This window comes from Novosphingobium sp. PC22D (assembly GCF_002556635.1).
Taxonomy (GTDB): Bacteria; Pseudomonadota; Alphaproteobacteria; order Sphingomonadales; family Sphingomonadaceae; genus Novosphingobium.
In genome coordinates, this window is the sequence record NZ_MWMO01000003.1 from 279,030 (window position 1) to 335,680 (window position 56,651).

Genomic DNA, 56,651 nt, shown 5'->3' on the forward strand with positions numbered 1-56,651 from the left:
CCTATGGCTACGCCAAGACCGAAAGCGGCGTGCACCGGCTCGTGCGGATCAGCCCCTACGACAGCTCGGCGCGGCGCCACACCAGCTTTTCGAGCGTGTGGGTCTATCCGGTGATCGACGACAGCTTCGAGATCGACATCAACCCCGCCGACCTCAAGATCGACACATACCGCGCCAGCGGCGCGGGCGGGCAGCACGTCAACACCACAGATTCGGCGGTGCGGATCACCCACCAGCCCTCGGGCATCGTCGTTGCGAGCCAGATCGACCGCTCGCAGCACAAGAACCGCGACATCGCGATGAACATGCTCAAGGCGCGTCTGTTCGAGGAAGAGATGCGCAAGCGCGAGGAAGCCGCGAGCGCCGAGCATGCGAGCAAATCGGACATCGGCTGGGGACACCAGATTCGCTCCTACGTCCTGCAGCCCTACCAGCAGGTCAAGGACCTGCGCACCGGGGTCGTCTCCCCAACGCCCAGCGACGTGCTCGACGGCGCGCTCGACCCGTTCATGGCCGCCGCGCTGTCGCAGCGCGTGACCGGCGAACAGGTCGAGGTGGAAGACATAGACTGAGGCCGGACGCACGGCGATGCGAAGGATCGGGATGACAGATGACAGGCCGCTCGCCCGATTTTGCCAATTCGCGAAGCTGCCGTTAAGGGGCCGCATGATTTCCCGCCGCCACATGACACTGGCCATGGTCCTGGTGCTGGGCGGCTGCAATGCCCAGTCCGACGAGGGCGACCGGCTCAAGAGCGCGATGCAGTTTCCGCGCGCCGACCGCCCGGTCTCGCGGCTCGGCGCGACGCGGTTCTCGACCGAGACCGAGCGCGACAGCATGAACGAGGCCAAGGTGGTGATGGACCTCGCCGAACTCGAGCCCGGCATGACCGTGGCCGATATCGGCGCGGGCGAGGGCTACTACACGGTCCGTCTCGCCCAGCGGGTGGGCAAGGACGGCCGCGTCCTCGCCGAGGACATCGATGAGCAGGCGGTGCGCCAACTCGGCTTGCGCGTCGAGCGCGAGCGTCTCGACAACGTCTCGATCAGGCTCGGCGCGCCCGACGATGCCAAGCTGCCCGACCGGAGCTTCGATCGCATCTTTCTGGTCCATATGTATCACGAGGTCGGGGAACCTTATGCCTTCCTGTGGCACATGCGCCCGGCCTTGCGGCCTGGCGGTCGGGTCATCGTCGTCGATGTGGACCGGCCCACGGACAAGCACGGAATTCCCCCGCACCTTCTTTTCTGCGAATTCGTTGCGGTGGGCTTTCGTTTGACCGCATTTGAACGTAAGCCGGAACTGCAAGGCTACTACGCGCAATTCGAAGCCGTGGGTGACAGACCGGCTCCATCCGCGATCAAGCCTTGCCGAGAGTCCGGTGAGACGCGCGACGGGCAGGGGTGATCGCCGCGCCGGAGGAAAGACAAAGGACAAATGAGTTTCAAGGGTCTCAATCCGATAATCTATGGCGGCCGCGAGGTCTGGCCGCTGATCGAAGGCGGCAAGGGCGTCTCGGCGACCAACCACGCCAGCTCGGGCGCGTGGGCGGCGGCGGGCGGCATCGGCACGGTCAGCGCGGTCAATGCCGACAGCTACGATGCCGAGGGCAAGATCGTCCCTCAGGTTTACGAGCAGCTCACGCGCAAGGAACGGCACGAGCAGCTCATCCGCTACGCGATCGACGGCGGCGTCGAGCAGGTGCGCCGCGCGCACGAGATCTCGGGCGGGCAGGGTGCGATCAACATCAACGTCCTGTGGGAGATGGGCGGCGCGCAGGCCGTGCTCGAAGGCATTCTCGAGCGCACGCGCGGCATGGTCACCGGCGTGACCTGCGGTGCGGGCATGCCCTACCGGCTTTCCGAGATCGCCGCGCGCTTCAACGTCAACTATCTGCCGATCGTCAGTTCGGGCCGCGCCTTTCGTGCCTTGTGGAAGCGCGCCTACAACAAGGTCTCCGAGCTGATGGCGGCGGTGGTCTACGAGGACCCCTGGCTGGCGGGCGGGCATAACGGCCTGTCGAACGCCGAAGACCCGACCAAGCCCGAGGACCCCTACCCGCGCGTCAAGGCGCTGCGCGAGACGATGCGCAAGGAAGGCGTGTCCGATACGGTGCCGATCGTGATGGCCGGCGGCGTGTGGTACCTGCGCGACTGGGAGGAGTGGATCGACAATCCCGAACTCGGCGCGATCGCCTTCCAGTTCGGCACGCGCCCGCTGCTCACGCACGAAAGCCCGATTCCCGACACCTGGAAGGAAGCGTTGCGCGATCTCGAGCCGGGTGACGTGCTGCTTCACCGGTTCTCGCCGACCGGCTTCTACTCCTCGGCCGTCAGGAACAGGTTCCTGCGCTCGCTCGAGGCACGCTCGGATCGGCAGATCCCTTATTCGAAGGTCGAGGCCGGCGAGCACACCGTCCGGCTCGACGTGGGCGTTCGCGGCAAGAACTTCTGGGTCGCGGAGAAGGATCTCCAGCGCGCCCGGGGATGGGCCGCCGAGGGCTTCACCGAGGGCCTGCGCACGCCCGACGACACGATCGTCTTCGTCACCCCCGACGAGCGCGACATGATCCGGCAGGATCAGGCGGACTGCATGGGCTGCCTCTCGCATTGCGGATTCTCGTCGTGGAAGGACCATGACGACTACACCACCGGGCGTCTCGCCGATCCGCGCAGCTTCTGCATCCAGAAGACCCTGCAGGACATCGCGCACGGCGGCCCGGTTCAGGACAACCTGATGTTCGCGGGTCATGCGGCTTACAAGTTCAAGCAGGACCCATTCTACTCGAACGGCTTCACGCCGACGGTCAAGCAGCTCGTCGATCGAATCCTGACGGGCGACTAGGCGCGCTGTCTTGCCGCGGCGCGGCGTGCCGTCAGGCGTGCTCGCCGTGGCTCGACAGGTCGAGTCCCCGGGTTTCGGCATCCTCGCCGACGCGCATCTGGACGAGCGTCGAGATCGCGACCGCGACGATCGCCGTGGCCACGGCTGACCAGATCGCGACGATGCCCAGGCCGATCGCCTGCGCGACGAGCTGGGCGATCATGTTCATTCCCGGGTCGTAACCGACGCCGCCCATCGCCTCGGCCTGCAGCGGCGCCAGCAGGATCGTGCCGACGCCCGCGGGCACCGCGAAAGTCGCGAACACATCGAGCGTATCGTCGATGCCGAGCCGGTCTCGGACGAATCGCGCCGCCGCGCGGCTCGCCAGCGAACCGAGGGCGCCGAGCAGGATCGCCCCGCCTGGCGAGACGTAGAGCGCACCCGCGAGGGCCGTGGCGATCCCGGCGACCAGGCCGCGCGCGAAGCCCTGCGCGGTGGGCTTCATGCCGAACAGGCGGTCCGCGAGCAGCCAGGCCAGTCCGCCCCCGCAAGCGGCACCGTGCGCCGCGATCATCGCCGAGGCCGCATCGTCGGTCGCGAACAGCGCCGCGCCGCCGCACAGACCGAGCATCCCCGCCCAGAGCAGCAGGGCGCCGACGAGCGTGAGCGAGGGACTGAAGCCTTCGGCGGCGCCCTCCGCGGTCGTCCTGCGCCCGATCAGGGCGGAGACCACCAGCGCCGAGATTCCGGCGGGGAAAAGCAGTGTCAGGCCCCCGGCGTGATCGATCGTCCCGGTTCCGGCGAAGAGCCAGCCGTCCCCGCGCACCCAGTGCGCCACCGGCGCGAGGACGACGAGGCTCCAGAAGCCCGCCATCGTCACCGCGAAGGCGAAGCGGGCGCGCCCCACCCAGGCACCCGCGAGCAGCGCTGCGGCAATCGTCGCCAGCGTGATCTGGAAGAGTGCGAAGGCCGACTCGGGCACGTCGAGCCCGGCCCGCACGTTACCGAGGCGGATCAGCATCCACGCATTGCCGCTGCCGAGCCAGCCGTTGGTGACGTCTCCGAAGGCGAGCGTGTAGCCGGTCACGATCCAGGCGAGTGACACCGCGGCGGCGATCGCCGCCGTCTGGAGCATGATCGAAAGCACGTTCCTGCCGTCGGCGCGGCCGGCGTGAAACAGCGCGATGCCGGGCAGGGCGGCGACCAGCCCGAAGAGCGCGGCCGCCATGAGCCAGGCGGTGTCCCCGGAGTTGGTGACGATGACACTGCCGTCCTGCGCCCAGGCGGGCGCGGCAACGGCTCCGGCCGCAAGGCAAAGCGGCCATGCGCGGTATCGGCGGGCGGAGCGCGGAAATGCGTAGTCGGCCAAGCGTGTTCCCTCCGGCAATGCGGCTTGCGGCGACCCCGATGGTCACGGCGTGTTCCCTAGCGCGAAGGGATTGAAATCCGGTTGCCGCGCGATTTTCATCCCCAGACAAGCGCGCGCGTGCGCCCTGCGGCCGCTTGCCTGGCTTCGGAGCGCGGCGCTATGATCGCGGCCATGAAAGGCCTCGCGAAGTTCCTGTTCATTCTGGCTGCGATTCTCCCTGCCAGCGCACGGGCGGACGACGAGGACGTGCCGTACTGGGCCTCGATCACGGTCGATAAGGCCTACATGCGCGTCGGGCCTTCCCAGCGCTACAAGATCGACTGGGTTTATGTTCGCAAGCTGCTGCCGATCAAGGTGGTGCGCCGCGAGGGACCCTGGCGGCTGATCGAGGATCCCGACGGGACCAGGGGCTGGATGCGCGATCTTCTGCTGTCGCGCGAACGCACCGCGCTCGTGACCGGAAGCGAGCCGGGCGAAATCCACGCGCGCGCCAGCATGGGTTCGCCCCTGCTGTGGCGGGTCGAGCCGGGCGCCGTCGGCAAGCTGGGCGAATGTTCGAGTGGCTGGTGCGAATTCGAAGTCGCCGGCCACAAGGGCTTCATGCCCGAAAGCCGGCTCTGGGGGCCGGGGGAACCCTGATCCGCGCGAAAGGGGCGCCAGACCGCCGGCCCCGACCGGGTTGGCGAGGCCGAAGCGCGGGCCAGAAAGACGTCCCCGACCCCGCGAAGGGCCGGGGATATGTCAGATCAGGCCAGTTCGACCGCGACCGCGGTGGCTTCACCGCCGCCGATGCACAGCGAGGCGACGCCCTTCTTGAGGCCCTTTTCCTTGAGCGCGGCGAGCAGCGTGACGATGATGCGCGTGCCCGACGCGCCGATCGGGTGACCCAGCGCGGTCGCCCCGCCGTGGATGTTCACCTTGTCGTGCGGAATCCCGAGATCGCGCATCGCGAACATGGCGACGCAGGCGAAGGCCTCGTTGACCTCGAACAGGTCGACCTCGTCCATCGACCAGCCCACCTTGTCGAGCAGCTTGGTGATCGCGCCGACCGGAGCGGTGGTGAACTTGGCGGGCTCCTGCGCATGGGCGGCGACGCCCAGCACCGTCGCGACCGGCTTGAGTCCCTTGGCCTCGGCGACGCTCTTGCGGGTGAGGACCACGGCGGCGGCGCCGTCCGAGATCGAGCTGGAGCTTGCCGCGGTGATCGTGCCGTCCTTCGAGAAGGCGGCGCGCAGCGTCGGAATCTTCTCGGGATTGCCCTTGCCCGGCTGCTCGTCGATCTCGACCACGGTCTCGCCCTTGCGGCTCTTCACCGTGACCGGGACGATCTCGCCGGCGAAGGCCTTCGATTCGATCGCGGCATTGGCGCGGCGCAGCGACTCGATGGCATATTCGTCCTGCGCCTCGCGGGTGAGCTGGTATTCGTCGGCGGTCTTCTGCGCGAACGAGCCCATCGACCCGCCCTCGTAAGCGTCCTCGAGCCCGTCGAGGAACATGTGGTCGTAGGCGGTGTCATGGCCGGCCCGCGCGCCCGCGCGGTGCTTCTTGAGCAGGTACGGGGCATTGGTCATCGACTCCATGCCGCCCGCGATCACGAGATCGAGCGAACCGGCCGCCAGCGCCTCGGCACCCATGATCACCGTCTGCATGCCCGAGCCGCAGACCTTGTTGACCGTCGTCGCCTGGACCGACTTGGGCAAGCCCGCCTTGAGCGCGGCCTGGCGGGCGGGCGCCTGGCCGAGACCGGCGGGAAGCACGCAGCCCATGTAGATGCGTTCGACGTCCTCGCCATCGACTCCGGCGCGCTCGACCGCGGCCTTGACCGCGGTAGCGCCAAGCTCGGTCGCGTCGACGTCGGCAAATACGCCCTGGAGGCCTCCCATCGGCGTGCGCGCGTAAGAAAGAATTACGATCGGATCATTCGCAGAAATCTGAGCCATGGTAAGGATCCTTCCCGATTGGATGCTGGATTAGACGTTTCTAGTCGCATAATGCTGCACTGCGGCGTAAGCAATGAGTCCCTGAGCTTTCCCGGGAAGCCCGATTTTGCCGTTGTGGCACCGACGACCGGCTTGCTTGCCACATAGTGAGGTGCCGCATCGGCGACAAGGCGGGCTTGCACCGCGGCAAAGGCGGGACTAGTGCGCGCAGGCAAGCGACAAACACGCGAGTCAAAAACTTGGTCGATCTGTCACAATACCTTCCGATCCTGATTTTCCTCGGGATCGCGCTTGCGCTCTCGGCGGTCTTCGTCTTCCTGCCGATGGGCGTCTCCTACCTCACGGGTACGCACAACCCCACGGCGGACAAGCTGACCGAGTACGAGTGCGGTTTCCCCGCCTTCGAGGACCCGCGCAGCCAGTTCGACGTGCGCTTTTACCTCGTCGCGATCCTGTTCATCATCTTCGACCTCGAGGCCGCGTTCCTGTTTCCCTGGGCCGTTTCGCTCGATCTCACGGGATGGCCGGGCTGGATCACGATGATGGTCTTCCTCGGTGAACTGGCGATTGGGCTCGCCTACGCATGGAAGAAGGGAGCTCTGGACTGGGAATGACCGACGTCACGCAGACTCGCGCCGCGGGACACGTCACCGAGAATGCGGTGACCGCTCCCGACCAGGCATTTTTCAACGATCTCAATCAGGAAGTCTCGAACAAGGGCTTCCTCGTCACCTCCACCGAGGAGCTGTTCCAGTGGGCTCGCACCGGCTCGCTGTGGTGGATGACCTTCGGCCTCGCCTGCTGCGCGGTCGAGATGATCCACGTCAACATGCCGCGCTACGACATGGAGCGCTTCGGCGCCGCGCCGCGCGCCAGCCCGCGCCAGTCGGACGTGATGATCGTCGCCGGCACGCTGTGCAACAAGATGGCCCCGGCGCTGCGCAAGGTCTACGACCAGATGTCGGACCCGAAGTACGTGATCTCGATGGGCTCGTGCGCCAACGGCGGCGGTTACTATCACTACAGCTATTCGGTGGTGCGCGGCTGTGACCGGATCGTTCCGGTCGACATCTACGTGCCGGGCTGTCCGCCGACCGCCGAGGCGCTGCTCTATGGCGTGATGCAGTTGCAGCGCAAGATCCGCCGCATGGGCACGCTGGAGCGTTGAGCATGCCCGTTCTCCACTCCGCCCCGCGCTGCGCCTCGAACGAAGGCGTGCTCGATACGCTCTCCGTCGCGCTCGGCCCGATGCTCGTCGCCGCCAAGGAAGAGCACGGCGAGATCGTGCTGACCGTGGCGCGCCAGGGCATCGAGGATGCGCTGCGCCTGCTGCGCGACGAGCACCAGTACCAGCAACTGATGGAGATCGCGGGAGTCGACTTTCCGTCGCGGCCCGAGCGCTTCGAAGTCGTCTACATGCTGCTCTCGCTGACGAAGAACCACCGCATCCTCGTCAAGGTCACCGCGTCGGAGGCGACTCCGGTGCCGACGGTGACGACGCTCTGGCCGGTCGCGGGCTGGCTCGAGCGCGAGGTCTTCGACATGTACGGCGTGGTCTTCGCGGGCAATGCGGATCTTCGCCGGATTCTCACCGACTACGGGTTTGAGGGGCATCCGTTCCGCAAGGATTTCCCGCTGACCGGCTATCAGGAACTGCGCTATTCCGAGGAGGACAAGCGCGTCGTCTACGAACCGGTCAAGCTGGCGCAGGATTTCCGCAGCTTCGACTTCATGAGCCCGTGGGAAGGCGCCGACTACGTCCTGCCCGGCGATGAAAAGGCCGAGCCCGCGCCGCCGCCCGTCGACAAGCCCGTGACCACCGAGAAGAAGGGCGACAGCGGCGCCGGCGAACCCGAGGACAGCAAGGCCGCCGAGAAGGTCTCCCCCGCGCCGCCCGCCAAGCAGGATACCGGCGAGGACAAGAAGGACGCACCCAAGGCGACCGACAGCTCGGTTCCCAAGGACGATGACGAGAAGGGAGGCGAAGCGTGAGCATGCAGCTTGAGCAGTCGCCCACGACCGAAGGCGAGGTCGTCGACAACTACACCATCAACTTCGGCCCACAGCACCCGGCGGCGCACGGCGTTCTGCGCATGGTGCTCGAGCTAGACGGCGAGGTGATCGAGCGTGTCGATCCGCACGTCGGCCTGCTCCATCGCGGCACCGAGAAGCTGATCGAGCACAAGACCTACCTTCAGGCGCTGCCCTACTTCGACCGTCTCGACTATTGCTCGCCGCTGTGCATGGAGCACAGCTACGTCCTGGCGATCGAGAAACTGCTGAATCTCGAGGTTCCGCTGCGCGCCCAGTACCTTCGCGTGCTGTTCGCCGAGCTGACCCGCATTTGCAACCACATGCTCAACATCGGCAGCCACGTCATGGACGTCGGCGCGATGACGCCGAACCTGTGGCTGTTCGAGATCCGCGAGGATTGCCTCAACTTCTTCGAGCGCGCTTCGGGCGCGCGGATGCACTCCGCCTGGTTCCGTCCCGGCGGCGTCCACCAGGACGTGCCGCTCAAGCTGCTCGCCGACATGGCCGAATGGCTCGACACGCGCCTGCCGACGCTGTTCGAGGACGCGATGAGCCTCGTCGTCGACAACCGCATCTTCAAGCAGCGCAACGTCGATATCGCCGTGGTCAGCCGCGACGACGCGGTGAAATGGGGCTTTTCGGGCCCGATGATCCGCGGCGCCGGCATCCCCTGGGATATCCGCAAGAGCCAGCCCTACGACGTCTACGACCGCATGGACTTCGAGATTCCGGTCGGCACCAATTCGGACTGCTACGACCGGATGATGGTCCGGGTCGAGGAAGTGCGCCAGTCGGCCAGGATCATGAAACAGTGCCTCGCCGAGATGCCGGATGGTCCGGTCGCCTCGACCGACCGCAAGGTCGTGCCGCCCAAGCGCGCCGAGATGAAAAGCTCGATGGAAGCGCTGATCCACCACTTCAAGCTCTATACCGAGGGTTTTCACGTACCTGAGGGCGAAGTCTACGTTGCGACCGAAAGCCCTAAGGGTGAGTTCGGCGTCTACCTCGTCTCGGACGGCAGCAACAAACCCTACCGGTGCAAGATCCGGCCGACCGCGTTCTCGCACCTTCAGGCGATGGACTTCATGTGCAAGGGGCACATGCTGCCCGATGCGACCGCCATTCTCGGCGCGATCGACGTCGTTTTCGGAGAGTGCGACAGGTAAGGATTCTATCGATGGCCGCCAGCGGGGTGGGACCTGCCGGACTGGTCGAGTTGCAGCGGATTCGGTGGGAGTGCGCGGTATGGTGAAGGTTTTGGACATGACCCGGGTCTGGGCGATGCTCACCGGGATCGCACTGGCAGTCTGGTATCTCGGGGCGGTCTACCTCGAATTCCTGCCGTCGGAGATGCTGCCGATGCTGGTGACGGCGATCGGCGGATTCGAGTTGTTTCTGTTCGGCCAGGACGTCTGGTTGAAGAAGAAGGGAAAGCATGGCTGAGCGCTATCTCGAGCCCGACACTCCCGAACTGCGGGAGCGCTGGGGCAATTTTGCGTGGGAACCGCACTGGGCCGAGAAGGCGAGGGCGGCGATCGCGCGCTATCCCGAGGGGCGCCAGCGCTCCGCGGTGATGGCGCTGCTCGATTTCGCCCAGCGGCAGGTCGGCGAGGCAACGCAGACGCAGGGCTGGCTGCCGATCCCCGTGATCGAATTTGTCGCTGCCGAACTCGACATGCCGGTGTTGCGCGTGCTCGAGGTCGCGACTTTCTATACGATGTACAATCTGGCCCCGGTCGGCCGCTTCCACGTGCAGGTCTGCGGTACCACGCCGTGCATGCTGCGCGGCTCGGACGACATCATGGCCGCGTGCAAAAAGCGTGGGATGAGCAAGGGTCACACCACCGATGACGGGCTGTGGACGCTGACCGAGGTCGAGTGCATGGGCAATTGCGCCTCTGCGCCGATGGTGCAGATCAACGACGACAACTACGAGGACCTGACGCCAGAGCGCCTCGACGCCGTGCTCGACGCGCTGGCGAAGGGCGAGACGCCCAAGGCCGGCACGCAGGACCCCGACCGTCACACGGTCGAGCCGGTCGGCGGCCCGACCACGCTCAAAGAGATGGTCACCGAAAACCACGACTACCGGGGAGAGTGGTAAGCGATGCTCGCCGATAAGGACCGCATCTTCACCAACGTCTACGGCTACCAGTCGTGGCATCTCAAGGACGCGCAGGCGCGCGGCGCGTGGGACGGCACCAAGGATCTCATCGCCAGGGGCCGCGAGGCGATCATCGAGGAGATGAAGGCCTCGGGGCTGCGCGGGCGCGGCGGAGCGGGCTTTCCCACCGGCATGAAGTGGTCGTTCATGCCCAAGGAGCCGCCGAAGGACCACCTCGGCAATCCCAGGCCGAGCTTCCTCGTCATCAACGCCGACGAATCCGAGCCCGGCTCGTGCAAGGACCGCGAGATCATCCGCCACGACCCGCACCTCCTGATCGAGGGCGCGCTGGTGGCCGGTTTCGCGATGGGCGCGCGCGCGGCCTACATCTACATTCGCGGTGAATACATCCGCGAGGCCGAGACGCTCTTCGCCGCCGTGCAGGAAGCTTACGACGCGGGCCTGCTGGGCAAGAACGCGGCCGGATCGGGCTACGACTACGACGTCTTCGTCCATCGCGGGGCAGGGGCCTACATCTGCGGCGAGGAAACTGCGATGATCGAGAGCCTCGAGGGCAAGAAGGGCCAGCCCCGGCTGAAGCCGCCGTTCCCCGCCGGCGCCGGCCTCTACGGCTGCCCGACGACCGTCAACAACGTCGAATCGATCGCGGTCGCGCCCACCATCCTGCGGCGCGGCGCCACGTGGTTCTCGAGCTTCGGGCGCGACAACAACAAGGGCACCAAGCTCTTCCAGGTCTCCGGCCACGTCGAGAAGCCCTGCGTGGTCGAGGAAGCCATGAGCATCCCGTTCAGCGAGCTGATCGAGAAGCACTGCGGCGGCATTCGCGGCGGCAGGGACAACCTGCTCGCGGTGATCCCGGGCGGATCGTCGGTGCCGCTGGTGCCGGCGGCCGAGATCTGGGACGCGCCGATGGACTTCGACGGCCTCAAGGCGGTCGGCTCGGGGCTCGGCACCGCCGCCGTGATCGTCATGGACAAGTCCACCGACATCGTGCGCGCCATCAGCCGGATTTCGTCGTTCTACAAGCACGAGTCCTGCGGCCAGTGCACGCCGTGCCGTGAAGGCACGGGCTGGATGTGGCGCGTGATGGAGCGGCTGCGCACCGGCGAGGCGCACGTCGAGGAGATCGACTTGCTCCAGCAGGTCACCAAGCAGGTGGAGGGCCACACGATCTGCGCGCTCGGCGATGCCGCCGCGTGGCCGATCCAGGGATTGATCCGCCACTTCCGCCCCGAACTCGAACGCCGCATCGAGGAACGTCTCGGCGCCGTGCAGGTGGCGGCCGAGTGAGACTATCGCGCACCATACTTGCCCTGGCAGGCGTGGTGACAATGGTCGTCGCGCTCGACGCGACGGCGGTTCCGGCACGGGCGCAGAACCCGACGCTAATTCATCCGAAGCGGGCCGAGTTCAGCTACGACGACCGCCTCAATCCCGATCTCGTTCGCAAGGCCGTGCTCGATTTCGCGACTTGCGCACTCGAGCGGCGGCGCAACAGCTCGATGGAGTATCTGGCTGCGCTGCCCGAGAGCCGGGAATCGCGCAGGTATCTCTCGAGGCTGGTGGATGAAGACTGTCTCGGCACGGGTCGAATGAAGTTTTCCGAACCGCTGTTTCGCGGCGCGATGTACCAGAGGCTCTACCTCGACACTTATCGCAACGATCCGGTGCCTGATCTCAGTGCGCTGGCGTCGCCCGACTACTTTCAAGACGTCAGCCCGCTCAATGCCGCTGAGCAGCAGGGCGTGGCGATCCGTCAGTTCGCCGATTGCGTCGTGCGCGATCAACCCGAAGTGGCGCACCGGCTTGCCACCAGCCTGATCGGCTCGAGCGAGGAGAACGGTTCCTTCTCGACGCTGATGCCGAGCTTCTCCAAGTGCCTTGCCAAGAACAAGACGCTCGAGTTCAAGAAGTCGCAGCTGCGTGGGACGATGGCGGAGGTTCTCTACCGCATTCGCACCGAGTCGAAGCCGGCGGGGACGGAAGAGTGAAGTCCGTCTCGATCGCACTTTCGGCTGTGGCGATGGCCACTGCCGGCCCGGTCTGGGCCGATGCGCCTGCGAACGATGGCGATGCGCTAGTCGCACTCAAGCTTTTTGCATCGTGCGCAGTACAGCGCACGCCGGAAGGAGCAGAGAAGCTCCTGACCCTCGATCCCAACGGCAAGGCTTATGGGAAGGCCGCGAACGCTTATGCGCGCGGCCACGCGATGTGCCTGCACGGCAATAGCAAGTTGAAGTTTGCAAGCCTGCCCTTCGCCGGATTTCTGGCCGAAGCGCTGATCGCGCGCGCGAAGGTCAGTGTCCCCGCGAATAGCGTCAGTGTCCCCGCGATTAGCGAAGGACCTGGCACTCTCAACTGGATCGAGGCAGTCGGCGGCTGTGTCGCCAAGCCGAAGCCGGCGGAAGTCGCCGCCTTGTTCGAGACGCTTCCCGCGAGCCAGGGCGAAGTCAACGCGCTCAATCCGACGGGTGAAGCTCTCCAGGCCTGCATCAGCGAAGGCCAGACCCTCACGCTCAACCGCACTGCGGTACGCGCCATGTATGCGCTCGGCGTCTACCGCCAGTCGCACCCCCTCCAATCGAAGTCCGAAGGCTGATCGCATGCCCAAAGTCAAAGTAGACGGCGTGGAAATCGAGGTCCCCAACGGGGCGACCGTGCTCCAGGCCTGCGAGCTCGCCGGCAAGGAAATCCCGCGCTTCTGTTATCACGAGCGCCTCTCGATCGCGGGCAACTGCCGGATGTGCCTCGTCGAGGTAAAGCCCGGACCGCCCAAGCCGCAGGCCTCGTGCGCGCTGCCGGCGGCCGAGAACCAGGAGATCCGCACCGACTCGGAGATGGTCAAGAAGGCGCGCGAGGGGGTGATGGAGTTCCTGCTCATCAACCATCCGCTCGACTGTCCGATCTGCGATCAGGGCGGCGAGTGCGACCTGCAGGACCAGGCGATGGCCTATGGCCGCGGCGGTTCGCGTTACATCGAGAACAAGCGCGCGGTCACCGAAAAGTACATGGGCCCGCTCATCAAGACGGTGATGACGCGCTGCATCCACTGCACCCGCTGCGTGCGCTTCTCCGAGGAAATCGCCGGAGTCGACGAGATCGGCGCGCTCTATCGCGGCGAGAACATGCAGATCACGACCTATCTCGAGCATGCCGCCAAGCACGAGATGAGCGCCAACGTCATCGATCTGTGCCCGGTCGGCGCGCTGACCTCGCGCCCCTACGCCTTCGAAGCGCGGCCCTGGGAACTCAAGAAGACGCTCGGCATCGACGTGTCCGATGCCTGCGGGGCGAACATCCGCATCGATTCGCGCGGCCGCGAAGTGCTCCGCGTGCTTCCGCGCATCAACGACGACGTCAACGAGGAGTGGATCTCCGACAAGGCGCGGTATCAAGTCGATGGCCTGACGCGCCGCCGGCTCGATCGCCCGTGGATTCGCCGCGAGGGCAAGCTGCAGCCCGCGAGCTGGAGCGAGGCCTTCGCCGCGATTGCCTCGCTCAACCCCGGCAATTCGATCGCCGCGCTGGCGGGTGATATGCTCGATTGCGAGACGATGTTCGCCGCCAAGTCGCTGCTCGGCGCGCTCGGGTCGTCGCTGGTCGAGGGCCGCCAGACCGGCATGGACTATGCGACCGACAGCCTTGCCGCGGTGAACTTCAACTCGACGTTCTCGGGCATCGAGACGGCCGACGCGATCCTGATCGTGGGCAGCCAGGTGCGCTGGGAAGCGCCGCTGGTGAACGTGCGGCTGCGCAAGGCGGTCAAGCGCGGGGCCAAGGTGTTCCTGATCGGTCCTGAATGGGACACCACCTTCGGCGGCCGCTTTCTCGGCGAGGATCTCTCGGTGCTCGGCGACCTGCCGAACGAGGTCTATGAGACGATCCGCGACGCCAAGCGCCCGGCGATCATCGTCGGTGGCGCGGGGCTGGGACGCGGCGGGCTCGAGGCCGCGCTCGCGCTCGGCGATTCGATCGGCATCGTGCGCGAACTCGAGGACGGGACGAAGTGGAACGGCTTCAACGTCCTGCACATGGCGGCGAGTCGCATGGGCGGACTGATGCTCGGCTTCGCGCAAAAGGGCGGGATCGCCGACATCGCCGCCGCCAAGCCCAAGGTCCTGCTCTCGCTCGGCGCCGACGAAGTCGACTACACCAGGTTCGCCGACTCGATGATCGTCTACGTCGGCCATCACGGCGACAAGGGCGCCCATGCCGCCGACGTGATCCTGCCTTCGGCCGCTTACACCGAGAAATCGGGGACCTACGTCAACACCGAGGGTCGGGTGCAGCTCGCCGACAAGGCGGTCTTCGCGCCGGGCGACGCGCGCGAGGACTGGTCGATCCTGCGCGCGCTGGCCGATGCTTTCGGCGTCACGGTCGGCTTCGACAGCTTCGACGAATTGCGCGCGGCGATGATTGCGGCGGTTCCGGCCCTTGGCATCGAGGGCCTGGCGGACTACGGGCATGACCTGCCTGCCGGCGGCGGTTCCGCCTCCGGTCCCATCGCCTACCCGGTCAAGGATTTCTACATGACCAACGCCATCGCCCGCGCGAGCGCCGTGATGCAGCGCTGCTCGGCCGAACTCCTCCACGGCGAGGAGATTGCGGAGGCCGCCGAATGACCGAGACCTTCGTTTCCTGGGGCATGTCCTACGAGTGGGCCTGGGCGGTCGCGACGATCTGCGGGATCCTGCTGATCGCGCTGCCGCTGATGCTCGCGGTCGCGATGATCATCTACGCCGACCGCAAGATCTGGGCGGCGATGGCACTGCGGCGGGGGCCCAACGTGGTCGGCCCGTTCGGGCTGCTCCAGTCCTTCGCCGACGGCCTCAAGGTTTTCCTGCAGGAAACCATCATCCCCTCGGCCGCGAACAAGGGCATCTTCCTGATCGCGCCGATCGTGACCTTCACCGTCGCGCTGATGGCCTGGGCGGTGATCCCGTTCAACTCGGGCGCGATTCTCTCCGACATCAACGTCGGCCTGCTTTACGTGCTCGCGATCAGCTCGCTGGGCGTCTACGGCACGGTCATGGCGGGTTGGGCCTCGAACTCGAAGTACCCGTTCTTCTCTGCGATGCGCGCCTCGGCGCAGATGATCAGCTACGAAGTCTCGATCGGCTTCATCCTGATCTGCGTCGTCCTGTGGGCGGGCACGTTCAACATGAACGGCATCGTGCTCGCGCAGAAGGGGCACATCTTCGGGTTCATCAACGCCTTCGCGTTCAACCCGCTGCTGTTCCCGATGTTCGTCATGTTCCTGATCTCGGGCATGGCCGAAACCCAGCGCGCGCCGTTCGACCTGACCGAGGCCGAATCCGAGCTCGTCGCCGGCTACCAGACCGAATATTCCTCGATGAGCTTCGCGCTCTACTGGCTCGGCGAGTACGCCAACGTGCTGCTGATGTGTGCGCTCAACACCACGCTGTTCTTCGGCGGGTGGCTGCCGCCGTTCGAGATCGGCTTCCTCTACTGGGTCCCCGGAATCATCTGGTTCCTGCTCAAGACCTTCTTCTTCTTCTTCGTCTTCTCCTGGGTGAAGGCGACCGTCCCGCGCTATCGCTACGACCAGCTCATGCGGCTTGGCTGGAAGGTCTTCCTTCCGGTGTCGCTCGGCTTCGTGGTGCTGGTCTCGGGCTACCTGATGCTGACGAGGTACACCGTATGAGTGTCGCCCAACTGGTCAAATCCTTCACGCTCTACGAGTTCGTGAAGGCCCACGCCCTGACGCTGAAGTACTTCTTCAAGCCCAAGGCGACGATCAACTATCCCTTCGAGAAGAACCCGCTCTCGCCCCGCTTCCGCGGCGAGCACGCACTGCGCCGTTATCCCAACGGCGAGGAGCGCTGCATCGCGTGCAAGCTGTGCGAGGCGGTCTGCCCGGCGCAGGCGATCACGATCGAAGCCGAGCCGCGCGCCGACGGGTCGCGCCGCACCACACGCTACGACATCGACATGACCAAGTGCATCTATTGCGGCTTCTGCCAGGAAGCCTGCCCGGTCGATGCGATCGTCGAGGGACCGAATTTCGAATACGCCACGGAGACGCGCGAAGAGCTGCTCTACGACAAGGCGAAATTGCTGGCGAACGGGGACAAGTGGGAGCGTGCGATCGCCGCGAACCTTGAAGCCGATGCGCCCTACCGCTAGGGCGCCGCGCAGGGGACACCGGCTCACATGATCCAGACCTTCGCCTTTTACCTTTTCGCCGTGCTGACGATCGCCTCGGGCGCGATCACGATCATGGCCCGCAACCCGGTGCACTCCGTGCTCTGGCTGATTCTCGCGTTCTTCAACGCGGCGGGCCTGATGATCCTGGTCGGCGCGGAGTTCATCGCGATGCTGCTCGTCATCGTCTACGTGGGGGCGGTCGCCGTGCTGTTCCTGTTCGTGGTGATGATGCTCGACATCGACTTCACCGAGCTGCGCGCGGGCTTCGTCAAGAACTTCCCGCTCGGCATGGCGCTCGCGCTGGTCCTGCTCGCCGAACTCGTGCTCGGCATCGGCGCCTATCGCGCCGGCGCGCTCGAGCTTGGCACGCCCGACGGTTCGGCGATGGCGCCGGTGGGCGAGAGCAATATCGAGGCGATCGGTGCGCTGATGTATGGGCGGTATCTCTTCCTGTTCGAGGCTGCGGGCATCATCCTGCTCGTCGCGATGATCGGCGCCATCGTGCTGACGCATCGCCAGCGCACCGACGTGCGCGGGCAGAACATCTCCAAGCAGGTTTCACGTCGTCCCGACGAGGCGACCGTCAACGTCAAGCCGGAAGTCGGTCAGGGGGTGACACTATGAGGGGGGTCACGCTGTGATCGGCATCGAACATTACGTCGTGGTCAGCTCGATCCTCTTCGTGCTCGGCGCGCTCGGCATCTTTCTGAACCGCAAGAACGTGATCATCATCCTCATGGCGATCGAACTGATCCTGCTTGCGGTGAACATCAATCTCGTCGCCTTCAGCGCCTTCCTGCAAGACCTGACAGGCCAGATCTTTGCGATGTTCGTGCTGACCGTCGCCGCCGGCGAGGCGGCGATCGGGCTGGCGATCCTCGTGATCTACTTCCGCGGCCGCGGCAGCATCGCGGTCGACGACGTGAACCGGATGAGGGGGTAACAACCGGTGCATCCGATCCTCATCATCGTATTCCTGCCGCTGCTCGCCGCGATCGCCGCCGGCCTCGGCAACAAGCAGCTCGGCGCGACGACCGCCAAGATTCTGACGACTGGCGCGCTGTTCGTGTCGTGCGTGCTGTCCTGGCCGATCTTCCTCGGTTTCGTCGCGGGAGGGGCGGAAGCCTCGGTCGTGCCGGTGCTCAAGTGGGTCGAATCGGGCGCGATGACGTTCGACTGGGCGCTGCGGGTGGACTCGCTCACCGCGGTCATGCTTGTCGTCATCACCACCGTCTCGGCGTTAGTGCACCTCTATTCCTGGGGCTACATGGACGAGGACCCGGATCAGCCGCGGTTCTTCGCCTACCTCTCGCTGTTCACCTTCGCCATGCTGATGCTCGTGACGGCGGACAACCTCGTGCAGATGTTCTTCGGCTGGGAAGGCGTCGGTCTCGCCTCGTACCTTCTGATCGGCTTCTGGTTCCGCAAGCCCTCGGCCTGTGCCGCCGCGATCAAGGCCTTCGTGGTGAACCGCGTCGGCGACCTGGGCTTCATGCTCGGCATCTTCGGCACGTTCCTGGTGTTCGGCACGACCTCGATTCCGGAGATCCTCGCCGCCGCGCCGGGCATGGCGGGTTCGACGATCGGCTTCCTCGGCTACCGCTTCGACACCATGACGGTGCTGTGCATCCTCCTGTTCATTGGCGCGATGGGCAAGTCGGCACAGCTTGGCCTGCACACCTGGCTTCCCGACGCGATGGAAGGCCCGACCCCGGTTTCGGCCCTGATCCACGCCGCGACGATGGTGACCGCCGGTGTCTTCATGGTCTGCCGGCTCTCGCCGATGTTCGAGGCAAGCCCGAGCGCGATGGCCTTCGTCGCCGTGATCGGCGGCGCCACCTGTTTCTTCGCCGCCACGATCGGCTGCACGCAGTGGGACATCAAGCGCGTCATCGCCTATTCGACCTGCTCGCAGCTCGGCTACATGTTCTTCGCCGCTGGCGTCGGCGCTTACGGCGCGGCGATGTTCCATCTGTTCACGCACGCCTTCTTCAAGGCGCTGCTGTTCCTCGGCGCGGGCTCGGTGATCCACGCGATGCACCACGAGCAGGACATGCGCTACTACGGCGCGCTGCGCAAAGAGATCCCGATCACGTTCTGGACGATGACGGCGGGAACGCTCGCCATCACCGGGGTCGGCATCGCGGGCTTCGTCGGCTTCGCCGGGTTCTACTCGAAGGACGCGATCCTCGAGGCGGCGTTCGGCGCGGGCACGCAGGTCGGCCAGTTCGCCTTCTGGATGGGTATCCTCGCCGCGCTGATGACGAGCTTCTATTCCTGGCGCCTCGTCTTCCTGACCTTCTTCGGCAAGCCGCGCTGGGCCGCCTCCGAGCACATCCAGCACGCGCTGCACGATGAGCATGGCCACGACGCGCACGACACGCACGGCCATGGCCACGAGGCCGAGAACGCGCCGGCGCAGGAAGACGCGGGCCACGACGCCGCGCACTCGGCCCACGCTGCCGACGCGCACGAAGGGACCGGCGGCTATCATCCGCACGAGAGTCCGCTGGTCATGCTGATCCCGTTGCTGGTGCTCTCGCTTGGCGCGGTGTTCGCGGGCTTCGTGTTCCAGCACGCGTTCGTCAGCGAAGGCACCGGCGAATTCTGGCAGGGCGCACTCGTTTTCCACGAGCACCTGATCCATGCGATGCACGAGGTCCCGACCTGGGTGAAGTGGTCGCCGTTCACGGTCATGGCGATCGGTTTCGTCACCGCCTGGTACGGCTACATCCGCAATACCGAGTTCCCGGCGGCGGTCGCGCGCCAGCTCGGACCGGTCTACACTTTCGTGTTCCGCAAGTGGATGTTCGACGAGCTCTATCACTACGTCTTCGTCGTCCCGGCCTTCTGGCTCGGCAGGGTCTTCTGGAAGCGCGGCGACGAGGGAACGATCAATCGCTTCGGCCCCGACGGGGCGGCGTGGGTCGTCGCCAGGGGCGCGACTTACGCGCAGAAGGTTCAGTCCGGTTACCTCTATAGCTACGCGCTGGTGATGCTGCTCGGACTTGTCGCGGCGGTCAGCTGGGTGATCAAGTAATGGGTGGTTTTCCGATTCTCAGCCTGATGCTGCTCGTGCCGCTGGTCGGCGCGATCGCCTGCCTGTTCCTCGATGCCAGGCCCGCGCGCACCGTGGCGCTGGTCGCGACCTTGATCGACTTCGTGCTCGGCGTCGTGCTCTGGGCGAACTACGACATCGGCGGCGCGCAATGGCAGTTCACCGAGCGGACCGAAATCTTCGCCGGCTTCTCCTATGCGCTGGGCATCGACGGCATCGCGCTGATGCTGATCATGCTTTCGGTCTTCCTCATGCCGATCTGCATCGGCGCGGGGTGGACCTCGATCAACAAGCGCGTCGGCGAATACATGGCCGCGTTCCTGCTGATGGAGATGCTGATGATCGGCGTCTTCGCGGCGCAGGACCTGTTCCTGTTCTACATCTTCTTCGAAGCCGGTCTCATCCCGATGTACCTGATCATCGGCATCTGGGGCGGCGATAACCGCATTTACGCCAGCTACAAATTCTTCCTCTACACGCTGCTCGGCTCGGTGCTGATGCTGATCGCGATGCTGTGGATGGTGAACGAGACGGGCACCACCGACATCCCGACGCTGATGGTCACCGACTTCGCGCCCGCGGCGCAGACGTGGCTCTGGCTGGCCTTCTTCGCCAGTTTCGCGGTGAAGATGCCGATGTGGCCGGTGCACACCTGGCTGCCCGACGCGCACGTCCAGGCGCCCACCGCGGGTTCGGTGATCCTGGCGGGCGTGTTGCTCAAGATGGGCGGCTATGGCTTCATCCGCTTCAGCCTGCCGATGTTCCCCGAGGCGTCCGCGCAGTTCGCGTGGCTGATCTACGCGCTCTCGATGGTCGCGGTGGTGGTCACTTCGCTGATCGCGCTGGTCCAGAACGACATGAAGAAGCTGATCGCCTATTCCTCGGTCGCGCACATGGCGATCGTGACGGTCGGTGTCTTCGCGTTCAACACGCAGGGCCTTGAAGGCTCGATGATCATGATGCTGAGCCACGGACTCGTGTCGGGCGCGCTGTTCCTCGCGGTCGGCGTCATCTACGACCGGCTGCACACACGCGAGATCGACCGCTATGGCGGCCTCTCGATCAACATGCCGCATTACGCGCTGTTCTTCCTGCTGTTCACCATGGCCTCGATCGGCCTGCCGGGAACGAGCGGGTTCGTGGCCGAGTTCCTGAGCCTTGCCGGGATCTATCAGGTCTCGACCTGGGTGGCGCTGATTTGCACCACCGGCATCATCCTGGGCGCGGCCTACATGCTCTATCTCTATCGCCGCGTCGCGTTCGGCGAGCAGAAGCACGCAGACGCCGCCGCGATGGGGGACCTCACGCTGCGCGAGTACCTGATGATGATCCCGCTGGCGCTCGCGGTGCTGTGGATGGGCATCTATCCCGAAAGCTTCCTCGCGCCGATGCGCGCCGACATCCAGGCGCTCGATGCCCGGATCGCCCGCGCCGCGCCGGAGAGCGACTCCAAGCCCACTCCGGGCAAGCCGCAGGCAGCGGTCCACACCGTTTCGGAAGTCGGCCACGGCGCGACGCCGGCAGCGCCCGAGGGAGTGCACTGATGGATTTCTCGCATTCCCTCAAGCTCATCGCTCCCGAAGAGACGCTGAGCATCGCCGGGCTGGTCCTCCTGCTCGTCGCCGCCTGGGCGGGCGACAAGGCGGCGCGTGCGATCAGCATCATTGCCGTGGCGGTGCTCGTCGGCGTTTCCTTCCTCGTCGCGCCGGCGCTGTGCTCGGGCGCGATGGGCCCGGATACGGTCGCTTTCCTCGGCCAGTACCGTGCCGATGCCTTCGCCAGCTTCGCCAAGCTGCTGATATACCTCGCGGCGGCCACTTCGTTGATGATCGCGCCGCAGTTCTTCGACCGCTTCAACGCGATGCGCGCGGAATATCCGATCCTGGTGCTCTTCGCCGCGCTCGGCATGGGCATCATGGTCTCGGCGACCGATCTCATCACGCTCTACATCGGTCTCGAGCTCAATTCGCTCGCGGCCTATGTGCTGGCCGCCTTCCTGCGCCCCGATGCGCGCTCGGCCGAAGCGGGCCTGAAGTACTTCGTCCTCGGCGCGCTTGCCTCGGGCATCCTGCTGTTCGGCATGAGCCTGACATACGGCTTCACCGGCACGACCAACTTCGCCGGGATCAACGCCGCGATTTCGGGCGGGCTTTCGCACGGCGCGCTGTTCGGCATCGTCTTCATGCTGGCGGGCCTCGCCTTCAAGATCAGCGCGGTTCCGTTCCACATGTGGACGCCCGACGTCTACGAAGGCGCGCCGACGCCGGTGACGACGTTCTTCGCCACCGCGCCCAAGGTTGCCGCGCTGGCCTTGACCATGCGCGTCGCGATCGACGCTTTCGGTTCGCAGTCCGACGCCTGGCGCCAGATCGTGATCTTCGCCTCGCTCGCCTCGATCGTCGTCGGCGCGCTCGGCGCCATCGGGCAGGCGAACATCAAGCGGCTGATGGCCTATTCGTCGATCAACAACGTCGGGTTCATGCTGATCGGCCTTGCCGCCGCGACGATGCAGGGCGCCTCGGCCATGCTCGTCTACCTCGCGATCTACGTCGCGATGTCGCTGGGCGGTTTCATCGCGATCCTGATGATGAAGGACGGGGACGGTGAGCCGGTGGAGGACATCGCGCAGATCGCGGGCCTCTCGCGCACGCGTCCGGGGCTCTCCGCCGCGCTCGCCATGATCATGTTCAGCCTTGCCGGCATCCCGCCGCTGTTCGGGTTCTGGGGCAAGTTCGTGGTCTTCCAGGCCGCGGTCGAAGCCGATCTCGTCGCGCTCGCGGCGATCGGTATCGCGGCCTCGGTGATCGGCGCGTTCTATTACCTCAAGATCGTCAAGGTCATGTATTTCGACGAGCCGGTCGACGTGATCCGTGGCAAGAGCGACTGGGCGCACCAGTTTCTCCTCGTCGTGACCGCGCTGTTCATTTCTCCGCTCGGCTACCTGCTGACCAAGTGGCTCGGCGGTCTTGCCGATGCCGCGGCCACGGCGCTCTTCCTCGCCGCTTGATCGCCGCGCGTTGATCGTCGCCCCTTGATCGTTGTCGTCGCCGAGACGGGTTCGACCAACGCGGACGTGCTCGATCGGCGAGGCGCGGCTGAGCGGTTCGGCGAGGGTGACTGGCTCGTTGCCGATCGCCAGAGCGCCGGCCGCGGTCGCCTGGCGCGCGAATGGCGGGGCGGCGCCGGCAATTTCATGGGCTCAACCTGCGTTGTGCTGCGGCGGGACGATCCGCCGCCCGCCACGCTTGCGCTGGTTGTGGGGCTGGCGCTTCATGCGGCGACACGTCCTCTGACCGCTCGCGATACGCGGCTCGTGCTCAAGTGGCCGAACGACCTGCTTATCGACGGCGCCAAGCTTGCGGGCATTCTGCTCGAGCGCAGCGACGATCGGGTGGTGATCGGCGTGGGCGTCAACCTCGCCGTCGCCCCGCCGGTCGCGGACCGGGCCATCGCGTCGCTCGCAAGGGCAGGGCAGGCCCCCGACCGCGACGCCTTTGCCGAGACGCTCGCGGCCTCGTTTTCCAAAGAACTGGCGCGCTGGCGCACGGTGGGCCTTGCCGCGACCCTGCGCGGGTGGCAGGAGGCGGCGCACCCGATCGGAACACGCCTGAGCGTTGCGCCGCCGGGCGAGCCGACCCTGACCGGCAAATTCGCGGGGCTCGATGATCAGGGCAACCTTCGCTTGCGCATCGGCGCGGGCGTGCGCACCATTCAGGCGGGCGACGTCGCGCTCGTCGCGGGGGTCTAGGAAAGGATCGCCAAGTTCATGCTGCTTGCCATTGATGCCGGCAACACCAACGTCGTTTTCGCGCTTTTCGAAGGGCGCAAGATCATCGGCCGCTGGCGTATCGCCACCGATGCCCGGCGCACCGGGGACGAATACGCGGTCTGGCTGATGCAGCTTCTCGCGATCCGTGGCGTCGAACCCCGCCAGGTCACGCAAGTCATCATCTCGACCGTGGTGCCGCGCGCGCTGCACAATATCGGCGTGCTGTGCCGCAACTACTTCGGCATCGAACCGCTCGTCGCGGGCCAGGGAGCCGCTGACTATGCGATCGACATCGACGTCGACGAGCCGCGCTCGCTCGGCGCAGACCGGGCGGTGAACGCGGTCGCGGCGCACGCCAAGTATCCCGGCGACCTGATCCTCGTCGATTTCGGCACGGCGACGACCTTCGATGCAATCGACTTCAACGGCGCGTACAAGGGCGGGATCATCGCGCCGGGCATCAATCTTTCGCTCGACGCGCTCGTCGGCAACACGGCCATGCTGCCCCGCATCGCGATCGACGTGCCCCAGACCACGAGCGTGATCGGCCGCAATACCGAGGACCAGATGCTGATCGGCGTCTTCTGGGGCTATGTGGCGATGATGGAAGGCTTGATCGCTCGAATGCGCGCCGAGATCGGCCGTCCCGCGAAAGTGGTCGCGACGGGCGGGCTCGCGGTGCTCTTCGACGAGGCGGTCGACTTTTTCGATGCCGTCGATCCCGATCTCACGATCGAGGGCCTCGCCATCCTGGCGGAGCGTGCCGCATCGTGAAGCCCGGTAACGAACTGCTTTTCTGCGCGCTCGGCGGATCGGGCGAGATCGGCATGAACGTCAATCTCTACGGTTCGCAGGGCAAGTGGCTGATGGTCGATCTCGGCATGAGCTTCAGCGGCGCCGAATATCCGGGCGTGGACCTCGTCTTCGCCGATCTCGAATTCATCGAGGAACGCTGCGACGACCTGCTCGGCATCGTGCTGACCCACGCGCACGAGGATCACATCGGCGCGGTTCCCTATTTCGCCGAGGCGCTCGGCGTTCCGCTCTACGCCACGCCGTTCACGGCGAAGCTGGTGGCCGCCAAGCTCGACGAAGCCGGGCTGACCGGCGACGTCGAACTGATCGTGGTGGATGACCTCGAGACCTTCACGCTCGGACCCTTCGGCATCCGCTACGTTCCGCTCGCGCACTCGATCGCCGAGGGCAACGCGCTGCTGATCGAGACCCCGCACGGCCGAATCTTCCACACCGGCGACTGGAAGCTCGATGAAGACCCGCAGATCGGCACGCCGACCACGGCGGAGGAGCTGACCGAGATCGGCGACGCGGGCGTGCTCGGCCTCGTGTGCGATTCGACTAATGTCTTCAATCCCGAGCCATCGGGATCGGAAGGAGCCGTGTTCGAGGGCCTGCTCGACGAAGTGCGCAAGCATACCGGCAAGCGCGTGCTGGTGACGACGTTCGCCTCGAACGTGGCGCGCCTGCAGACGCTCGGTGAGGTCGCCCGGGCGACCAATCGGACGCTGTGCGTCGCGGGGCGCTCGCTCGACCGGATCATTGAGGCGGCGCAGGCAAGCGGCTATCTTGAGAACTTCCCCGAAACGGTGGATTTCGACACGGCCATGGACTTGCCGCGCGGCGGACTCCTCGTCGTCGCGACGGGCGGGCAGGGCGAACCACGCGCGGCGCTGGCCCGGATCGCGGACGATTCGCACCCGATCAAGCTAGACGAGGGCGACGTGGTGCTGTTCTCCTCGCGCCAGATCCCCGGCAACGAGATCGCGATCGGCAAGATCCAGAACCAGCTCGCCGATCGCGGCATCCGCGTCGTGACCGATCGGCAGAGCATGATCCATGTCTCCGGCCATCCCGGACGTCCCGAGCTCGAGGCGCTTTACGGGTGGCTGCGGCCCGAAATTCTCGTCCCGGTGCACGGCGAGATTCGCCACATGCGCGAGCAGGCCGCGCTGGGTCTCGCGAGCGGCATTCCGCAGGCGGTGTTCCAGAAGAACGGCGATCTGGTGCGGCTCGCTCCCGGTCTGCCGGGCAAGATCGCCGAAGTGCGCGCCGGCCGGCTCGTCCTCGACGGAACCGAGATCGTTCCGGCGAACGGGGAATCGATCGTCCAGCGCCGGCGCATCGCCTATAACGGCCTCGTCTCGGTAGCTTTTGACCTTTCGGGCGTGGTCGATATCCGCGTTTCGGGCCTGCCGCTCGAAGACGATGCCGAGGAATTCGTCGAGGAAGCGGCGGCCGACGTCGCCGAGGCGGTCGCCCGCAAGCGTCACGAGGGCCGCGAGGCGATCCTCGAGGCCGCCCGCCTCGCGGCGCGGCGCGCGGCGGTGCGCTGGACGGGCAAGCGACCGCAGGTCCACGTCCTGTGTCTCGAAGATCTGGATTGATTCGTCATGGAAGTGTCGTCCGCCATCGCCATCTTCGCCCTGATCTGGGTGGTCAGCGCCTTCGCCGTCCTGCCGATCGGGTTGCGCACGCCGGACGAGGTCGAAGGCCACCAGGTCGAGAAGGGCCAGGCCGACAGCGCGCCGGTCAATTTCCGGCCTGGTCTCGTGGTGATGCGGGCGACGGTGGTCGCGGTGATCCTGTTCGCCCTGTTCTACGCGAACTACGTCTTTGGCTGGATTGAGGTCGACGATCTCAACTTCTTCGGCCGCCCGCCCGGCTTCGTCGACCGCACCTGATCAGCCGCGCAGGCGCTCGATGCCCTGCGCGAGCGCGACGTAGAGCTTGCCCATGTCCGAGGACAGCAGGGTCACACCCAGCGCATTGCCGTCGCGGGTCGACAGGATCTGGCGCAGGATCGCTTCGAAATCATGGATGTAGCGGCTGACGTGGGCGCGGAATTCGTCGTCGTTCTCGAAGGCCTGCTGCACGCGGCGCACTTCGCCCGAGTCGAGCAGGCTGACCGCACGGCGGGTGAAGATGCCGCGATCACCGCGCAGGTAGGCGGCCCAGGCCGTGTCCGAGACATCGGTCGAGAGCGCCTTGGCAATGTCGATCGCGTTGGAATTGAGCGATTCGGTGAGCAGCGCAACTCGGCGCGCGAAGTCGTTGTCGACCTGCTCCTCGGCCCGCTGGCGGGCATGCGACACGCGGTTCTCGAGATTGGCGACGAGTTCGTTGACCTTGGCGAGCTGGTCGCGAAGCTGGATCGCGGCCTCGCGTCCGACACCCGAGGCATGCGCGGCGGCCTGCTCCAGTCGTCCCGTCGCTTCGGCCGCACTCTGGCGGACGGCACGTTCGAGCGCGCTTGAGGTGTCCTCGCCGAGGCGTTCGGCGATCTCCACGACCTTGCGGGCGGCATCGGTTTCAAGCGCTTGCACGGTATCCTTGGCCGAGTTCGCCAGTTTCTCGATCGCCGCCGCCAGTACGTTCCGCGCGGCATCCGCTGCTTCGCGGGTGCGCGCGTCGAGATCGCCAACGCTCTTGGTCAGCGCTTCGAGGAGCCGGCGCTGCTCGTCGCTCTGCCCGGTAAGCTTCGCGTGGTTGGAATCGAGTTCGTCGCCGATCGAACGGATGCGTGCCTCTGTTTCCTCGACGGTGCCGGACAAGCGCTCCTGGCTATCGACGACCCTGCCGACGGCGGCCTGCAGGTCCGAAACCGATTCCGAGGCGCGCGCGAGCCTGTCCTCGGAGACGGCGATCGCTTCGGGCAGGTCCTTGCTTGCGCTGTTCGCGCTCGCCTGAATCAGTTCGAGCAGGCGCACGGCGGCATCGGTCAGCCGCTCAACCTCGCCGTCGGTGGCGGCGAGCGACGCGCGGCTCGCGGTAAGGCGCTGCCCAATCGCCTCGAGACTGCGTTCGAGCGACTGTTCGAGAGCACTGCCGCTTTGCGCGACTTCGCCCAGCCTCGCGGCGTGGTGCTCCAGTTCCTCGGTGATCCGACCCGAACTTTCGCGCAGGGCCTCCGTGTCGCGGGCCTGCGCCTCGCGGTGGAGGGTGAGCTTGCGATCGAGTTCGGCGAGCATGCCATCGAGCCGCTCGACGCTCTCGGCATGGGCGAGGGTCAGGCGATCGCGCCGGGCGGCGAGGTCATCGGCCGATCGCCGCGCCTGCTCGTCGATTTCCGAACCGAGCCGGGTATGGAGCGCGCGGATTTCGTCGGCGAGCCCGCGCTGCGCGGTGTCGAAGGCTTCGCGGCGCTCGGACATCAGGCCGTCGAGCTTCGCGATATCCCGCTCCAGCCCGGCGACTCGCTCGGCGAACTGCCGTTCGGCTCCGCTTTCGGTTTCGCGCAGGCCATGGGCAATACGTTCGCTTTCGGTCTCGACCGTTTGGAGGCCGCGGCGCCAGCTCTCGAGCAGGCGATCCTGGCGCTCGACCAGCGCGCGCGCGACGCCGTCCCCTTCGTCGCGCAGGGCGGCAAGGCGCGTGCGCAGCGAGGCGAGGCTCTCCGCCTCGTGTCCGTCGAGATGCGCGCGCGTGTCCTCAACTTCGCGGCGCAGCGCGTCGGCGCGCGAGCGGATCGCGGCCAGCGCATCGATTTCGTGCTTGTCGAGTTCTAGCCGCATCGCCTCGCCGCGTTCCGCAAGAGCGTCGAAACGCTGCCCGGCGGCGCTCTCGATCGCATCGCATTGCCGCGACAGCTCGGACAACGCGCTCTCGATGCGCTCACGCAGGGTCGAGACCTGCGCCTCGCTTTCGCTGCCGAGGTCCTTGAGTTGCCTGAAGCCGCCGATCAGCTCTTCGAGCTGCGATTGCGCCGAGCGGCCGGCGTTGCCGATGTTGTTGGTGACGTCCTTGGCCGAGCTGGCGATGACCGGAAGCTGGCCGCGCAGCTTGTCCATGTTCTCGAGCGCGGTCCGGCTCACGTTCGAGATCGTGTCGACGCGGGCGCCATTGTCGCGAATGAGGCTTTCGAGTCGCCCGGCATTCTCGCTCAGTCGCTCGCTGGCGAGTCGGCCCAGGGTCTCGAGATCGCGCGACTGCGACGCCAGGAATTCGCGCGCGAGGCTGAGTTCGCGGTTCACCGTGACGAGGCGGCGTTCGAGATCGGCCGACTCGCGCGCGAGGAGGCTGGCCGCGTGGCCGAAACGGCGGGTCTCGCGCCAGCTCGTGCGCATCGCGAGCAGCCACAGCACCGCGATGAGCAGCACCGGGATCGCCCACTCGGCAACAAGGCTGCTGATCCGGTCGGGCGCGGGCGAGGCCCCAAGCTCGCGATGGTGGGCCCAGATGAAATAGCCGGTCCAGCCGGCCGCGACGAGAATGCCCAACGCCGCGGCGACAAGCCCGAACCTGTCGGTCTCGCGCGCGCCGAAATCGCCGCCGGCCTCGCTCTCGACCCAGGGCGCGGCCTCCTCGTCGAACGTGTCTAGCGGCCCTTCGGACGCGCTGGAATCGGGGTTCTTGTCCCCGTCCGACCCGCCGAAGGATATGATACGCGTTTCCCCCATGATCGCAGGAGGATAGCACGACTGGGAGGGCGATAAACCCCGGTTTAACCCCTCATCCACTACCATGTGCGGCATGGCTCAGGATGCAGGCGCCCTCGATGTGACACTTGCCGCGGCGGCCGGCGAGGACCGGCAGCTTTACGAGGAATTGCGCGAGGCATTCCGCGAGAGCGTCGCGCGGCAAGTCGATCTGCTCTCGCGATCGCGGTGCGACGGCAACTGGACGGTCTCGGCGATGCGCCTCAAGGGACTCGCCGCCAGCTTCCATGTCGATCCGCTTCATGAACTCGCCGAGCGTGCGCTGGAAGCCGCGCCGGGCGAGCCGACGGTCGTTCGCGCGCTTGCCCAATGGCTTGCGGAGTTTTCCGAGGTCTAGGTCGATGTGCCGCTTGGCAATCCTTCGTCAGCGGGTCTAAGCAGCCCCCGAAGCTGCCCGGAGTAGCGCGCTGCGCATCGCCGTAATCTCGATGACCGAACCGGTCGGCGCCGGCACCTCGGTGCCGCGGGCCAGTCTACGCGTGGCCGGGCTCTCGCTCGGCCATCACCAGATCGTCGCGGCTGACGCCTTGTCGTGCAACCGCGTGATCTGCATCGCGCGCGGCACTTCGCCCGAGCTGATCGACATCCAGCACGCCGCCGAAGATGCGGGGATGCAGTTCCACGTCATGGCCTCGCCGCAGCAGATGGCGGGTCTCGTCAGCGCCGCGGACGACGTTTTCGTGTTCGCGGAAGGTCTTCTGGTCGAGCCTTCGGCACTGGTATCGCTGCTCGAAAATGGCCCGGCGGTGCTGGTCCAGCCCGTCGAGACCGGACTTGGCGCAGGCTTCGAGCGGATCGACATCAACAATGCCTCGGCGGGAGCCCTGCGCATCCCTGGACGGTTGATCGACCAGCTTCACCAGTTGCCGCATGACTGCGAAGCGGCTTCCGCTCTGACGCGTATCGCGCTGCAATCGGGTATTCCCATTCGCGAGGTTCCGATTGCCGACCGCACCTCCACGCGCTGGGCGATGATCCGTACCGACAGCGAGGCCCTCACCTTCGAGCACGAGTGGCTGCGGGTCGGGCTGCGCGGAACGGGCGGTCATTCGCTGGGCGGGGCGCTGGCGCGCGCGGGCGTGCTCACCTTCGGATCGTCGATGCTCAACGCCGGCAAGGCGAGCACGATGCTCTGGCTGACCGCCATCGCCGGATTGCTGATCGCCGGCGGGCTCGCCTGGTTCGAACTCTACGCGCTGGCTTTCGTGATATGCGGTGCGTCCTGGCTGTTCGTCGAGGTCGGTACCATCCTGCGCTGGGCGGAGCGGCGCGCGCTGGGCATCACCTCGCCAGCGATCACCCGGGGCGAGACGCTGGGATGGCTCGTCGACGTCGTCTTCGCCGGGCTGCTGATCGGCGCCTGGCAGGCCCAGGTCATCGGCGCGATGGCACACGCGATCTTCGCGCCAGTGATGCTGATGCTGCTGTTGCGTCTGGTGCGGCGTCTGTTCGATCCGCGCATCGCCGCCTGGGTCTCGGACCGCGCCATGCTCGCGCTGATCCTGTGCGTCGCCTCGGCGGCCGGAATGATCGCGCCGGTGGTGCAGTCGCTGTGTGTCGTGCTGGCGGTGGCGGGGCTTGTCATTCCGCCCAGGTTTCACGGATAACCCTGATTTAACCAAGCCGGGGCTAGATCGGGGTCATGATGGAGCCGTCTGTCCGCACCAACACCGCCGAGCAGGTGGAAGCCGCGCTTCGCGATGAGCTGGCGCGCGGCAACGCCATGGTCGAAACGGTGGTCCCGATCGTGCGGCATCTGATCACCAATGACGATAATTCGGTGTTCAGCGACGAGATCCTCGCCCGCGTCCGCGGGATGACGAGCGACCTTGCCGAACAGTTGCTTGATGCCTTTGTCGCCGCGGACGGCGCGGACCGGGCCGCCGACCACTCGCCGGGCCGGGTCGCGGCGCTTGCGCAGGCGCTGATCGACAATCCGGGCCTGCTTGCCCATGTCCACGCGCTCGCGATCGAGTGGCAGTTGACCGAGCGTCTGCAGGCTCGGCTGTCGCTCGATCCGGTCGTGCCGCCGTTGCTTCAGGCGCTGGTCGCATCGCCGGATGGCGTGACGCAGGAGCTGGCGATGCGCGCGCTTGCAGCACAGGCGCGCTTCGGGCAGGCGCAGCGGCGGATGAAGCTCGCCCTGGCCGAACTTCCCGGCGAGCAGCTTCACGCCGCGCTGATCGCATTGCGCACGCAGGCGGCGCGCGACATGCCAGCCGCCGAGCGGGCGGCGATCGCCGAGCGCAACATTCGCGCGGCCTACGACGAAGCCGCGAACAGGCTTGGCCTCATGGCCCGACTCGTTCACGGGATGGGGCACACCGCCTCCGGCGCACTGTCGGTGACGCACGCGGGCGTTGCCATCTTCACCACCGCGCTGGCGCTTTTCACGGGACAGAACCGCGATACGGTCGTATTGTCGCTGCACGAGACGCAGGTCGCCCGGCTGGCGCTGGGACTGCGCGCGGCCGGCCTCAGACCCGCAAGCGTCGAAGAGCAGTTTCTTGCGCTCCATCCCGAGATCGCGCTGCCCGAAGGCTTCGAGCGGCTCGGTCCCGATCGCGCGGCGGCGATCCTCGCTTCCGACGTCCCGGAGGACAGCGAAGCTTGACGCAGGACGGAGCGATCATCGCGCGTGCGCGGACCGATGCGGCCGATCGGCTGATCGAGGCGGGCGAGCCGCTGTCCGGGTTGCAATACCGCTGCGGAGGCGAGATCGGCGGGATCGTCGCCGTGCCCGAGCTGCTAGAGCTGGCGCGCAAGGTCCGCGCTTACGGCTTCAAGCTGGCGCGGGCGATCGCAGCGTTCGACGGCAGCGAGACGATCACCGCCTGGGTGGAGGTCTCGCCGCGCGAGGACGAGGCCGATGGCTGCGACATTCTCGTGCGGAGCTGGCACGCGATGCCCGCGCCGCAGGAAAGCGAAAGCGTGCTGCATCGCCGCAAAACGAATCTCGATCGTGAGGTCGCCGAGCTTACCGCGCGCCTCGACGCGGCGCAGCGGCTGCTCGCCGTCACTTGCGACTCGCCCGAACTGGCCGATGTCGCCGGGCGCATGGAGGCGGGGATCGGCACCTCCTGGACCGATCACCTCAACCTCTTCGACGCCACGCACAAGCAACCGCTTCACTGGCGCCTGCTCGACGGCGCGCGAGTCGAGGTCGAGGGCTCGAACCGGCCCTGGCGCGCCGTTCTCATCCCGCAGGTGCTTCCCGGCTTCGAGCCTTCGGGTTTCGAACTCCTGCTCGTATCGGACGTGCCGCCCGCCGCCGCGCCGCCCGAGCCTGAGCCGGAGGCGGAGCGCGAGGGCCTGAAACCCGGCGTCGTCGGGCTCGACGTCGCCCCGGTGCTGCGGCAGCCGATCGCGCGGATCATCGCCAATGCCGAGACGATCCGCACCCAGCTCGCCGGGCCCTTGCCCTCGCCCTACGCCAATTATGCGGGCGACATCGTCAATGCCGGCAAGCTCCTGCTCGAATTGCTCGAGGATCTAGCCGACCTCGAAGTGATCGAATCGGAGAACTTCCACACCCAGCCCGATCACATCGACCTTGGCGACGTCGCGCGGCAGGCCGCGGGCATCCTGGGTGTGCGCGCCGCGGAAAAGAACATCGGCCTCGATGCGCCGCCGCTCGGCGAATCGCTGCCCGCGATCGCCGAGTTCCGGCGCGTGCTGCAAGTGCTGCTCAACCTCATCGGCAACGCGATCCGCTATTCGCCCGCCGATTCGCGCATCTGGATCAGGCTCGAAGCCGACGGCGACCGGGCCCGCGTGATCGTTGCCGACCAGGGACCCGGTCTCGACGAGAGCGAACAGGCGATCGTCTTCGAGAAGTTCGAGCGGCTCGGCCGTAGCGGCGATGGGGGATCAGGGCTCGGGCTCTATATCTCGCGGCGGCTCGCGCAGGCCATGGGCGGCCGGCTCACGGTCCACAGCGCCAGGGGGCAGGGGGCCCGCTTCGTTCTGGAGGTTCCCGCCGATGTCGAGGCTATGGCCGAGAGCGGGGTCAGCGGCTGATCCGCTTGCGCGCGAGCCACACGACGATCCCGCCGACCAGCGCCAGCACCGCGCCGTTGACCGCCCAGGTCCGATCGGCAAGCATGAAGCTGCTGGCGGGCCACATGACAAGTCCGGTTCCCTGACCCATCCAGAGCAGCCCCATCGCGATGGCGAAGACACCGAGGACGAGCATCACGAAGCGCAGGAACTGCATGGTCTCTTTCTCCTCGCGCGAGTGTGCGCCTTCGCGGCGCCGACCGCAAGGGGAGGGGGCCGGATGGCCGGAGGCTTGCCGACCCATGATAGCAAAAGGCCCCCGCCCGCTTGGGCAGAGGCCTTTTTCGTGTCGCAATCCGGCTGCGCTCAGCGCTTGTCGACCGGGATGTACTCGCGCTGCGTCGGACCGGTGTAGAGCTGGCGCGGGCGGCCGATCTTCTGGCCGGGGTCGGAGATCATCTCGTTCCACTGCGCGACCCAGCCCACGGTGCGGGCAAGCGCGAACAGCACGGTGAACATCGTCGTCGGGAAGCCGATCGCCGACAGGATGATGCCCGAATAGAAGTCGACGTTGGGGAACAGCTTCTTCTCGACGAAGTAGGGATCGTTGAGTGCGATCTCCTCGAGCCGCAGCGCGGTTTCGAACAGCGGATCGTCGACCTTGAGCGCATCGAACACCTCGCGCACGGTCGACTGCATGACCGTCGCGCGCGGATCGTAGTTCTTGTAGACGCGGTGGCCGAAGCCCATCAGCCGGAACGGATCGTTCTTGTCCTTGGCGCGCTCGATGTAATGCGGGATCTTGTCGGGCGTGCCGATTTCCTTGAGCATGTTGAGCGCCGCCTCGTTGGCGCCGCCGTGCGCGGGCCCCCACAGGCAGGCGATGCCCGCCGCGATGCACGCGAAAGGATTGGCGCCCGAGGACCCGGCAAGACGCACGGTCGAGGTCGAGGCGTTCTGTTCGTGGTCGGCGTGAAGGATGAAGATGCGGTCCATCGCCTTCTCGACCGCCGGGTGCAGTTCGAAGGGCTCGGCCGGCACGCCGAAGGTCATGCGCAGGAAGTTGCCGGTGTAGCTCAGCGAGTTGTCGGGATAGAGGAAGGGTTGGCCGATCGCGTACTTGTAGGCGGCCGCCGCGATCGTCGGCATCTTGGCGATCAGGCGATGCGAGCTGATCTTGCGGTGCTGCGGATCGGAGATGTCGGTCGAGTCGTGATAGAACGCCGAGAGCGCGCCCACCACGCCGCACATCACCGCCATCGGGTGCGCGTCGCGGCGGAAACCGCGATAGAACTGCAGCAACTGCTCGTGCAGCATCGTGTGGCGGCTGATGGTGAACTCGAACTTGGTCAGCTCGTCCTGGCTCGGCAGTTCGCCGTTGAGCAGGAGGTATGAGACCTCCATGAAGCTCGAATTCTCGGCGAGCTGGCCGATCGGATAGCCGCGGTGGAGCAGGACGCCTTCGTCACCGTCGATATAGGTCAACGCGCTTTCGCACGAGGCGGTCGAGGTGAAGCCGGGGTCGAACGTGAACATCCCGGTCTGTCCGTACATCTTGCGGATGTCCACGACGTCGGGACCGACGCTGCCCTTGAGCACCGGAAATTCGTAGTCGCCGCCTGCGGCGCTCAACTTTGCCTGATCACCCACCTGCTTATCTCCTTTATGCTTGAGACCCGGCGGGCGCGCTGGCCTGCGCGGCAATGCGCGCAAGGCTCTCTTCCCGTCCGAGCAATACCAGAACATCGAAAATTCCCGGCGAGGTCGTCTGCCCCGTCAGGGCCGCTCGCAGCGGCTGTGCGAGTTTGCCGAGACCCAGTCCGAGTTCCTCGGCCATTGCCTTGAGACTGGCTTCCAGGCTTTCCGTTGTCCAGTCCGTATCACCGGATAGGCGATCGTGTACCGAAGCAAGACGCTCGCGCGCCTCGTCGGTAAGGAGGCCAGCGGCCTTCTCTGTCAGCGCCAGCGGCCGCCGGGCGAACAGGAAGGCGGCGCCTTCGGCAATCTCGTTGAGGTCCTTCGCGCGGACCTTGATCACGGGCATTGCCCTGGTGAGCAGGTCGAGATTGGCATGGCCGCCCATGCGCTGGGCCGCAAGCGCGGCAAGGCGTGCATCGTCCGCCTCGCGAAGATAGTGTCCGTTGAGGTTCTGGAGCTTGGCGACGTCGAAACGCGACGGCGACTTGCCGACATGCGCCATGTCGAACCACGAAACGGCATCATCGCGCGAGATGATCTCGTCGTCGCCATGCCCCCAGCCGAGCCGCAGGAGGTAGTTGAACAGAGCCTCGGGCAGAATGCCCATTTCGTCGCGATAGCTGTCCACGCCAAGCGCGCCGTGGCGCTTGGACAGTTTCGCGCCGTCGGCGCCGTGGATCAGCGGCACGTGGCCGTAGATCGGCCGCGTCCAGCCCATGCCATCGAGGATCGTGAGCTGCCGAAAGGCGTTGTTGAGGTGATCGTCGCCGCGGATCACGTGAGTCACGCCCATGTCGTGATCGTCGACGACGACCGCGAGCATGTAGGTCGGCGTGCCGTCGGAACGCAGGATGACGAAGTCGTCGATTTCCTCGTTGCGGACCGTGACAGGCCCCTGAACCAGGTCCTCGATCACCGTCTCGCCCACGCGCGGCGCCTTGATCCGCACCACGAAAGGGCGATCGGCCGGCGCGGCGGCGGGATCGGCATCGCGCCACTCGCTCTCGATCCGGAAGGGGCGGCGCTCTTCCTGCGCCTTCTGGCGCCGCTCGGCGAGTTCTTCATTGGTCAGGTAGCAGCGGTAGGCCTTACCGCTCTCGAGCAGCGTGCGCGCCACTTCGGCATGGCGTTCGGAGCGGGCGAACTGGAACACCGCCTCCTCGTCGCCCTCGAGCCCGAGCCACGACAAGCCGTCGAAGATCGCGCCGATGGCGGCCTCGGTCGAGCGGGCGCGATCGGTATCCTCGATGCGGAGCAGGTACTTGCCGCCGTTGTGACGGGCGAAGAGCCAGTTGAACAGCGCCGTGCGAGCGCCGCCGATGTGGAGAAATCCGGTGGGCGAGGGCGCGAAGCGAGTGACCACGGGGACATTCGCCGCCGCCGTGCTCGTGTCGCTGCCGCTTGTCATTCGTTCAACCCCGTGTCTCAATGGTCGCATGGCGAGCAATGCCACGCACCCTGAAGTCCCGGTGCCGGATCCGTCCGGTAGCGCTGCAATGCAACAGGGGCCATGGAACACCAGACTGCGATTGTCGAGGGGGTTGGCCGCTTGCGAAGGATTTCTTGCTCGCGCCGGGTTCGATCGGGCGCCTTGGCTCGCGGTCGCCTTTGGTTCCGGGATAGCCGCATGGTTCGCCTTGCCCACTCCGTGGGACTGGTCGGCGGTGATTCTGGCCTGCCTTGCCGGTTCGCTCGCCGGAGCGATATTCTTTCGCGCCCGGGGTGATCATCCCTTTCTGCGGCAGGCGGCGATCGTGCTCCCGCTGGCGGTCGCGGTGGGCTGCGGTTCGATCTGGGCGCGATCGCAGATCGTCGGGACCGAACCGATCGAGCGGCCCTGGATCGGCGCGATCGAGGGCCGCGTGGTCTCGCGCGAGGTCCAGCCCGCGCGAGACAGGGCCCGCCTCGTCCTCGCCGCGGACTTGCCCGGCACCGGGCGCAGCACGCGCGTCCGCGTCAACCTGTCGGACGAACAGGACGGTCCGGGGCTGGTCGCCGGCGCGCAAGTCGGCTTCAAGGCGCGCCTCATGCCGCCCGCGGCACCGATGTTTCCCGGCGGCTACGACTTCGCGCGAACCGCGTGGTTCTCCGGATTGGCGGCGACCGGGTCGGCGCTGGGGCCGGTCGAACTGATCGACCCCGGACCGGGAGGCGGGTGGCTCGCCCAAACCAAGGCCGGGCTCTCGGCGCATATCCGCGAGCGGCTGGACGGAGCGCCGGGCGGGATCGCGGCGGCGCTCGCGACCGGCGATCGCGGCGCGATCGGCGAGCAGGACGCGCAGGCGATGCGCGACGCGGGTCTCGCGCACCTGCTCTCGATCAGCGGCCTGCATGTCAGCGCGGTGATCGGCGCGGGCTATCTCCTGGCGATCCGCCTGCTCGCGTTGTCGCCCTGGCTGGCGCTGCGCGTGCGGTTGCCGGTCGTCGCTGCCGGCGTCGGCGCGCTCGCTGGCATCGGCTATACGCTGCTCACCGGCGCGCAGGTACCGACGGTGCGCTCGTGCATCGGCGCCCTGCTGGTGCTGTTCGCGCTGGCGCTCGGGCGGCAGGCGCTCTCGCTGCGCACCCTGGCGGTGGCGGCTTTTCTGGTCCTGTTGCTCTGGCCCGAGTCGATCGTCGGGCCGAGCTTCCAGATGAGCTTCGCGGCGGTGCTGGCGCTCGTCGCCTTGTCGAACGCGGAGCCGCTGCGCGCGCTGCTCGCGCCGCGCGAAGAGGGCTGGATCTTGCGCGGCGCGCGCTATTTCGTGGCAATGCTGCTGACTGGCGTGGTCATCGAGCTCGCGCTGATGCCGATCGGGCTCTATCACTTCCATCGGGCCGGCGCTTACGGTGCGCTGGCGAACGTCATCGCCATCCCGTTGACGACGATGGTGATCATGCCGCTCGAAGCGCTCGCGCTGCTGCTCGACACCGCGGGGCTGGGCCGGCCGGTCTGGTGGCTGGTCGACGCCGCGATTTCGGCCGTGCTTGGCCTGGCGCACTGGATCTCCGACCAGCCCGGCGCGGTCCGGACGCTGCCCGCGATGGGCGGTGGTGCCTTCGCGCTGTTCGTGGCCGGCGGGCTCTGGCTCGGGCTGTGGAGCGGAAAGGTGCGCTTCTGGGGCCTCGTCCCCGCCGCGCTGGGCACGGTCAGCCTGCTCCTGCTCAAGCCTCCCGACCTGCTGATCTCTGGCGACGGGCGACATGTGGGGATCACCGGCGAGCTGGAGGACGAACTGCTGGTGCTGCGCGAGACGCGCAGCGAATACGTGAGCGACAACCTGCTCGAACTCGCGGGGATGGAGGGGGCGACGCGCCCGCTCGAGACCTGGCCCCGGGCGCGCTGCAGCCGGGAATTCTGCAGTGTCGTGCTCGAACGCGGGGGGCGCAGATGGACACTGCTGCTCTCGCGCGGCTACGATCACGTGCCCGAACGCGCGCTCGCCGCCGCCTGTGACCGCACCGACATCGTCGTAAGCGAGCGCTGGCTGCCCTGGAGCTGCCGTCCGCGCTGGCTCAAGGCCGATCGCCGGCTGCTGTCGCACACCGGCGGCATGACCATCGACCTCGCGCGCGGCGAAGTGCGAACCGTCGCGCAGGAGCAGGGACGGCACGGATGGTGGCGCGCGCGCGGCTCGGGCCGCTAGGCGCCCGCCGTCCCGGGCCTAGTGATAGCGGCGCAGCAGCCCGGCGAGCTTGCCCTGCACGATCACTTCGTCGGAAGGGTAGACCTGCGGCTCGTAGGCCGCGTTCGCCGGATCGAGCCGCACCATGCCGCTTTCGCGCCGCAAGTACTTGAGCGTGGCTTCCTCGCCGCGCACGAGGGCGACCACTATCTCGCCGTCGCGCGCGGTGTCGGTGCGCTTCACCAGCGCGAAATCGCCGTCGAGAATGCCCGCCTCGATCATCGAATCGCCCGAAACCTCGAGCGCGTAGTGCTCGCCCGCGCCGAGCAGCGCGGCGGGAACCGGCAGCGAGGTATCGCCCTCGAAGGCCTCGATCGGCGCGCCGGCGGCGATCCGGCCGTGGAGCGGTATCTCCACGACGTCGTTGGCGGCGCGCGCCACGGGCGGGGCGGCGGGCGCCTCGTTGCTGTTGGCGGGGGCCGGCGCCGCCGGGCGCCGGGTCGCATCCTCGGGCTGCCTGACGACTTCGAGCGCACGGGCGCGGTTGGGCAGCCGCCGGATGAAGCCGCGTTCCTCCAGCGCGGAAATCAGCCGATGCACGCCCGACTTCGATCTGAGGTCGAGCGCCTCCTTCATTTCCTCGAAGCTGGGCGAGATGCCGGTTTCCTCGAGCCGCGTCTGAATGAAACGGAGCAATTCATGTTGCTTGCGCGTCAGCATCGGGCCGCCTCCTCAGGCGTTCTTTTAGTGAACAATTGAGGAACAAGTAAGCAACGAATTCGATAGCGTCAAGCAATTCCGCCATTTTCAAGCGGGTAGCACCAGACGTCCTCGCCGGCGGCCGCCGCCGGCGCATTGGCCGGCCGGTCGATCAGCACGTTGCTGGAGGCGAGCGCGGCGAGCGCGGCGCTGTCCTGCTCGGAGACCGGCACCACGACTTCGCCGTCCCACAGCGCGCGGCGGAACTCCTGGCGCGGACCGTTGGCGGGGACCGGCGCGCCGAGCCGCGTGCGGATGCGCGCGGGCAGCGGGCGGGCCGCGCCGAGCATCGCGCGCAGCAGGGGCAGGACGAACAGGTGCGCGGTGACGAAGCTGGAGACCGGATTGCCGGGCAGTCCGATGATCACTTGCCGGCGCATCGGCAAGTCGCGCGTCGCCACCAGGATCGGCTTGCCCGGCTTGATCGCCACGCGCCAGAAATCCAGCTTCGCGCCCCAGGCCTCGAGCGCGGGCTTGATGAGATCGTGGTCGCCGACCGAGGCGCCGCCGCTCGTCACGACGAGATCGCTGTCGGAAGCCTCGGCGAAGGCCTGTGCCAGTGCGTCCATCGTATCGGGAACAGGGCCGAGCCGTTTTGCGTCGACCGGCAGCGAACGCGCCATGGCCGCCAGCATCTGCGAATTGCTCGCGGGGATCTGGTGGAGCGCGCAAAGCTCGGGGTCGGCTGCGAGTTCGTCGCCGCTGTCCATCACCGCGACTTGCGGGCGGCGGCGTACCGGCAAGTGCTTGTGGCCAGCGGCGATCGCGAGCGCGGCCTGGGCGGGGCCGATCCGGGTTCCAGCGGCGAGCACCATCGAATCCAGCTCGAAATCCATGCCGCAGCGGCGAATGTGCTTGTCGACCGGGCTCGGCAGTTCGCCGGTGAAGCGGATCGTCTCGCCATCGCGCGCGATGTCTTCCTGGAGCAGGACGACGTTACCGTCGCGCGGCAAGAGCGCGCCAGTGGCGATACGCACCGCCTCGCCGCTGGCGAGGGCGCCTTCGTGGGGATGCCCTGCAGCGCTCTCGCCGATCACGCGCCAGGGCCCCGCGAGGTCATCGGCCCGCACCGCGTAGCCGTCCATCGCCGAAAGGTCCGCAGCGGGCTGAGTGCGGCGGGCTTGAAGGTCCTCGGCGAGATAGCGGCCGACCGAGCCCTCGATGTCGACATGCTCGACGGTCAGGGGATCGGCCAGCGCAAGCAGCCGGGCCTGGGCTTCGGTGAGCGGAATCGGCGGAACCTTGGCCATCAGAGGGCGTCGTCCGCTTTCCAGTGGCCAGACTTGCCGCCGCGCTTCTCGATCAGCCGAACCGCGTCGATCACCATCGCCTTGTCGAGCGCCTTGGCCATGTCGTAGATTGTCAGAAGTGCCACCGAAGTCGCTGTCATCGCTTCCATTTCCACTCCGGTTCGACCGGTGAGCGAGGCGCTCGCGGTGACGCGGACGCCATCGGCCTCGAAGGCGAAGTCGACCGCGACGGCGTCGATCGCGAGCGGGTGGCACATCGGAATGAGATCGCCGGTCTTCTTCGCCGCCATGATCCCGGCGATCCGCGCGGTGGAGAGCACGTCGCCCTTGGGGGCATTGCCCTCGCGGATCGCGGCAAGCGCCTCGGCCCTCATCCGGATGCGGCCACTGGCGACGGCGAGCCGCGCGGTCTGGGGCTTGGCGCCGACATCGACCATGCGGGCCGAGCCGTCGTCGTCGAGGTGGGTGAGGCTCTTGCTCATGACAGGGTGACGCGGTTGACGGTGTCCAGGAAGCAAAGCGGAACCGGGGCCTTGGCGCGGGTGCGCGGGTCGGAAGCGTTCGGACGGAAGGGTGATATCGGGACCATCGGGGCAGCCTGCCAGACTTCGCGCGGGTAGGACAGCCTCAGCCGCCCGTGAGCAGCGCGCGCGTCGCCGCCTCGACGTCGGCCTCGCGCATCAGGCTCTCGCCCACGAGGAAGCTGCGCGCGCATGGTGCGAGCCGGACGAGGTCGGCATGGGTGTTGATGCCGCTTTCGCTCACCAGCAGGCTGCCTTCGGGCGCGAGCGGAGCGAGGCGTTCGGTCAGCGCGATATCAGTGACGAAGCGCTTCAGATCGCGGTTGTTGACCCCGATCAGCCGCGAGCGCAGCCTGGCTGCGCGCGCCATCTCGGCCTCGTCATGGACTTCGACCAGCACGTCCATGCCGCGTTCGAGCGCCGCCGCCTCGATCTCGGCCATGCGCACGTCGTCGAGCGCGGCGACGATGATCAGGATGGCATCGGCGCCGATCGCGCGGGCTTCGGCCACTTGCCAGGGATCGACCATGAAGTCCTTGCGCAGCACCGGCAGCGCGCAGGCGGCGCGGGCTTCGACGAGGAAATCCTCATGCCCCTGGAAATAGGGCGTGTCGGTGAGGACCGAGAGGCAGGCGGCGCCGCCGCGCTCGTAGGCGACGGCGTGTTCGGCGGGGCGGAAGTCGGCGCGGATCAGGCCCTTGGACGGCGAGGCCTTCTTGATCTCGGCGATCAGCGCGAAACCGTAGGCGGCCTTGCGTTCGAGCGCGGCGCGAAAGCCGCGCGGCGCGGTCTGCGTCGCGGCGCGGCGGTCGAGATCGGTGAGCGTGGCCTCGCCCTTGCGCGCGGCGACCTCCTCACGCTTGACGGCGCAGATCTCGGCGAGCTTGTCGGACATGGCGCTTGCGGTCATTTCGAGGTCGTCGCGATCCAGCAGTCGAGCAGCGCCTTGGCGAGACCGCGGTCGATCACTTCGGCTGCTTCCTCGGCCCCGTCGCGCATGTCGCTGGCCACTCCGGCGAGCACCAGCGCGGCGGCGGCGTTGAACAGCACGGCGTTGCGATAGGCGCCGTCCTCGCCTTCGAGCAGGCGCTTGAGCGCGGCGGCGTTGTAGCGCGAATCGCCGCCGCGAAGCGCCGCGACCGGGGCTTCGGGCAGCGCCGCGTCGACCGGGTAGAGCCGGCTCATGCGCACCCCGTCCGGCCCGACATTGGCGCATTCATTGCCGCCCGCGAGGCTGAGTTCGTCGAGGCCCTCGTCGCCCGAGACGACCATCGAGCGGTCGGTGCCGAGACGCGCAAGCGCATCGCCGTAGATCGGGACGTAGGCGGGTCGGGCGATGCCGACGAGTTGCCGCGAGACTTGCGCCGGATTGGCGAGCGGTCCCATCAGGTTGAAGATCGTGCGCCGGCCGATCGCCTTGCGGATCGGCATGATCCGGCCCATCGACGGGTGGTGGCGCGCGGCAAAGAGGAAGCAGATGCCGAGATCGGCGAGCGTCTCCTCGGCGGTCTCGACCGCGCGCTCGAGATCGAGACCGAGCGCTTCGAGAGTGTCGGCCGCGCCCGACTTCGACGAGGCGGCGCGGTTGCCGTGCTTGGCGACGGGAACGCCCGCGGCGGCGACCACCAGCGACACGGCGGTCGAGACGTTGAGCGTGTGGTGTCCGTCGCCGCCGGTGCCGCAGACGTCGATCGCGTTGGCGGGCGCGGGGACGGTGATCATGCGCTCGCGCATGGCGCGCGCCGCGCCGGCGATCTCGGCTGCGGTCTCGCCGCGCTCGGACAGCGCGATGAGGAAGCGGGCGATCTCCTCGTCGCTGGCGTCACCGTCGAGCACGGCGGCGAAGGCGGCCTGCGCCGTGCCCTCGTCGAGCGGATCTGCGACTTCGGGAAGCACGCTCATGCCGGCAGGCGGGCTTCGATCCCGCAGCACGCGAGAAAGTTGGCGAGCAGCGCGTGGCCGTGCTCGGTGGCGATGCTCTCGGGGTGAAACTGGACGCCGTGGATCGGCAGATCGCGGTGGCGGAAGCCCATGGCATAGCCGTCGTCCGACCGGGCGTTGACGACGAGGACATCGGGAATGTCGTCGACCACCAGCGAGTGATAGCGTGTCGCGGTGAAGGGCGAGGGCAGGCCCGCGAAGACGCCCGAGCCGTCGTGCGTCACCGGCGAGGTCTTGCCGTGCATCAGCCCGCCGCGCCGCACCGTGCCGCCGAAGTGCTGGCCGATCGACTGATGGCCCAGGCACACCCCCAAGAGCGGCTTGGCGGCATCGGCGCAGGCGGCAACGAGATCGAGGCTGATGCCCGCTTCATTGGGCGTGCACGGGCCGGGCGAGAGCAGGAAGCCTTGCGCCCCGCTCGAGATCGCCTGTCCCGCCGAGAGCGCGTCGTTGCGCACCACTTCGACCTCGGCGCCCAGTTCCATCAGGTAGTGGACCAGGTTCCAGGTGAAGCTGTCGTAATTGTCGATGACGAGGATCATGACGTCGGGCTTACTCTTCGCGCTGCTTGCTTGGGGCCTTTGCCCGATTCTCCACCACGATCAAGGGGCCGAGCGGAGGACCGCCGTCGACGCGGCCGACGTGCGGGTCCCACAGCGAAGAGACGCTGCCGTCGAGAAACAGCGCGTTGGGCGTCTTGAGCACGTCGCGGTAATAGCGGGCGAGCTTGCCGAACGAGATCGGCGCGTCGCTGATCACGAAGTGCGCGCGGCCCTGCCGGTCGACGCCGACGGCGTTGCGCAGCTTGAGCGAGGTGCCGTCCTCGTCGATCCGGGGGTGGAGTTTGCCCGCGATCACAAGCATCGGGCCGGACTGGGTGCCGAACGCGGGACGCTTGGAGACGTTGCGGGCGAAATCGTCGGCGGTGCGCACCTGCCAGGCGCCGCCGGTGCCGAAGAACACGCCGTTGGGCAGCAGGTGGAAGTTGCCGTAGCCCTCGTTGCGATTGAGCCGATGGCGCCGCTCGCCGTTCTCTACGTAGTACCCGATGGGCCGGCCCTCGGCATTGAACATGCCGCCGTTGGTGGCGAAAGCGACTTCGGGGCCCTCGTTGCCGATGGCGAGTGCCAGTTCGGACAGGCTGCGGTAGGGCGCGCCGCCCTCGGGGCCGAGCACGGTGCGGATGCGGTGGCGCTTGGGATCGGCGATGCAGTGGGTGAGCGGCGCGCCCTCGAAGGTCGCGCTTTCGCAGGGCGGGGGCGTGGCTTCGGCCTCGGCGGTCCCGTCGGCGGCGTCACCGCAGGCAGCGAGCGCCAGCGCGGCGGCGAGCGCGATCGTGCCCGGCCGAAGGCGCCGCGTCACTGGCCGAAACCCGGCTCTCCAGCGATCCGCACCGCCTCACGCGCGGCGGCGAACAGCGCGCCCGATTTCGCCTCGCATTCGCGCTGCTCGTAGACGGGGTCCGAATCGGCGACGATCCCCGCGCCCGCCTGGACGTGCATGACGCCGTCTTTCACCACCGCGGTGCGCAGGACGATGCACGAATCGACCGAGCCGTCGGGCGCGAAGTAGCCGACGCCGCCCGCATAGGCGCCGCGCGTCTCGTGCTCGAGCTCCGCGATCACCTCGCAGGCGCGGACCTTGGGCGCGCCGCTGACCGTGCCCGCCGGAAACCCGGCGAAGACCGCGTCGATCGCGTCGTGCCTGGCCGTGTCGAGACGGCCGACGACGTTCGAGACGATGTGCATGACGTGGCTGTAGCGCTCGATCGTGTAGCTGTCGGTCACTTCGACCGTGCCCGGCGCGGCGACGCGGCCGACGTCGTTGCGCCCGAGATCGAGCAGCATGAGGTGCTCGGCGCGCTCCTTGGGATCGGCGAGCAGGCTGGCCTCGTTGGCCTTGTCCTCGGCGGGCGTGCCGCCGCGCGGGCGCGTTCCGGCGATCGGCCGGATCGTCACCTCGCCGTCGCGCACGCGCACGAGGATCTCGGGACTCGAGCCGATCAGCGCGAAGCCGGGCAGGTCGAGGAAATAGAGGAAGGGCGAGGGATTGACGCGGCGCAGCGCGCGGTAGAGCGCGATCGGCGGCAGCGGGAAGGGGCAGGTGAAGCGCTGCGCGAGCACGACCTGGAAGATGTCGCCCGCCTCGATGTACTCCTTGGCACGGAGCACCCTGGCTTCGTAGTCGCCGGCGGCGAGAACCGGCCGGGGGGCCGGCTCGGGCAGGTCGGCGGCGGTCTCGACGTCCGGCGAGGGGGCGGCGAGCTTGCGGCCCACTTCGTCGAGACGCTCGTTCGCCGCCTCGATCGCGCGGTCGGGCGCCGCATCGGACGGCCAGATCGGCGCGACGCAGAACAGCTCGTCGCCAAGCCGGTCGAACACCAGGATCAGCGAGGGCCGCACGAACAGCATGTCGGGCAGGGCAAGTTCGCTCGCGGGTGCGCGCGGCAGCTTTTCGACGAGCCCTACCGTCTCGTAGCCGAAATACCCGACGAGGCATGTGAGCGCGGGGGGCAACTCCTCGGGGACCGGGAAGCGGCACGCGGCGACGAGTGCGCGCAGTTCGGTCAGAACCTCGCCCTCGAGCGGCGCGAACGCGTCGCGGTCGTGGCGCCAGTTCCTGTTGATCTCGCAGGCCTGTCCGCTCGCGCGGAAGACAAGATCGGGATCGAGGCCGATCATGCTGTAGCGCGCCCGGGTCTCGCCGCCCTCGACCGATTCGAGCAGATAGTCGCCGCGCCCCGGCTCGAACAGCTTGAGCGCGGCGCCGACCGGCGTCTGCGTGTCGGCGATCAGCCGACGCCAGATGACCGCCGGCTTGCCCTCGGCCAGTCGCGTGCGTGTCTCGTCGTCCGCTTGCGTTTCGCTTGCGCCCATCGGTCGGTCAGTTGTTGCCGAGGAGCTGGTCGCGCACCGCGCGGATGGCGGTCTCGTTCCTGGTGCTGCCGACGTCCTCGCGGATCGCGGTGCGCAGCGCGCCGGCGTACTCGTTGCCCGCGATCTGGCCGAGTTCGCGCTGCGCCGTAGCGATCAGCGGAGAGTCCTTCTTGACCTCGGCGGGCTTGATCTCGTCGAGCACGACGAGGAACCAGCCCCGGTCGTTGGGCGCCGCCTGGACCTTGATCGAGCCCTTCGCCATCGAGAACATGAGCTGGACCGGCGGCGGGATCTGGCCGCCCTGCTGCTGCATGCGGGCGAGGTCGGGCCGCGACATGCCGACGCGCTGGACCGGGGGCAGGCGGCGTCCCGCATCGGCGATCGCCTTTTCGAGGGTGGCGCCCTTGCGCAGCGCGGCCTGCATCTTGACCGCGGCCTCCTTGGCGGCGGCGTAGCCCTTCTCGATGGTGTAGGCGCGTGTCACGTCTTCCTTGATCTCCGCCAGCGGCGCGGGCGCCGAGGGGAAGATCTCCTGGACGTCGAAGATCGCGAAGGTCTTGCCGCGCTCGGTCTCGGCGACCTGCGGTTCCTGGGGCTCCATCGCAAAGGCGGTCTGGAGCACCGGCTTGATCGTTTCGGGGACGGTCTCCCCCTCCTTACGGTAGACCGCGCCGTCCGCCGTGACAGGCTCGGTGGTCTCGACCTTCAGGCCCAGGCTCTTGGCGGCCTCGGCGAGGTTGGCACCGTCGTCGAACTGGTCTTCGAGCCTGGCCAGCAGGTCGGTCAGCGCGGCGCGCTTCTTCTCGGTCGCGATCTGTCCGGACAATTCGGCGCGCACGTCGTCGAGCGAGCGGGCCGGGCGGTCGTCGATTTCGTCGACGCGGATGAGGTGCCAGCCCAGCGCGCTCTTGGCCGGGGTCGCGAGCTTGCCCTGGGCCGCCGCAAAGGCCGCGTCGGCGACCGCGGGCGAGAACTGGGCCGCGAGGTCGGGCTTGGCGAAGAACTCGAGGTCGGCGGCGCTCAGCCCCTTTTCCCGCGCGGCGGTCTCGAGCGACTTGCCGCCGGCGACTTCGTCGGCGATCGCCTTGGCGGCGGGCTCGGTCGGCACGATCACCTGGGTGATGCGGCGCTTCTGAACGGCCTGGTACTGCGCCTTGTTGGCGTTGTAGCGCGCGGCGATCTCCGCGTCGGTCGGCGCGGGAACGGTCTTGACCGCGTCCTGGCCGAAGGTCGCATAGCGCAGGATGCGGCGTTCGGGCCGGATGAAATCGTCGGTGTTGGCCTTGTAGTAGGCCGCGATCTGCTTGTCGGTGGGCTTGTCCTCGGGCGCGAAGAGCAGCGAGGGCAGCACGACGACCGAGCCTTCGCGCCGCTCCTCGAGCAAACCGGCATAACGGGCCGCCATCGATCGCGGCAGCGTCGCGCCGAAGCTCGCGGGAACGAGGATCTGACGCGCGACGAGGCCTTGCTGGAGGTCGGTGCGCAGCAGCGATTCGGAAATGCCGCGCTGCTGGATCGCCTGGCGGTAGGCGGTCTCGCTGAACTTGCCGTCGGGCCCCTGGAACGCGCCGAGGCTTGCGATCTCGCTGTCGATCAGACGGTCGCCCGCGACGATGCCGTGCTCCTTGCCGAACACGGCGATGGCCGTGCGGTCGATGATATCGTCGAGAATGTCGTTGAGCGCGCCGGTCGAAAGGAAGGCGCGCATCGACATCGTCGGCTGGTCCTGCTTGACCCGCTCCAACCCCGCCGTCGCCGACTGGCTGAGCATGGCCGCGTCGATGGGCTCGCCGCCGACCCTGGCGACCTGGTCGCCGCCGCCAACCCCGCCGAAACCGGCGTTGTTGGCCACGTCGCCGCTCGCGAAGGCGAGGGCGATCATCACGAGAAAGGCGATGCCGATGATGGCACCGACCTTGGAATGCAGGATTTTGCGGAGAAAATGGAGCATGGGGCCGTGGGTCGTTCGATCGATCGGGAGCAATAGCGCTTGCGAGTACTTGCGGCGTTGCCTTAGGAGCCTATCGGGTATCCTGCAATGGGCGTGGCGATCGCGTCGCGGGTGCCTGGCCGAAGGTCCGGTCGCCAATCGCTCGGGTGCTTTGACAACTGCGGGGAGGCTGGCCTAGCTGCGCCGCCCAAGATTCGTGAATCGCCAGATTCGAGTCGGAGCTTAAGGACGGAAATGAAGTCGCTGCGCTACATAGTCGGAAACTGGAAGATGAACGGCACGCGTGCCATGCTCAACGAGGCGCGCGCGATCGACCGCGCGGCGGCGCGCCTTCCGAGGGTCCAGGTCGCCGTGGCGCCGCCCGCGACATTGCTGTTCCGCACGCGCGAAGCGGTCGAGATCATCGGCGTCGGCGGCCAGGACTGCCATGTCGAGGAAAGCGGAGCCTATACCGGCGACGTCGCCGCGGCGATGCTCAAGGACGCGGGCGCCGATTTCACCATCGTCGGCCATTCCGAGCGCCGCGCGATGCATGGCGAAACCGATGAGATCGTCAAGGCCAAGGCTGAGACCGCGCTGGGCGCGGGCCTTTCGGTGATCGTCTGCGTCGGCGAGACCGAGGCCGAGCGCGATGCCGGCAATGCCGAGGACGTGGTCGCGCGCCAGCTCGCCAACTCGCTTCCGCGCTCCGAGAACGCGGCGGACAAGCTTTCGGTCGCCTACGAGCCGGTCTGGGCGATCGGCACCGGCCGCGTTCCCTCGACCGAGGACGTCGCGGCGATGCACGCGCGTATCCGCGCGACTCTGGTCGAGATTTACGGTGAGGCGGGGGGCACCGTGCGCATCCTCTACGGCGGCTCGGTGAAGGCCGAGAACGCGACCGAACTGCTCGCGGTCGAGGAAGTTGGCGGCGCGCTGGTCGGGGGCGCGAGCCTTTCGGCCGAGAGCTTTCTCGCGATCGTGGGCGCGGCCGCATCGCTGGACGAGAGCTGAGCGGGCGCGCGGCGCGCCCGGGCGACTTGCGCGCGCGGGCCGCAGCGCCTATCTGCGCCGATGATTGACCGGGCCTTCGGCCCCAAGGACTGAGTACGCATGTCGCTGTTTATCTTCCTGACCGTGGTCCAGGCGCTCGTCGCGGCGGCTCTGGTCGGCGTGATCCTGATCCAGAAGTCGGAAGGCGGCGGCCTCGGCGTGGGAGGCGGCGGCAGTCCCTCGGGCCTCATGTCGGCGCGCGGGGCGGCTGACTTCCTCACGCGCTCCACCGCGGTCCTGGCGACGATCTTCGTCCTTCTCAGCATTCTGCTCGCGGCGCTGGCGGTCGATGTCACCACGGGCCGCGAGATCGACACGTCGCTCGAACGCGGGAGCACGCCCTCGGCTCAGCCGGATCCGCTCGCGCCCGCCGCGAATCAGGACGGGGCCGCCGCGCCCGAGGCCGCGCCGCCCGAGGGCGCTCCCAAGAGCGACGATCCGCTCGCGGGCGCCGTGGGGCAGTAAGGCGACGATCGCATGACCCCGGCATGACGGCGAGGCCTCGCCTCGCGCGATTGCCGTCAGTTTAGCTGTGAATTCTTGGCTGGAGCGCTTGCGCTCGCGGCCCATGTGGAACTAAGGCCCAACTCCCATGGCGCGGCATATTTTCATTACCGGCGGCGTGGTCTCCTCGCTTGGAAAGGGTCTGATGGCGGCAAGCCTCGCCGCGCTGCTTCAGGCGCGCGGCTACAAGGTCCGCATCCGCAAGTTCGACCCTTACCTCAACGTCGATCCGGGCACGATGAGCCCTTATCAGCATGGCGAGGTCTACGTCACCGACGACGGCGCCGAGACCGACCTCGATCTCGGCCACTATGAGCGCTTCACCGGCGTTCCCGCACGCCAGGCGGACAACATCACTTCGGGCCGCATCTATCGCGACATCATCGCCAAGGAGCGGCGCGGCGACTATCTGGGCGCGACCGTGCAGGTGATCCCGCACGTCACCGACGCGATCAAGACCTTCGCGCAGGCCGAGACCGAGGATCTCGATTTCGTACTCTGCGAGATCGGCGGCACCGTGGGCGACATCGAGGGCCTGCCCTTCATCGAGGCGCTGCGCCAGCTCAGGAACGAGCTTGGCCGCGAGAACACCTGCTTCGTCCACGTCACGCTGGTGCCCTACATCGCGGCGGCGGGCGAGCTGAAGACCAAGCCGACGCAGCACTCGGTGCGCGAACTGACTGGCCTGGGCATCCAGCCCGACATCCTGCTGTGCCGCTGCGAGCGGCTGCTGCCCGAAAGCGAGCGGGCCAAGATCGCGCTGTTCTGCAACGTACGCCGCGAGGCGGTGATTCCCGCGCTCGACGCGCCGAACATCTATTCGGTGCCGCTTCAGTATCATCACGAGGGGCTTGACGCCGAGGTTCTGCACCATTTCGGCATGGTCTCCGAGCCGCCGGTGCTCACGCGCTGGACCGACATCGTCGCGCGCTACGAGCAGCCCGAGGGCGAAGTGACGATCGGCGTGGTGGGCAAGTACGTCGGCCTGCCCGACGCCTACAAGTCGCTCAACGAAGCGCTCGTCCACGGCGGCCTCGCCAACAAGGTGAAGGTCAACATACGCTGGATCGACGCCGAGATCTTCGAGCGCGAGGATTCCGAGATCGCCGCGGCGCTCGAGCCGATGCACGGCATTCTCGTGCCCGGCGGCTTCGGCGAGCGCGGCACCGAGGGCAAGATCGCCAGCGTGCGCTTCGCGCGCGAGCGGCAGGTGCCGTTCTTCGGAATCTGCCTCGGCATGCAGATGGCCTGCATCGAAGGCGCGCGCGCGGCGGGCATCGCCAATGCCTCGTCGACCGAATTCGGCGCGACCGAAGAGCCGGTCGTGGGCATCATCACCGAATGGATGAGCGAAGCCGGCCTGCAGAAGCGCGCAGAGGGCGGCGACCTGGGCGGCACGATGCGGCTGGGCGCCTATCCCGCGCTGCTCTCGGCCAACAGCCACGTCGCCGCGATCTACGGCGGCACGGAGATATCCGAACGCCACCGCCACCGCTACGAAGTCAACGGCGCCTATCGCGAGGCACTCGAGCAGGACGGATTGATCTTCTCGGGCATGTCGCCCGATGGACTCCTGCCCGAAATCGTCGAACGTCCGGACCATCCCTGGTTCGTCGGCGTCCAGTTCCATCCCGAACTGAAGAGCAAGCCGTTCGACCCGCATCCCCTGTTCGCCGGCTTCATCGCCGCCTCGGTGCGCCAGGCCCGCCTCGTCTGACGTCCGGTCATCGGACCGACGTCCCAGGGTTCCGTGCGCACTTGTGCGCATATAGGGGAATGGTCTAGGTCGCGCTCCCCTTCCCGATGTTTGGGAATCGAAGATTCGTGGCCAAGATTATTCTTTTATGTTGCGGTGGAGTCAGACTAAACGGCAACAATTGATAGGATTGTGGCTTGCCCGAAGTGTGGCCGTCATTAGCGACCCGGACGGCTACATCGCGGGGCAGGCGGCGCGTCATGCGTCGCGGGGGTGGGCTTACACCGGCCCACCCCCAATTCGTTTTCCTGGATCAAGTATATACTTTGAGGGCCGGCCGACGGCGCGGCCCTCGCGTAAGTCAGCCGCGGACAATCAGGCCGCGGCGGATTCGTCGTCCGGGCCGTCTTCCGATTCGACGACGGACAGGCGATTGCCGCCGATCGCGATCTTCTTCGGCTTCATCGCCTCGGGCACTTCACGCACGAGATCGATGATGAGCAGGCCGTCGGCGAGCTCGGCGCCGTCTACGCGAACGTAGTCGGCCAGCTCGAAGCGCCGTTCGAAGCCGCGCTGGGCGATGCCGACATGCAGGAAGTCGCTATCGGCGCTCTCTTCGCCCTTGTTGCCCTTGATCACCAGCAGGTTGGCCTGCGCGGTGATGTCGATGTCGGCGGCCTTGAAGCCGGCGACGGCAAGCGTGATGCGATAGGCATCCTGGCCGCGGCGCTCGATGTTGAACGGCGGGTACTTGTCTCCGCCGCCCTGCGAGCGGGCCTGGTTTTCGAGCACGTCGAAGATGCGGTCGAAGCCGACCATCGAACGACGGTAGGGGGTAAGATCAAAACGGTTCATGACAAAAATCCTCCAATGAGCAATCTTCGTATCGCCGAAGCCCGGATCGACCGGCGCTTCGCTAAGCGTGCCATGCCCGTCGGGCCATGACACGGGAATCGAGATATGATAGCCCGCGCGACTTTCAAGAGCGTCCGACATCGCTATTTTAGTGAGCGCAACAAACCGGAGACATCAACGACATGGCCGCACCGCAGGTCGAGATCTACACCAAGTGGGGCTGTCCCTACTGCGTCGCAGCCAAGTCGCTGCTCGAGAAGAAGGGCGTCGCGTTCACCGAACACGACATCACCATGGGCGGCCCCAAGCGCCAGGAAATGCTCGAACGCGTTCCCGGCGCGGTGACCGTTCCGCAAGTCCTCGTCAACCAGCAGGCGCTGGGCGGGTTCGACGACATCAGCGCGCTCGATCGCGACGGCAAGCTTGACCCGCTGCTTGGGCTCTGATCGCATGTCCCGCGCCGCAGTGCTGCAGACGACGACGGGGATCGACCCGGACGCCAACGCTACCGCGCTCGTCGCGGCGATCGAAGAGGCCTCGGCCGGCGGTGCGGCGATGCTGTTCACGCCGGAGATGTCGGGCCTGCTCGACCGCGAGCGGTCGCGCGCCGCCGATGCGATCGCGCACGAGGCCGACGACCGCGTGCTTGCCGCCGTCCGCGACGCGGCGGCGCGGACCGGCCTCTGGGTCGCGCTCGGCTCGCTGGCGATCCGGCGCGAGGACGATCTCTGGGCCAACCGCGCCTTCGTGATCGACGGCGCTGGCGAAATCGCGGCGCGCTACGACAAGCTGCACATGTTTGACGTCGATCTCGACACTGGCGAGAGCTGGCGCGAATCGAATGCCTACGCGGCGGGCGAGGCGGTGGTGACGGCGCAGACGCCGCTCGGACGGCTGGGTCTGTCGATCTGCTACGACATCCGTTTTCCCGCGCTCTACGACGCGCTCGGGCGCGCCGGATGCGACCTGATCGCGATTCCCGCCGCCTTCACCGTCCGGACCGGTAAGGCGCACTGGCACGTCATGCAGCGCGCCCGCGCGATCGAGGCGACCGCCTGGGTCGTCGCGGCCGCGCAGGTTGGGCGGCACGAGGACGGGCGCGCGACCTACGGGCACAGCCTCGTCGTCGATCCTTGGGGCGAAGTCGCGCTCGACCTGGGCGGCGAATCCCAGGCCCTGGGCTTCGCCGAGATCGATCCGGCGCGCACGCAGGCGGTGCGCGCGCAACTGCCCAGTCTTGCCAATCGCCGCAAAATTCCCAACTAGGCCAGCGACATGATCGTATTCGACCTTGAGTGCCGCGCCGGCGGGCATCGCTTCGAAGGCTGGTTCGGCTCCACGCAGGACTACGAAAGGCAGCGCGGGCGCGGCCTGCTCTCGTGCCCCGAATGCGGTTCGGCAGACGTCGGCAAGGCGGTTACGGCGCCGCGCCTTGGGCGGAAGGGCAATCAGCTTGCCGGTGCCGCTCCCGAGGCGCCCGCATCGCGCGACGAGGCGCCGGGCAGGAGCCAAGGCGAAAGCGTATCGCATCCGGTCGCAAGCCGTCCGCTCCCTCCCGAAGCGCTCGAAATGATGCACAAGCTCGCCAAGCTGCAGGCCGAAACGCTGAAGTCCTCGCGCTATGTCGGCGACAAATTCGCCGAGGACGTTCGCGAGATGCACTACGGCGAGCGCGATCACGAAGTGATCCATGGTGAAGCGACGGCCGAGGAGGCCGCCGAGCTGATCGAAGAGGGGATCGCGGTCGCGCCCCTGCCGTTCCCGGTGATTCCCCCGGAAAAGGCCAACTGACCGCGCCCCGGCGCGCCCCGCCTGCTTTCGTGACGATTGCCAACCCGCCGCCGGCCTCTTAAGACCCCATCCGCGAGTGCGCCCGTAGCTCAGCAGGATAGAGCATCAGATTCCTAATCTGAGGGCCACAGGTTCGAATCCTGTCGGGCGCACCACAGCAAAGCTCTCCGAAAAGTTTCCGTTTCCCGGGGCTTTCCTGCTGGCTTGAAGCCCTTGGCACGAAGGTCGGGGGACCCGGCGGCCGTCGAGGCTTGCAAGGTTGCCGCGGGCGCCGCCGCATGCCCGCCGTCCTAGGCCGCCAACGCGCCGTCGGGCGTGTCCAAGTCCGGAAAGTGAGCGTCGAACAGCGCGCGCTCGCTTTGCATCGTAAGCTTTCCGCGAAACGCGATCAGATCGGACCGGCCGGCGTCGGACAGGGCGGACTGAAGCTTCCTTCCCGTATCCACTATCGGCTTGCTTCGGAATTCGTCTCTCAGGGACTCCAGGGAGGCGATGGCATGCGACATTGATTCCATGCACGCTTCGACATGCTTCGAACGCGCCGCCAAATGGGCCTGGACATGGTCGGCGAGCAGACCGGCCTCCTTGAAAGGTTCCAATGCGTTCGAACATCGGTGCGACTGATCGGCGAAATCAGACTCGGCTTCGCTATGGCCGCCTTCCTCCATTTCCAGAACGACCTTGCCGGCATCGCCATAGGCTTCCAGAACCGCGTTCGCACTTCGATCCATGTCCGCGAACATGCCGCGCAGTTGTTCCGCAACGACATTGAGCGCGGCGCCCCCGGAGCCGAGCCGGGCACAGCGAACCGTCGCGTTGAGACTGACGATATGCGCCTTGAACCCGAACTCGGACAATTCCTCCAGCCGCCGTTCGACCTGGGCCACGGCATCCCTCACTTCGTTGCGCAGCGTTCGCGAACGCTCGTGGGATTGGCCGCACTGAGAAAGAAGCGCGATCGTCGCATGGATCGCGCTGTGGATCGCCGCGATCGACGATTCGTTCAGGGCCCGGCCGTGGTCCCCGATCTGGACCAGGAGGCGGGCCACTTCGTCGGTTATCGCGCCGAGCCTTTGTCTCGCCAGCTTGACGTCCTGTTCGAACGCGTCGCTTGCGTCCTGGAGCAGGGCTTCGGCGAAATTGGAGATCGGATCGCCGCTGTCGGCGCCTTGCGACGCCAGTTCGCGCGCCATCTGGACATGTTCCAGCCTTTGACGCGTGGCATCACCGATCTGCATCAGCGGAATCAGCTCCGAGATCGACTTGCGCAGTTCCGCAAGGCCCGTTCCCACCTTGGCGGCGGCTTGCGAGGCGACGTTCCGGGCAAGATCGAGCGAGGAAAGATGCCTTTCGAGTTTCGCCAGATTTGCTTCGAGGTTACCGCCTTCGCCCCGCAGGAATGCAGTCTGTCCGTCGACTGCGGCGCTTAGCTGGACGGAAAGGAACTTTGCCGTCGAACCGAGCGATTCAATTCCGGTCTTCATGTGTCGGGAAAGTTCGGTGAGGTCTTCGGAAAAGACGCTCATGTCCTCTTCGGCATCGATGATCCCGGCTGCCACGACGCGGGCGTTCGTGACCAGCATCTCGGTCATGCGGATATCGTTGCGCAAATTCTGCAAGGGGGCGCAGGCCGACTTCTCGATCGCTACCAGACGCGCGAGAATCCTGCTCTCGTAGACCTGCCTGTCGATAAGCGCGCGGCTTGCGGCGGACATCAGCCCGAGTTCGACAAATCCCTGTTCCAGCGCCTCGTCGCCGAGGCGCTCGGCCAAGCCGCCAAACGACTGGCTCAATTCGCTGATCGCGGCATTGCACTCCGCCAAACCTTCGCCGAGCTTGCGGATCGCGGTTTCAATGCCCTGGGAAACGTGAGTGATCTGGTGCATGCGTTCTGTCTCTGGCCGCTGCGAATTCACGCTGCGGAATGGGCGTCAGCGAACTTGATCGCCGCGCGCGGGATGGCGTCCAATGCAAGCACCTCGCGCGCGGCTCCTCTCTCGATCGCTTCGCGCGGCATTCCGAAGACGACGCAGCTCGCTTCGTCCTGGGCGATGGTCCAGGCGCCGGCGTCGCGCATTTCCGACAGGCCGCGCGCGCCGTCGTCGCCCATGCCGGTGAGCAGAATACCCAGCGCGTTGCCTCCCGCCGCGCCGACCGCGGAACGGAACAGGACGTCGACCGAGGGGCGATGGCGGGAGACCGCGGGGCCGTCCACGAGCCGCGCGACGTAGTTCGCCCCTTGCCGCCGCAGGAGCATGTGGCGATTGCCCGGAGCGATCAGGACACGGCCCTGCGCGACCAGATCGCCGTCCTCGGCTTCCTTGACCTCCACCGCGCAAAGCTGGTCGAGGCGCCGGGCGAACGCGCCGGTGAAATTGGCGGGCATGTGCTGGACGATCGCCATTCCAGGCGCGTTCGCCGGCAGCTTGGCCAGCACGGCCCGGATCGCCTCGGTGCCGCCGGTCGAGGCGCCAAGGCAGATGACCGGTTCGGTGCGCTTGCCTTGCGGGCGCTCCAGGCCGAGGATGACGTTCGCATCGTTGCGCTGCTCGACCGTGAGGGGCGGCAATTCCCTGGGACGGCGACCTCCGACGCGGGCATGACTGGCCGCCCGCACCGCGTTGATGATCTGCAGACCGCATTCGGACAGTTGCTTCGGGCTTTCGGCGCGCGGCTTCGTGATCACTTCGACCGCCCCCGCCTCGAGAGCCGCCAGCGCTTCCGCGCTGCCGTCCCCGGCAATGCCCGAGCAGATCACCACGGGCAGGGGGTGTTGCGCCATCAGCCTGCGCAGGAACGTGATCCCGTCCATGCGAGGCATCTCGATGTCGAGTATGATGACGTCGGGAACCTCCTCGCGAATGCGCTTGGCGGCGATGAACGGGTCCGAAGCCGTGCCCATCAGCGAGAGGCCGGGCGCACCTTCGATGATCTGGGAAAGCACGGCCCTGACGGATGCCGAGTCATCTATGACGAGGACACGCGTGGTCATGGCTGCTCCTTTCGGAAAACGGCGGGATGCACCTGATTCAGGCCAAGGCCGCTCCCGACCGGCGCCTCGCTATGTCCGAGGATCAGGTAACCGCCCGTCCGCAATTGGGAAAGCACACGGCGGACGACCGCTTCCTGATCGTCGCGCTCGAAATAGATCAGGACGTTGCGCAGGAAGGCGACATCGAACTTGCCGTCGAGCGGGTAGCTGGAATCCATGAGATTCAGCCGCGTGAACCTGGCACGGCCGCGCAATTCCGGAACGATCCGGGCGGTCGGATTGCGCTTCCCGTCGAGCGGCTGAAGCAGGTAACGCTTGCGCAGCACATCCGGCACGGGCGCGAGAAATTCCAGCGGATATACCGCCCGCACCGCCGTCCGCAGGACGCTGGTGGATATGTCGGTTCCGAGCATCGTGAAGTCGAAACGCCGGCCGGATCGCA

Annotated in this window: 55 protein-coding genes and 1 tRNA gene (2 of these 56 cut by a window edge); 37 read left to right on the plus strand and 19 right to left on the minus strand. The window is 67.1% G+C overall.

The window, feature by feature from the left end; all coding sequences use genetic code 11:
- From prfB to B2G71_RS08010, 3 genes are all read left to right on the plus strand, one after another.
- Positions 1-572, plus strand: partial view of a peptide chain release factor 2 gene (gene prfB / locus B2G71_RS08000; protein WP_098105213.1) — the 3' portion only. 556 nt of this gene lie to the left of the window's left edge; only the last 572 of its 1,128 coding nucleotides appear in the window; its start codon lies off the left edge, out of view; the stop codon is at positions 570-572.
- A 124-nt stretch (positions 573-696) separates the two neighbouring features.
- A complete protein-coding gene (locus tag B2G71_RS08005; protein WP_240530061.1) occupies positions 697-1,407 on the plus strand; it encodes a class I SAM-dependent methyltransferase in 711 nt (236 codons plus the stop codon).
- 30 nt (positions 1,408-1,437) lie between these two features.
- Complete coding sequence (locus tag B2G71_RS08010; protein WP_098105215.1) at positions 1,438-2,844, plus strand: nitronate monooxygenase; 1,407 nt, start codon at positions 1,438-1,440, stop codon at positions 2,842-2,844.
- A gap of 31 nt (positions 2,845-2,875) precedes the next feature.
- Here B2G71_RS08010 and B2G71_RS08015 read toward each other — a convergent pair whose 3' ends face one another.
- Complete coding sequence (locus B2G71_RS08015) at positions 2,876-4,192, minus strand: ammonium transporter (protein WP_240530052.1); 1,317 nt, start codon at positions 4,190-4,192, stop codon at positions 2,876-2,878.
- 171 nt (positions 4,193-4,363) lie between these two features.
- Here B2G71_RS08015 and B2G71_RS08020 point away from each other — a divergent pair, with 171 nt between their 5' ends.
- Complete coding sequence (locus B2G71_RS08020) at positions 4,364-4,831, plus strand: SH3 domain-containing protein (RefSeq protein WP_098105299.1); 468 nt, start codon at positions 4,364-4,366, stop codon at positions 4,829-4,831.
- A 107-nt stretch (positions 4,832-4,938) separates the two neighbouring features.
- Here B2G71_RS08020 and B2G71_RS08025 read toward each other — a convergent pair whose 3' ends face one another.
- Entirely contained in the window at positions 4,939-6,132 is a 1,194-nt protein-coding gene (locus B2G71_RS08025) for an acetyl-CoA C-acyltransferase (RefSeq protein WP_098105216.1), read from the minus strand.
- A 239-nt stretch (positions 6,133-6,371) separates the two neighbouring features.
- Here B2G71_RS08025 and B2G71_RS08030 point away from each other — a divergent pair, with 239 nt between their 5' ends.
- The 21 genes from B2G71_RS08030 to B2G71_RS08130 all read left to right on the plus strand — a co-directional run bounded on the left by B2G71_RS08030 (position 6,372) and on the right by B2G71_RS08130 (position 25,985).
- Positions 6,372-6,746 carry an NADH-quinone oxidoreductase subunit A gene (locus tag B2G71_RS08030; RefSeq protein ID WP_098105217.1) on the plus strand — a complete coding sequence of 125 codons (375 nt, stop codon included), beginning with the start codon at positions 6,372-6,374 and terminating at the stop codon, positions 6,744-6,746.
- Entirely contained in the window at positions 6,743-7,300 is a 558-nt protein-coding gene (locus B2G71_RS08035) for an NADH-quinone oxidoreductase subunit B (protein WP_098105218.1), read from the plus strand. The genes B2G71_RS08030 and B2G71_RS08035 overlap by 4 nt, the downstream gene beginning before the upstream one ends.
- Positions 7,301-7,302: 2 nt before the next feature.
- Positions 7,303-8,124, plus strand: a complete 822-nt coding sequence (locus B2G71_RS08040; RefSeq protein WP_098105219.1) for an NADH-quinone oxidoreductase subunit C — start codon at positions 7,303-7,305, stop codon at positions 8,122-8,124.
- Between the two features lie 2 nt (positions 8,125-8,126).
- Positions 8,127-9,332: an NADH-quinone oxidoreductase subunit D gene (locus B2G71_RS08045; protein ID WP_206049350.1), complete on the plus strand. Its 1,206-nt coding sequence runs from the start codon at positions 8,127-8,129 to the stop codon at positions 9,330-9,332.
- Between the two features lie 79 nt (positions 9,333-9,411).
- Positions 9,412-9,609 carry a hypothetical protein gene (locus B2G71_RS08050; protein ID WP_098105221.1) on the plus strand — a complete coding sequence of 66 codons (198 nt, stop codon included), beginning with the start codon at positions 9,412-9,414 and terminating at the stop codon, positions 9,607-9,609.
- On the plus strand, positions 9,602-10,270 hold the full coding sequence (locus B2G71_RS08055) for an NAD(P)H-dependent oxidoreductase subunit E (RefSeq protein WP_098105222.1): 669 nt from the start codon (positions 9,602-9,604) through the stop codon (positions 10,268-10,270). The genes B2G71_RS08050 and B2G71_RS08055 overlap by 8 nt, the downstream gene beginning before the upstream one ends.
- Before the next feature lie 3 nt (positions 10,271-10,273).
- The gene (gene nuoF, locus B2G71_RS08060) at positions 10,274-11,581 is read left to right on the plus strand and encodes an NADH-quinone oxidoreductase subunit NuoF (protein WP_098105223.1); all 1,308 of its coding nucleotides are present in this window, start codon (positions 10,274-10,276) and stop codon (positions 11,579-11,581) included.
- Complete coding sequence (locus tag B2G71_RS08065; RefSeq protein WP_141521523.1) at positions 11,578-12,282, plus strand: hypothetical protein; 705 nt, start codon at positions 11,578-11,580, stop codon at positions 12,280-12,282. Before nuoF ends, B2G71_RS08065 begins: the two co-directional genes overlap by 4 nt.
- The gene (locus tag B2G71_RS08070) at positions 12,279-12,890 is read left to right on the plus strand and encodes a hypothetical protein (protein ID WP_098105225.1); all 612 of its coding nucleotides are present in this window, start codon (positions 12,279-12,281) and stop codon (positions 12,888-12,890) included. Before B2G71_RS08065 ends, B2G71_RS08070 begins: the two co-directional genes overlap by 4 nt.
- A gap of 4 nt (positions 12,891-12,894) precedes the next feature.
- Positions 12,895-14,913 carry an NADH-quinone oxidoreductase subunit NuoG gene (nuoG, locus tag B2G71_RS08075; protein ID WP_098105226.1) on the plus strand — a complete coding sequence of 673 codons (2,019 nt, stop codon included), beginning with the start codon at positions 12,895-12,897 and terminating at the stop codon, positions 14,911-14,913.
- The gene (gene nuoH, locus B2G71_RS08080) at positions 14,910-15,956 is read left to right on the plus strand and encodes an NADH-quinone oxidoreductase subunit NuoH (RefSeq protein WP_098105227.1); all 1,047 of its coding nucleotides are present in this window, start codon (positions 14,910-14,912) and stop codon (positions 15,954-15,956) included. Before nuoG ends, nuoH begins: the two co-directional genes overlap by 4 nt.
- On the plus strand, positions 15,953-16,438 hold the full coding sequence (gene nuoI / locus B2G71_RS08085) for an NADH-quinone oxidoreductase subunit NuoI (RefSeq protein WP_098105228.1): 486 nt from the start codon (positions 15,953-15,955) through the stop codon (positions 16,436-16,438). Before nuoH ends, nuoI begins: the two co-directional genes overlap by 4 nt.
- A gap of 27 nt (positions 16,439-16,465) precedes the next feature.
- Entirely contained in the window at positions 16,466-17,083 is a 618-nt protein-coding gene (locus B2G71_RS08090) for an NADH-quinone oxidoreductase subunit J (protein ID WP_098105229.1), read from the plus strand.
- A gap of 13 nt (positions 17,084-17,096) precedes the next feature.
- Positions 17,097-17,402 carry an NADH-quinone oxidoreductase subunit NuoK gene (nuoK, locus tag B2G71_RS08095; protein ID WP_098105230.1) on the plus strand — a complete coding sequence of 102 codons (306 nt, stop codon included), beginning with the start codon at positions 17,097-17,099 and terminating at the stop codon, positions 17,400-17,402.
- 6 nt (positions 17,403-17,408) lie between these two features.
- A complete protein-coding gene (nuoL, locus tag B2G71_RS08100; RefSeq protein WP_098105231.1) occupies positions 17,409-19,499 on the plus strand; it encodes an NADH-quinone oxidoreductase subunit L in 2,091 nt (696 codons plus the stop codon).
- A complete protein-coding gene (locus B2G71_RS08105) occupies positions 19,499-21,061 on the plus strand; it encodes an NADH-quinone oxidoreductase subunit M (RefSeq protein ID WP_098105232.1) in 1,563 nt (520 codons plus the stop codon). The genes nuoL and B2G71_RS08105 overlap by 1 nt, the downstream gene beginning before the upstream one ends.
- Positions 21,061-22,524 carry an NADH-quinone oxidoreductase subunit NuoN gene (gene nuoN / locus B2G71_RS08110; RefSeq protein ID WP_098105233.1) on the plus strand — a complete coding sequence of 488 codons (1,464 nt, stop codon included), beginning with the start codon at positions 21,061-21,063 and terminating at the stop codon, positions 22,522-22,524. The genes B2G71_RS08105 and nuoN overlap by 1 nt, the downstream gene beginning before the upstream one ends.
- A gap of 24 nt (positions 22,525-22,548) precedes the next feature.
- Complete coding sequence (locus B2G71_RS08115) at positions 22,549-23,265, plus strand: biotin--[acetyl-CoA-carboxylase] ligase (RefSeq protein WP_098105234.1); 717 nt, start codon at positions 22,549-22,551, stop codon at positions 23,263-23,265.
- Positions 23,266-23,283: 18 nt separating this feature from the next.
- Positions 23,284-24,060, plus strand: a complete 777-nt coding sequence (locus B2G71_RS08120; protein WP_098105235.1) for a type III pantothenate kinase — start codon at positions 23,284-23,286, stop codon at positions 24,058-24,060.
- Positions 24,057-25,688, plus strand: coding sequence for a ribonuclease J (locus tag B2G71_RS08125; RefSeq protein ID WP_098105236.1), 1,632 nt, complete (start codon positions 24,057-24,059; stop codon positions 25,686-25,688). The genes B2G71_RS08120 and B2G71_RS08125 overlap by 4 nt, the downstream gene beginning before the upstream one ends.
- A 6-nt stretch (positions 25,689-25,694) precedes the next feature.
- Positions 25,695-25,985: a DUF1467 family protein gene (locus B2G71_RS08130; RefSeq protein ID WP_098105237.1), complete on the plus strand. Its 291-nt coding sequence runs from the start codon at positions 25,695-25,697 to the stop codon at positions 25,983-25,985.
- Here the strand turns inward: B2G71_RS08130 and B2G71_RS08135 are convergent, their stop codons facing one another.
- Positions 25,986-28,700, minus strand: coding sequence for an ATPase (locus B2G71_RS08135; RefSeq protein ID WP_098105238.1), 2,715 nt, complete (start codon positions 28,698-28,700; stop codon positions 25,986-25,988). It lies immediately after the preceding gene.
- A 73-nt stretch (positions 28,701-28,773) separates the two neighbouring features.
- Here B2G71_RS08135 and B2G71_RS08140 point away from each other — a divergent pair, with 73 nt between their 5' ends.
- The 4 genes from B2G71_RS08140 (at position 28,774) to B2G71_RS08155 (ending at position 32,759) form a co-directional block, all read left to right on the plus strand.
- Positions 28,774-29,076, plus strand: a complete 303-nt coding sequence (locus B2G71_RS08140) for an Hpt domain-containing protein (RefSeq protein ID WP_098105239.1) — start codon at positions 28,774-28,776, stop codon at positions 29,074-29,076.
- A 91-nt stretch (positions 29,077-29,167) separates the two neighbouring features.
- Entirely contained in the window at positions 29,168-30,346 is a 1,179-nt protein-coding gene (locus B2G71_RS08145; RefSeq protein ID WP_240530053.1) for a hypothetical protein, read from the plus strand.
- Between the two features lie 35 nt (positions 30,347-30,381).
- Positions 30,382-31,353, plus strand: a complete 972-nt coding sequence (locus B2G71_RS08150) for a hypothetical protein (RefSeq protein ID WP_098105240.1) — start codon at positions 30,382-30,384, stop codon at positions 31,351-31,353.
- Positions 31,350-32,759, plus strand: coding sequence for a sensor histidine kinase (locus B2G71_RS08155; RefSeq protein WP_098105241.1), 1,410 nt, complete (start codon positions 31,350-31,352; stop codon positions 32,757-32,759). Before B2G71_RS08150 ends, B2G71_RS08155 begins: the two co-directional genes overlap by 4 nt.
- Here the strand turns inward: B2G71_RS08155 and B2G71_RS08160 are convergent.
- The 3 genes from B2G71_RS08160 to gltX all read right to left on the minus strand — a co-directional run bounded on the left by B2G71_RS08160 (position 32,749) and on the right by gltX (position 35,844).
- Positions 32,749-32,955: a hypothetical protein gene (locus B2G71_RS08160; RefSeq protein WP_098105242.1), complete on the minus strand. Its 207-nt coding sequence runs from the start codon at positions 32,953-32,955 to the stop codon at positions 32,749-32,751. The genes B2G71_RS08155 and B2G71_RS08160 overlap by 11 nt on opposite strands.
- Before the next feature lie 149 nt (positions 32,956-33,104).
- Positions 33,105-34,388, minus strand: coding sequence for a citrate synthase (locus B2G71_RS08165; protein WP_098105243.1), 1,284 nt, complete (start codon positions 34,386-34,388; stop codon positions 33,105-33,107).
- Positions 34,389-34,401: 13 nt separating this feature from the next.
- Complete coding sequence (gene gltX / locus B2G71_RS08170; protein ID WP_098105244.1) at positions 34,402-35,844, minus strand: glutamate--tRNA ligase; 1,443 nt, start codon at positions 35,842-35,844, stop codon at positions 34,402-34,404.
- A gap of 229 nt (positions 35,845-36,073) precedes the next feature.
- Between gltX and B2G71_RS08175 the strand changes: the two genes are divergently transcribed.
- Positions 36,074-38,062, plus strand: coding sequence for a ComEC/Rec2 family competence protein (locus B2G71_RS08175; RefSeq protein WP_346426931.1), 1,989 nt, complete (start codon positions 36,074-36,076; stop codon positions 38,060-38,062).
- An 18-nt stretch (positions 38,063-38,080) separates the two neighbouring features.
- Here B2G71_RS08175 and lexA read toward each other — a convergent pair whose 3' ends face one another.
- The 9 genes from lexA to B2G71_RS08220 form a co-directional block, all read right to left on the minus strand.
- Positions 38,081-38,761 (minus strand): transcriptional repressor LexA, encoded by a 681-nt coding sequence (lexA, locus tag B2G71_RS08180; RefSeq protein WP_098105246.1) that lies wholly within the window; start codon positions 38,759-38,761, stop codon positions 38,081-38,083.
- A 68-nt stretch (positions 38,762-38,829) separates the two neighbouring features.
- A complete protein-coding gene (locus B2G71_RS08185) occupies positions 38,830-40,050 on the minus strand; it encodes a molybdopterin molybdotransferase MoeA (protein ID WP_098105247.1) in 1,221 nt (406 codons plus the stop codon).
- The gene (gene moaC / locus B2G71_RS08190; protein WP_098105248.1) at positions 40,050-40,532 is read right to left on the minus strand and encodes a cyclic pyranopterin monophosphate synthase MoaC; all 483 of its coding nucleotides are present in this window, start codon (positions 40,530-40,532) and stop codon (positions 40,050-40,052) included. Before moaC ends, B2G71_RS08185 begins: the two co-directional genes overlap by 1 nt.
- Positions 40,533-40,677: 145 nt before the next feature.
- The gene (trpC, locus tag B2G71_RS08195) at positions 40,678-41,466 is read right to left on the minus strand and encodes an indole-3-glycerol phosphate synthase TrpC (protein ID WP_098105301.1); all 789 of its coding nucleotides are present in this window, start codon (positions 41,464-41,466) and stop codon (positions 40,678-40,680) included.
- Between the two features lie 11 nt (positions 41,467-41,477).
- The gene (gene trpD / locus B2G71_RS08200) at positions 41,478-42,473 is read right to left on the minus strand and encodes an anthranilate phosphoribosyltransferase (protein ID WP_098105249.1); all 996 of its coding nucleotides are present in this window, start codon (positions 42,471-42,473) and stop codon (positions 41,478-41,480) included.
- A complete protein-coding gene (locus B2G71_RS08205) occupies positions 42,470-43,054 on the minus strand; it encodes an aminodeoxychorismate/anthranilate synthase component II (protein WP_098105250.1) in 585 nt (194 codons plus the stop codon). Before B2G71_RS08205 ends, trpD begins: the two co-directional genes overlap by 4 nt.
- Positions 43,055-43,064: 10 nt before the next feature.
- Complete coding sequence (locus B2G71_RS08210; RefSeq protein WP_240530054.1) at positions 43,065-43,874, minus strand: phosphodiester glycosidase family protein; 810 nt, start codon at positions 43,872-43,874, stop codon at positions 43,065-43,067.
- Entirely contained in the window at positions 43,871-45,388 is a 1,518-nt protein-coding gene (locus B2G71_RS08215; RefSeq protein WP_098105251.1) for a chorismate-binding protein, read from the minus strand. Before B2G71_RS08215 ends, B2G71_RS08210 begins: the two co-directional genes overlap by 4 nt.
- Before the next feature lie 7 nt (positions 45,389-45,395).
- Positions 45,396-47,339, minus strand: a complete 1,944-nt coding sequence (locus tag B2G71_RS08220; RefSeq protein ID WP_098105252.1) for a peptidyl-prolyl cis-trans isomerase — start codon at positions 47,337-47,339, stop codon at positions 45,396-45,398.
- 234 nt (positions 47,340-47,573) lie between these two features.
- On the opposite strand from B2G71_RS08220, the gene tpiA reads away from it, so the two are divergent.
- From tpiA to B2G71_RS08235, 3 genes are all read left to right on the plus strand, one after another.
- Positions 47,574-48,332 carry a triose-phosphate isomerase gene (tpiA, locus tag B2G71_RS08225; RefSeq protein WP_098105253.1) on the plus strand — a complete coding sequence of 253 codons (759 nt, stop codon included), beginning with the start codon at positions 47,574-47,576 and terminating at the stop codon, positions 48,330-48,332.
- A gap of 105 nt (positions 48,333-48,437) precedes the next feature.
- Complete coding sequence (secG, locus tag B2G71_RS08230; protein WP_098105303.1) at positions 48,438-48,836, plus strand: preprotein translocase subunit SecG; 399 nt, start codon at positions 48,438-48,440, stop codon at positions 48,834-48,836.
- A 127-nt stretch (positions 48,837-48,963) separates the two neighbouring features.
- Positions 48,964-50,592, plus strand: coding sequence for a CTP synthase (locus tag B2G71_RS08235; RefSeq protein ID WP_098105254.1), 1,629 nt, complete (start codon positions 48,964-48,966; stop codon positions 50,590-50,592).
- A 354-nt stretch (positions 50,593-50,946) separates the two neighbouring features.
- Here B2G71_RS08235 and B2G71_RS08240 read toward each other — a convergent pair whose 3' ends face one another.
- The gene (locus B2G71_RS08240; protein WP_098105304.1) at positions 50,947-51,426 is read right to left on the minus strand and encodes an Hsp20 family protein; all 480 of its coding nucleotides are present in this window, start codon (positions 51,424-51,426) and stop codon (positions 50,947-50,949) included.
- A 182-nt stretch (positions 51,427-51,608) separates the two neighbouring features.
- Here B2G71_RS08240 and grxC point away from each other — a divergent pair, with 182 nt between their 5' ends.
- The 4 genes from grxC (at position 51,609) to B2G71_RS08260 (ending at position 53,372) form a co-directional block, all read left to right on the plus strand.
- A complete protein-coding gene (grxC, locus tag B2G71_RS08245) occupies positions 51,609-51,872 on the plus strand; it encodes a glutaredoxin 3 (protein WP_098105255.1) in 264 nt (87 codons plus the stop codon).
- A gap of 4 nt (positions 51,873-51,876) precedes the next feature.
- Positions 51,877-52,692 carry a carbon-nitrogen hydrolase family protein gene (locus B2G71_RS08250; protein ID WP_098105256.1) on the plus strand — a complete coding sequence of 272 codons (816 nt, stop codon included), beginning with the start codon at positions 51,877-51,879 and terminating at the stop codon, positions 52,690-52,692.
- A 9-nt stretch (positions 52,693-52,701) separates the two neighbouring features.
- Positions 52,702-53,217, plus strand: a complete 516-nt coding sequence (locus B2G71_RS08255) for a DUF1178 family protein (RefSeq protein ID WP_098105257.1) — start codon at positions 52,702-52,704, stop codon at positions 53,215-53,217.
- Positions 53,218-53,295: 78 nt separating this feature from the next.
- A tRNA-Arg gene (locus B2G71_RS08260) sits at positions 53,296-53,372 on the plus strand.
- 135 nt (positions 53,373-53,507) lie between these two features.
- On the opposite strand, the gene B2G71_RS08265 is transcribed toward B2G71_RS08260, so the two are convergent.
- The 3 genes in view from B2G71_RS08265 to B2G71_RS08275 are tightly spaced (at most 26 nt apart) and all read right to left on the minus strand, a layout consistent with a single transcriptional unit that may run on beyond the window.
- Positions 53,508-55,103 carry a hypothetical protein gene (locus B2G71_RS08265; RefSeq protein WP_098105258.1) on the minus strand — a complete coding sequence of 532 codons (1,596 nt, stop codon included), beginning with the start codon at positions 55,101-55,103 and terminating at the stop codon, positions 53,508-53,510.
- 26 nt (positions 55,104-55,129) lie between these two features.
- Positions 55,130-56,209, minus strand: coding sequence for a chemotaxis response regulator protein-glutamate methylesterase (locus B2G71_RS08270; RefSeq protein ID WP_098105259.1), 1,080 nt, complete (start codon positions 56,207-56,209; stop codon positions 55,130-55,132).
- On the minus strand, positions 56,206-56,651 hold the end of the coding sequence (locus B2G71_RS08275; RefSeq protein ID WP_240530062.1) for a CheR family methyltransferase. The gene runs 457 nt beyond the window's last position; 446 of the gene's 903 nt are visible here — the last part of the coding sequence; its start codon lies off the right edge, out of view; it ends in the stop codon at positions 56,206-56,208. Before B2G71_RS08275 ends, B2G71_RS08270 begins: the two co-directional genes overlap by 4 nt.

Coding starts and splice junctions, on each gene's coding strand:
- B2G71_RS08005 (WP_240530061.1), top strand. CDS start 697: ATGGTCCTGGTGCTGGGCGGCTGCAATGCCCAGTCCGACGAGGGCGAC.
- B2G71_RS08010 (WP_098105215.1), top strand. CDS start 1,438: ATGAGTTTCAAGGGTCTCAATCCGATAATCTATGGCGGCCGCGAGGTC.
- B2G71_RS08020 (WP_098105299.1), top strand. CDS start 4,364: ATGAAAGGCCTCGCGAAGTTCCTGTTCATTCTGGCTGCGATTCTCCCT.
- B2G71_RS08025 (WP_098105216.1), bottom strand. CDS start 6,132: ATGGCTCAGATTTCTGCGAATGATCCGATCGTAATTCTTTCTTACGCG.
- B2G71_RS08035 (WP_098105218.1), top strand. CDS start 6,743: ATGACCGACGTCACGCAGACTCGCGCCGCGGGACACGTCACCGAGAAT.
- B2G71_RS08040 (WP_098105219.1), top strand. CDS start 7,303: ATGCCCGTTCTCCACTCCGCCCCGCGCTGCGCCTCGAACGAAGGCGTG.
- B2G71_RS08045 (WP_206049350.1), top strand. CDS start 8,127: ATGCAGCTTGAGCAGTCGCCCACGACCGAAGGCGAGGTCGTCGACAAC.
- B2G71_RS08050 (WP_098105221.1), top strand. CDS start 9,412: ATGGTGAAGGTTTTGGACATGACCCGGGTCTGGGCGATGCTCACCGGG.
- B2G71_RS08055 (WP_098105222.1), top strand. CDS start 9,602: ATGGCTGAGCGCTATCTCGAGCCCGACACTCCCGAACTGCGGGAGCGC.
- nuoF (WP_098105223.1), top strand. CDS start 10,274: ATGCTCGCCGATAAGGACCGCATCTTCACCAACGTCTACGGCTACCAG.
- nuoG (WP_098105226.1), top strand. CDS start 12,895: ATGCCCAAAGTCAAAGTAGACGGCGTGGAAATCGAGGTCCCCAACGGG.
- nuoH (WP_098105227.1), top strand. CDS start 14,910: ATGACCGAGACCTTCGTTTCCTGGGGCATGTCCTACGAGTGGGCCTGG.
- nuoI (WP_098105228.1), top strand. CDS start 15,953: ATGAGTGTCGCCCAACTGGTCAAATCCTTCACGCTCTACGAGTTCGTG.
- B2G71_RS08090 (WP_098105229.1), top strand. CDS start 16,466: ATGATCCAGACCTTCGCCTTTTACCTTTTCGCCGTGCTGACGATCGCC.
- B2G71_RS08105 (WP_098105232.1), top strand. CDS start 19,499: ATGGGTGGTTTTCCGATTCTCAGCCTGATGCTGCTCGTGCCGCTGGTC.
- nuoN (WP_098105233.1), top strand. CDS start 21,061: ATGGATTTCTCGCATTCCCTCAAGCTCATCGCTCCCGAAGAGACGCTG.
- B2G71_RS08120 (WP_098105235.1), top strand. CDS start 23,284: ATGCTGCTTGCCATTGATGCCGGCAACACCAACGTCGTTTTCGCGCTT.
- B2G71_RS08130 (WP_098105237.1), top strand. CDS start 25,695: ATGGAAGTGTCGTCCGCCATCGCCATCTTCGCCCTGATCTGGGTGGTC.
- B2G71_RS08135 (WP_098105238.1), bottom strand. CDS start 28,700: ATGGGGGAAACGCGTATCATATCCTTCGGCGGGTCGGACGGGGACAAG.
- B2G71_RS08140 (WP_098105239.1), top strand. CDS start 28,774: ATGGCTCAGGATGCAGGCGCCCTCGATGTGACACTTGCCGCGGCGGCC.
- B2G71_RS08145 (WP_240530053.1), top strand. CDS start 29,168: ATGACCGAACCGGTCGGCGCCGGCACCTCGGTGCCGCGGGCCAGTCTA.
- B2G71_RS08150 (WP_098105240.1), top strand. CDS start 30,382: ATGATGGAGCCGTCTGTCCGCACCAACACCGCCGAGCAGGTGGAAGCC.
- B2G71_RS08160 (WP_098105242.1), bottom strand. CDS start 32,955: ATGCAGTTCCTGCGCTTCGTGATGCTCGTCCTCGGTGTCTTCGCCATC.
- gltX (WP_098105244.1), bottom strand. CDS start 35,844: ATGACAAGCGGCAGCGACACGAGCACGGCGGCGGCGAATGTCCCCGTG.
- lexA (WP_098105246.1), bottom strand. CDS start 38,761: ATGCTGACGCGCAAGCAACATGAATTGCTCCGTTTCATTCAGACGCGG.
- B2G71_RS08185 (WP_098105247.1), bottom strand. CDS start 40,050: ATGGCCAAGGTTCCGCCGATTCCGCTCACCGAAGCCCAGGCCCGGCTG.
- moaC (WP_098105248.1), bottom strand. CDS start 40,532: ATGAGCAAGAGCCTCACCCACCTCGACGACGACGGCTCGGCCCGCATG.
- trpC (WP_098105301.1), bottom strand. CDS start 41,466: ATGTCCGACAAGCTCGCCGAGATCTGCGCCGTCAAGCGTGAGGAGGTC.
- trpD (WP_098105249.1), bottom strand. CDS start 42,473: ATGAGCGTGCTTCCCGAAGTCGCAGATCCGCTCGACGAGGGCACGGCG.
- B2G71_RS08205 (WP_098105250.1), bottom strand. CDS start 43,054: ATGATCCTCGTCATCGACAATTACGACAGCTTCACCTGGAACCTGGTC.
- B2G71_RS08215 (WP_098105251.1), bottom strand. CDS start 45,388: ATGGGCGCAAGCGAAACGCAAGCGGACGACGAGACACGCACGCGACTG.
- B2G71_RS08220 (WP_098105252.1), bottom strand. CDS start 47,339: ATGCTCCATTTTCTCCGCAAAATCCTGCATTCCAAGGTCGGTGCCATC.
- tpiA (WP_098105253.1), top strand. CDS start 47,574: ATGAAGTCGCTGCGCTACATAGTCGGAAACTGGAAGATGAACGGCACG.
- B2G71_RS08235 (WP_098105254.1), top strand. CDS start 48,964: ATGGCGCGGCATATTTTCATTACCGGCGGCGTGGTCTCCTCGCTTGGA.
- B2G71_RS08240 (WP_098105304.1), bottom strand. CDS start 51,426: ATGAACCGTTTTGATCTTACCCCCTACCGTCGTTCGATGGTCGGCTTC.
- grxC (WP_098105255.1), top strand. CDS start 51,609: ATGGCCGCACCGCAGGTCGAGATCTACACCAAGTGGGGCTGTCCCTAC.
- B2G71_RS08250 (WP_098105256.1), top strand. CDS start 51,877: ATGTCCCGCGCCGCAGTGCTGCAGACGACGACGGGGATCGACCCGGAC.
- B2G71_RS08255 (WP_098105257.1), top strand. CDS start 52,702: ATGATCGTATTCGACCTTGAGTGCCGCGCCGGCGGGCATCGCTTCGAA.
- B2G71_RS08265 (WP_098105258.1), bottom strand. CDS start 55,103: ATGCACCAGATCACTCACGTTTCCCAGGGCATTGAAACCGCGATCCGC.
- B2G71_RS08270 (WP_098105259.1), bottom strand. CDS start 56,209: ATGACCACGCGTGTCCTCGTCATAGATGACTCGGCATCCGTCAGGGCC.